The organism is Rhodococcus sp. BP-261, from assembly GCF_019835205.1.
In the GTDB taxonomy this organism is placed as follows: domain Bacteria; phylum Actinomycetota; class Actinomycetes; order Mycobacteriales; family Mycobacteriaceae; genus Rhodococcoides; species Rhodococcoides kyotonensis_B.
The window spans coordinates 1-54,750 of record NZ_JABUCO010000008.1 but is presented as its reverse complement, the minus strand read 5'-3'; the positions used below and the strand labels follow the sequence as shown (position 1 = coordinate 54,750).

The window sequence follows — 54,750 nt, the reverse complement described above, 5'->3', positions numbered from 1 at the left end:
TCGGTGGTGAGACGACAGACCATCGAATTCGGGCCGGTCATGCACGAACGTGCGGCATGGTTGGAAGCCACACGTCAGCTCGACGTCGGTCGCCGGCACGAGGAACTGGCCGTCATCTTCAGCCGCAGGCCGTGATGCGAACCATCGCTGACTGACCCGAAACCTTCCGATCGAACTGGCTGGTATATAAAATTCAGTTGTTTGTTCGACAGCGTGTCGATCCTGCATCCAGCAGCCGACGCGCTTGCCCGGAAGGACATCTGGATGTCGTACGACCGCGGAGAAGACCGTTCTTCACGGCATGCGGAACTACCCGCGCTTCTTGCTCAGTTCGCGCGCGACATGCGCGACGAACGCAGGTCCACGTCGAATACGCTCAACGGTATTCTGCACACGGCGGTCGAGCTCGTCGACGGCGCCGACAGCGGCTGCATCACGACGCTGACCAAGGGCGAGCGCACGGTCGTAGCCGCGACCGACGAGATGGCCGAGGAACTGTGCCGTCGACAGTACGAGTACGGCGAAGGTCCGATCGCATCGGAGGTGCGCCACTTCGATGTCGTGGTAGCCGACGATCTCGGTGTCGAACATCGCTGGCCCCAGTTCGCCGCAGGCGCCGTCGACCAGGGCGTGCGGTCGTTGGTCGCGTTCCAACTGTTCAGCAACGGCGACGACGTCGGAGCGCTCGTGCTCTACAGCAACCGAGCCAAGGCGTTCGGCCCCGACGCCGTTTTCACCGGGGAGGCGCTGGCCGCCCACGCCGCGATCGCGCTGCTCGGCGCGCGGGACAACGAACAGTTTCGCGCGGGCTTGGCCAGCAGGGACATCATCGGCCAGGCGAAGGGCATGATCATGGAGCGGTACAAGATCGACGCGGATCAAGCTTTCGAATTGCTGACCAAACTGTCGCAGCAGCGGAACATTCCGCTCAAAAAGGTCGCGGAGGAGCTGGTCGCGGCAGAGCGTCCGTAGGTCGGCCCTCCCTGCTGTTCCGGTACGCCGACTGTCGAACCGCTCGAAGCCATTCGGGCGCAGGCCGGACCTGCGGGTGACTGTTCCGAACCGGGTCGAAACCGACCTGTGCGTCCGAGATGCCACTCGGACCGGTCGGACGAAGGTACGCCAAGGGCACGAAATCGTCTGCCCCGCATGCCTGGTCGATGCGAAATTCCATTCGATTGCTGAACAGCGCGTCGCGCGCGTTCTCCAAATTCATGGCGCCGGTGGGCGATTCGGTCGCCACGGCGCGAAGCCACCACGAACGCCCGTCGTACTGCAGAGGCATCAGCGTCGAGAACTCGGCGGTTCCCCACGACCGTGCCGGCCACGGAATCATGCGGCCGACGATCCCTTTGCCCGATCCCGCGAGCAGAACGTCCCAGTCCTGCTCGTCCGGTGACCGTCCGAATCTGCGAAACGCCAGTCCCCCGATGTCGGGTATGCCGAAGGGCAGTCCGATCCCCTTCGACAGACGTGCGAGCACGTCGCCCGACTGCAGCGGCAGCCCGTGCCCGTCCGGCGCCACGCGGCGCACCTCACCACGGAACATGACGCCGTCGGGATGGAACACCCGGGCCTGACGCAGCGCCGACGCCGCACGAAAAGGCATACCTACCAAGGCTGAAAAATCCATGCGCTCCCTCGACTTCCGGACGCACGGATTCCCCACGGCGGCAGGTATCAATCCTCACGAGCGAGTTCGGTTGCTGCGCAACCCCCGAGCGCGGCTGGTTTGTTACGACGACCCGGGGGTATCACGTCGTTCGGATACATCGACCGACCCGACAACGAGGGGTGTGCGTGATTTACGCTGCGCGAAACAAGGCTGCGCGAAACAAGGAAACGGACGGCGGACGCCCGTGAGTGCGGACAAGTTGCACATCGCGATCGTCGCCTCGAACCGCTTCCCCATCAAGCAACCGTTTGCGGGCGGACTCGAAGCGCACACGTGGCACCTGGCCCATTCGTTGGCCGACGCTGGGCACGAGGTGACTCTCTTCGCCGGGCCCGGGTCGGACCCTGCATTGGGCAGCACGTGCCTCGACGTGCAGGTCCTCGAATTGTCTCCGCAGGCCCGCGCCGACGTCTCGATGCCGTCGGACACGTTCATGTCGGATCATCACGCGTACCTGCGGCTCATGCTGGACCTGGCAGCCAGCAGCCAGTACGACGTAGTGCACAACCACAGCCTGCACTATCTGCCCATCGCGATGGCGCGAACACTCGCGACGCCGGTGCTGACGACGCTTCACACTCCGCCGACGCCGTGGATCCAGTCGGCGGTGGCCGCGTGCGACGGCGTCGGAACCAGGTTCGCCGCGGTCAGTCGGCACACCGCCTCGATGTGGCACGGGATCGTCGACGAGATCGACATCGTGCCGAACGGTGTCGACGTGCTCGGTTGGCCCGAGGGATCCGGCGGCCCGTATCTCGCCTGGTCCGGCCGCTTCACACCCGAGAAGGGGCCCCACCTCGCGATCGAGGCCGCAGTACGAGCCGGGTACCCGATCAAGCTCGCGGGCCCGATCTCCGACCCGGAGTACTTCGCTCGCGAGATCGGACCTCGCTTGAACGACCGGGTGACGTACGTCGGGCATCTCGATCAGCGCGAACTCGCCGCGTTGGTCGGCGGGGCAGCTGCCGCGCTGGTCACCCCGTCGTGGGACGAGCCCTACGGGCTGGTGGTGGCCGAGGCGTTGGCGTGCGGCACGCCCGTCGCCGCGTTCGCGCGTGGAGGCATCCCCGAGATCGTCACCGCCGACTGTGCGACGCTGGTACCTGCCGACGACGTCGACGCCCTGGCCGCAGCGATTCCGCGTACCGTCGCGCTCGACCGAAAGACGGTCCGCCGTCACGCGATCCTTCGATGCTCCGCCGAGACGATGCTCGACGCCTACCTGCACCTGTATCGAGGAATGATGTCGGCGCCGGTGACAAGGTTGCACGATCCCGTGAAGCATCTTCGCCCCGCGGGACGTCGTCGCCGGCCGGCCTGAACCATGGCCGAACGAGCTCGTGTGCGTGAGCGCACTCGTGTGGTGCGGTGGTGGCGCCTGTGGCGGACGCGTCGCCCCGTCACCTTCACTGACAAGGTCAAGTACAAGATGCTTCGTGACCACCGCAGGCTACTGGTCACGTTCGCCGACAAGGCAGCGGTTCGTGATCATGTGGAATCCCTTGTCGGACCGGGCTTTCTACCGACTGTGTACGCGGTTCTGGACTCCCCGTCCGATCTCGTCGATCTCGAGCTCCCCGCCGAGTTCGTCATGAAGCCGACTCACGGCAGCGGGGCGGTCGTCGTCGTGTCGGACAACGCCGAACCGGACACCGAACTACCGCCGATCGACGCGTGCTGGAGCTACACACACGTCCGACCCAAGCGGGCCGATCGACGGCACCTGGCGGCGATCGCCGATTTCTGGACGCGTCAGCTGTACGGTCAAGGACCCAACCGGGAGTGGGCGTACGGCGCCGTTCCCCGTCGAATTCTGGTGGAAGAGCTGCTGACCGGGCCGCACGACGGTATCGCGGACGATTACAAGTTCTTCGTGTTCCACGGCCGGTGCGAGTTCGTACAAGTGGATACCGGACGCTTCGGTGGGCGGACCCAAGACTTCTACCGTCGTCCGTGGACCCACCTACCGCTGAGTGGGGGCCCGCCGCACGCAGATCCACCGCAGAACACACCGCCGAAGTTGGACACGATGATCGAGATCGCCGAAACGCTCTCGCGTGGCACGGATTTCGTACGCGTCGATCTGTACGTCGTGGGGTCCAGGATCGTCGTGGGCGAGCTGACGAGCTATCCGGCCGGCGGTAACAGCCCGTTCGAACCCGCGTCGTACGACCGTGAGTTCGGCCGGTACTGGACGGTACCGCGCAGATACACGGACTGATCAGCCGACGAACCAGTTCATGAGCACCGATGTCCCTGCATCGGAGTGATCGATGGACACCCCGTCGCACAGGGCCGTCATCAACGGAATACCGTTGCCGCGCACCGGATTCGACGCCGGTCTCTGCCACACACCGTGATCGACGACGACCACCTGCAGCGCCCGCTCGACGGTCGAGTAACCCGCTCTCAGGTCGAGAGTCCCAGTTGTGTCCAAGTCGCGGTACGCATGCTCGACGACATTGGCCATCGCCTCGTAGACGGCGAGAGCGATGTCGGCGCTGCGGTCGTCGTCGAAGTCGGTGATGCCGAGCCATCCGACGAGCGCATGTCGTATACCGCTGATTGCCTCACCGTGGGCGGGAACGTCCAGGAACACGAATTCGCTGGGACCGACGCCGGGTACGGGATCGAAGTCGGCCGACAATCCAGTCATAGGCGAGCCATACCCGATATCGCCGAAATATCGCGGGCCCTTGCGAAAAAGAGCCTACGAGTCCACGGCGTCGATCGCGGAGTCCAGATCGGTGAACACCGTGATCGTTCGGTCCAGCCCCGTGATGGTCAACGGTCGACGCGTCGCGGGGCCGTCCGCGACGACCGCGAACGTGCCGAAAGGCGTCACCCGTCCACTGATTTCGACCAGAACGGTCAGTCCCACCGAGGCGAGAAAGGTGACTCCGGACAGGTCGACGACCAAGGCGTCGATACGGGATCCGGTCAGCACGGAATCGAGGGACCGAGACAGATGCGGCGCCGTCGCCAGGTCGATTTCGCCGCGCACAGCTACCACGGTGACGGAACCTGCGTGCTTCACCGTGACATCCAACGGAGGTTGTGCCACTTCGAGTCCCTGGGTGTGAGCCATCCTGCTGCCGTCGAGTCTAGTCCTGCACGTCGTCGATGCCGTTGCTGTTCCGGCGCCTCGACCGCAAACGCCGGTACTTCACCACCCAGGAAATCACGACGGCACACCACCCGACCGCGATCACGATGCCACCCCAGAGTGCAGCCTTGGCAAGGCTGTGATCCGAGTAGACGTATCCGATGCCGCCCCACAACGCGCCCACTACGACGAACAGCGCCATGACCGAGAGCGCCGACTGTGTCGTCTTGTTCACCACCACGAAGTTTTCCTACCCACAATGGGCAGCGATCATTCCTCCCGGTCCGTGCTTCCGATCACGACGTCGCCGCCTGCTGCTATGCGACGGGCGACGTCGACGATCGGGCTGCCGGTCCGCCGCGCGAGACCGCGCAGGACGTCGTGAGCAGCGCCGATATCCAGTCCGTGCCGCTCGGCGATGATCCCGACGGCGAACTCGGTGTCGGCGGTGTCTGCGGCATCGGCGCGAACGGCGTCGGATCGGTGACGGCGCTCGCCGTCGTCGGACAGCCGTAGCGCGGCACCCGCCAGGTCGGCGAGCACCTGAACGCTCATCGCGTCGCGCGGGGTTCGCATCCACGGCTCCTCGGTTCCGACGACGACGGCCCCCACCGGTCCGCCGTCGATGCGGATCGGATAGGCCCGCACTGCGGCGAGGCCGACACCGACGGCGTCCGACGCGAACGCGGCCCAGCGCGTCGACGGTTCCGCGGTGTCGTCGACGACGACGACGGCATTGGTCGCGACGCTCGTCGATGCCACGCCCATGAAGACCGAGTCCGGAGGCGCGGCCGATTCGTCGGTGGACGCGGCGACCACGAACGACGTCGGGTACGAGGCGACCACGGCCGCGCACGACCCGGATACGACGGCCATCGCCTGCTGCGCGATGGTATCGAGAATCTCGTGCGAGTCGCGGTGGACGGGTGCGGTGAGCATGCCGCTGACCGATGCCAGACGGGTGGTCACGGGAACGGTGTTGTCGGTCATCTCTACCTCTCGGGCGTTACTGGGGACGATGTCGGCGGCGTCCACCTCATGTCTCGCCCTGCGTGAATGTCGTTCGGTGTGCAACTACGTCGTCGGCGATCTCGGTGAGCGAGCACTGCTCCAGATAGGCCCTGGCCCGCATCGCGGACAGCGCATCGGCGAACGTGACGTTCAACTGAACCGACACCATGCCCGCCGCATAGTTGATCTGAGGCCGAGAGAACTCGGAATCCCAAATGCCGCGTCGGTGTCCGTCCTGGCTCAGTTCTTCGGCGCCGTTGCCGTCGCTTTTCTCGCCCGCGCCGAAGTACGTCAGCACCACCTGCCCGACGATGTCCGCACCGCGTTCCATCGCCGCGTACTCGTCAGGTGTCGGATCGCCTGCGCGTGTCCGATACAGCTCGAGCACACCGAACACCGTCGACGCGACCCGCAACGGGAAGGTGAAGACAGCCGCAGCGCCTGCCGCGGTCGCATCGTTCGCGAACGCGAGCCAGCGATGCTCGTACTCTTTCCGACGCAGATCCGGGCACAGGACCGGCTGCCCCGAGCTGAACGCGTCGAGACATGGACCCAGGCCCGCGGTGAACTGGATGTCGTCGAGGTAGTGGGCGACGGCATTGCTGGCGTACACCAACTCCCGGGCTCCCGACGGCGCCATGAGCGTGACCGCACCACCGTCGGCGTTCGTGCTGCTCGTGACGGCATCGCACGCCTGGGAGAGCAACAAACGCGACGGGCTGCTGTCCCCGGCGGGAACGCTCCTGCCGGTCAGCTCTGGGCCGTCGTCCTCGTGGCCCGACGCCGATGATGTCATGGCGGACTCCTGCACTCGGTGTGATCGACTTTCGTCTACCACTGGTCCGTTGTTCCGGATCCGAGATACGTGTGAGTTGCCTGCCGATGCTGCATCACCGCGTTCATGATGTCGGGTCAACTTCCCTCTCAGTGCGCCAACCGCACTGAAACGGACGAAGGTAACGCCCACCTCGACGGCGAACGCACCTCGGCGGGCGTAAGTTCTTCACCCTGTGATTTCGAGCGGTTGCTTGATAATTGCGTCTAGCGTACGACCTTAGATGACTCTCCGCGCCACGCACGGCATACCGTTCGGAAGGTTTACGATGTCGCCGAGACAAGCGTCGCCGTACCAGGTGACGAGTGAGGCGACACGATAGCGATGGCCGACGACAGCAGTCCTCAGCGCGGCGGACCCCTGTGGGAGTCGGATCCCGAGTTGGCCTCCGCCGTCGAGATCCGCCTGTCGCTTCCCATCCGCGGTAGCGACGATCTGATCGAACTGATGGCACGCGTAGCGGCCATCGCCGTGCAGCATATCGCCGGTGCCGATCACGCGGGCATCACCGCCGCATTCGACGACATCGCGCCGTTCACGGTTGCTCCGACCGACGAACGAGTGTCGACGTTCGACCGCGCACAGTACGAGTTCGACGGCGGCCCATGCCTGCTGGCCGCGCGAACGGATCGCATCGTGCATTTCGATCTCGCCGAGATGGGGCAACTGTGGCCCGACCTGTCCATCACGGCCCATCAGAGCAGCATTCGCCGAGTGACCGCAGCGCCGTTGCACCATCGGGCCATCTCGGTCGGCTCGCTGAATCTCTACACCGACCACAGCACCGCGGCGACGATACTCACCACGTCCGAATTGCTGCCGGTTCTGCTCGGACACCTCGACCGCGGACTCGACGAATTCGGACTGCACCTCACGTCGACGGCGTTGGCCCACGAACTGATGCAGGGCGTCGAGACCCGGGCACTGATCGACAACGCCATCGGGGTGATCATGGGGCTGAGGCACTGTTCGGACACGCAGGCGGCCGATCTCCTCGACACGAAGGCGCGCACCGAGAACATCGGCCGTCGCGACGCCGCGCGACGGGTTCTCGACGATCGAGCACTGTGATGTGGCGCAGGCCCGGACCTGGCGTCGGACGTGACGTTGATCGCTGAAGGTTTGAGCGTCAACGTGCTCGACGTCGGTTTTCAGGTCGAAAGTAAAAGAATGGATATATAGAAAGTCGCCGAGCCCGCTTGAAATTTCATAAACAGACCGCGCATTCTGGAGTCATGGCTACCACCACCGACATCGCGCCCGAGGAACAGCGAGCACTGGACGAGATCGTGTCTCGTCTGTCGGAGAAGTTCCCCGAAACGGACTCGTCCAAAGTCGAATCCGCTGTTGCGGACGCGCACCGCCGTTTCGACGACACGAAGATTCGCGACTTCGTTCCGCTGTTCGTCGAGCGGCACGCGACCTCAGCTCTGGCGAACTAGGCGCTGCGCGCCCGTGCGCGCGAATGTGCACCCCGCTATACATTCGCGCTCACGACTCCGGCTGGTCGAGCCGACCCAGCAGCTCCACCGCAGCCCGGGCGTACTCCCCGATCCAGCGATCCGAAATTCGCTTGATCGGCAGCGGAGCCAGCGACAGATGCCGCTCACGCCCGACCTTCCGTCCCGTCACCAGTTCGGCCTTCTCGAGCACACGCAGGTGTTGCAGAGTGGTCGTGCGATCGACCTCGGGCAGCAGTGCGCACAGCTCACCGGTCGTACGTGGGGACTCCTTGAGGATGTCGAGCATGCGCCGACGGATCGGCGCGGCGAGGGCCTTGAAGACCGCATCGTCGTCGTCGGTCTTGTGCTCGATTCGGGACATGTTGTAAAAATACAACATGACTGAAAATCTGACGGAACTGTCCTTCACCGTGTCGGGTCGGATTTCGCGTCCGATCGCCGAGGTCTACGAAGCGGTGGCCGATCCCGCGCAGCTGTCCCAATACTTCACCACCGGCGGGGCACGTGGCCGCCTCGAACCAGGGGCCGAAGTGTCGTGGGATTTCCACGATTTCCCGGGCGCGTTCCCTGTCCACGTCGTCGAGGCAGACCCGCCGAACCGCATCGTCATCCGATGGGGCGGCGAAGCCACGACCGCCGAAGATGGCCACACCACAACGACTTTCGAGTTCGAGTCGCTCGACGACGACACCCGCACACTCGTCACGATCACCGAGTCGTCATGGACGCCCACCGCCGACGGCGCCAAGAACGCGTTCGGCAACTGCCAGGGTTGGACCGGCATGCTCGCTGCGATGAAGGTCTGGATCGAACACGGCATCACCCTGCGGGAGGGCTTTTACAAATAGCGGCGCGTTATCTCGCCGACGCCAGCTCGTTACCTCTCCGTGTCCATTCGGGTTCCACTGTAGAGACATGGGCCTGTCAGGCTCATCGGTAGAACTTCCCGCCTGCGAAAGAGAGGAATCCGATGACAAGCCCAGAGCACGCCGACGAGGTCGAGACTCGACCCGCGTCGTTCCTGCAGATGTTCGTCGACGCAGATACGCGCGACAACATCGAACCCGTCGGCTAGATCCCCGCTCGTCCGCGGATGGACGCCATGGCGTCCTGCGCCTCCGCGAGAAGGCCGTCGACGTCGACGCGTACGAGTCGATGGTCCCGCTTGTGCACGACACCGTCGATCATCACGAACGACACATTCGACGGATTCGCAGCCCTCACCGCGAGCGTGGTGGCGTCGTAGACCGGCGCCGTGTTGACCGAATCGGATTGCACCAGAACGAGATCCGCCGGCCTCCCCTCGGCCAGCACTCCCGCGACGTCGCCCAGACCCAGCGACCGCGCCCCTCCCGCAGTTGCCCAGTCCAGTACCGTCGCATCGGCGACGACGCCCTGCTTCGCGTCCACTCCCCCAGGCAGGTCGGCGGTCAGCTTCATGACGCCGAACATGTCCGCACTGCCGGACAACACCGTGTTGTCGACGGACAGACCGATCGGCACCCCGGCTGCCTGCATCGCAGCGATGGGCGGAAGCCCGTATCCCACTTGCAGTTCCGTCCACGGGCTGATCGACACCGGCGACTGGGCCCGTGCAATCGCGTCCAGATCAACAGGACTGGCTGCGGTCAGATGAACCAGTTGCACATCCGGGCCGAGTCCTCCACGCGCATCCAGCTTTTCGACGCCACCGAGTGCCGCGGCCTCTGCGTTCGACGCCATATGGATTGTGATCGGCAACCCGACCGAACGTGCGGTGTCCCATTCCTGTTGCCAGACAGCATCTTCGGACCGATCGGGTCCGCGTGCGCACATTCCCAGCGACACCAGGCCGTCGGGCAGCGACCCGGCGAACTCTCTCAGGTGCGTCAAATTCATCGGCTCGGCAGCACCCAGCGCCTGGGGATAGCCGTACGCGAATCGCCCACGAACGCCCGACGAATGCATCGCCTCGAACTCCGCTTCGGCGTGCGCGGGGCTGATCACGTTGTGCGCCCAGTTGTGCACGGTCGTGATACCGCCGTTCACCGCCTCCGCCAACGCCAGTCGCACGCCGAGTCCGCTGTCCTCGGGCGAGAACAGCCCGGAGATCGACGCCATGCTGGGCGCGAATCCGCCTTTCGACGTCTGCCCGAACCCACGGGCCAGCGAGTTCCACATGTGCCAATGAGTGTCGACGAGCCCCGGCAGAGCAATGCATCCGGATGCATCGACGACGTCGGCCCCCTCTGCCGACAGCCCGGTGCCGATCTCGGTGATGCGTCCGTCGTCGACGCGGATGTCGGCGTCGGTCAACTCGCCCCTCGCGGGGTCCATCGTGAGTACCGAACTCGCCCGCCGAACAAGAAAAGAACCGGTGTTCGACGCCTTGGCGTCGGCACATCCGGCGAGAGTGGCTGCGGCCCCGAGGGAGGCCGCGACTCCACCGAGGATGGCTGCTCGTCGTGAAATGTCTGGCACGATCGCTCCTGCCGCAAAAGTCCGATTGTCTTATCAAACCCCACAGTACGGACTGACGGTCAACGACGCCGGGCGACCATTGCCCCGTGCGACCTGGTGTCCGGTTCGTGCCTGGTCAGGCTCTCGATCACGTCGAAGTCGGCAGCTTCCACTACGGCGCACAACCGTTCGACCGGCCATCGGTACGCGGTGACGACGGCGTGGTCGAACGGCTCGAGCTCGGACCATTCGAAGAACCCGAGCAGCAGTGTGCCACCGGGGCGGAGTGCGCGTGCGAACTCGGCCAGCGGTTCCGCGATCCGGTCGGGCGTGTGATGAATCGTGGAGTACCAGCTCAGAACTCCGCCGAGCGAACGGTCGTCGACACCGAGAGATGCGATATCACCGACGCGGAAACCTATCTCCGGGGATTGCCGACGCGCATGGTCGACGAACGTCTCGGACAGGTCGACGCCCTCGACGTCGACACCCAGCGAGGCGAGGAGACGTGTCCAATGCCCCGGACCGCACCCGGCGTCGACGACGGGTCCGGTCAGCGTTCTGGCCCAGGCGGAGATGAGCGCACGGTCGTCGGGATGGACGGATTCCAGAGTTCCGCAGACGTCGACGTACTCCGCTACACGTTCGGAGTATGCAGCCGCCACCGTCTCACCCGAGTAGGCATCTCGCACCCGCCCAGACTGCCATGTCGACCGCAGACCGAGCCGAAAATAGTTCTACGCCGCCTGTTTTCGTCGGCGATGGAAGCTGGGCCAGGGTGTCCGGTCGGGGTCGACGACGGCCGGCGGGATGCAGTAGGGGTGTCCGTCGTCGCCGATCAGTAGTTGCCAGTCGGAGTTGTGGATCTCGTTGTGGCACGCCCCGCACACCAATGCCGAGTTGTTCAGATCCGTCGTACCGCCGTCGACCCAGTACTTCACGTGGTGCACGATGCACCACTGCGCGGGTTTGCCGCATTTGATGCAGCACCGGTCCCGAACCACCACCGCTGCCCGCAGCCAGGGCGGTGCGAGGCGTTCGCTGCGGCCCATCGCCAACGGCACACCGGCATCGTCGACGACCACCGGCGTCAGATTTGCATCACAGGACAGCATCTCGGTGAGCCGTCGACTGATCGGGCCGGTCCACGACAGCATGAACGGCCACCCCGGATCGTCCGGTCCAGGACCAGGACCAGGACCAGGACCAGGACCAGGACCAGGACCAGGACCAGCATCGGCGCCGGTACCCGATCCCGTGCCGGCGTCGCCGGTGGGCGTGTTCCGATCCGGCCGCAGCAGATCTTTCAACCCGACGACCAGGTTGACGTTGGCCCGCACGCCTCCTTGTTTCGGAGATTTCCCGCCCTGGATGTGCAGGTCCAGCATCCGGTCCAGCCCGTCCGCGCGGCGCTGCGACGCGGTCCGCGGATCCGGGGTGCCATCGGGTGACGGTTCGGGTTTCGACAGCGGTGAGAGCACCGACTGCAGTTTTTCGGCCAGCAGGATGTCGAGGTTGCCTTTGAGCTGCATCCGCCCGTTCGGCAACGGATACAGATCGAGGGTGTTCATCGCCCGGTTCTCCGACGACGGCACCGGAACCGGCCCCAACGGCGCGACATCGTCATCGGGGTTGTCGGCGTCTCGCCGGGCACGTTCCGTCTCGTAGCGCACACGGGCGGCTTCGGCGGCTGCGTGGGCGAGCTCGGCGGCGCGCCGGGACACCCCGAACACGGTGTGATCGCGGGCGTGATCCAACAAGGTTGCGACCACACGGGCCAACTCGTCGTCGGACAGGGTGGGGTCGGCGGTGCGGACCGAATCGTGCCCGGCGACTATGGCACGAATATGGTCGCCTTGGATGTCTCCGTTCACGGCCGCGTCGAACACGTTGGTGTGGATGTCGAGCCAGTACCCCCACGTGATGTGACGTTCGGCTTCGGTTTCGGTGATCCGCGCCGTGCGCGCATACCAGCGTTTGGTCTCCGACGAGCCCAACGACAGTGCAAGACCGCGCCGGTCGATCTCGGCGACCGTCCTGTATTTCCGTGCCACCACACCGGATTCGGCCACACACGCGGCCTCGAGGCCGGACACACAGTCCCGATCCGACAACCCCGCCAAGCCCCCCGACTCGTCCATGCCGCGCAAAGTACACCGCACCACCGACAGAAACGGGAGCCCTGCAACCCTTCCGATCACGCTGAGTGGATACCTATCGCTGCGCGTTCTCGCGCAGAAGACTCGTCAGCGATTTCACACAAGCTGAAGGAGTGCAGCATGACTACCAGCACCGTGCTCAACAACGTCGACATCGAGACCGTCGGTGGCCTGATTCAGGCCATCGAGACCGACCCGGCGAAAGCACAGACCACCTGGGCCGCCCACGTGACGTGGAAGGGCGCGTTCGCGTCGGAAGCCAGAGTTCGCACGTTCGAGCCGTCGAAGTCCGACGAGCCACCGGCCCTCGGGGGCGGGGACACCGCTCCGAACCCCGTCGAGCAGCTGTTGGGCGCACTCGGCAACTGCTTGGCAGTCGGATACGCCGCCAACGCGACCGTCGCCGGCATCGAGTTGAAGGCCCTTCGGGTCGACGTGAAGGGCGACCTGGACCTGCACGTGTTCCTCGGCTTGAAAGACGGGCACGCCGGGTTCGACTCCATCACGGCGACGGTGACCATCGACTCCGACGCGCCCGCCGAGCAGATCGAGGAACTGCACGCCAAGGTGCAGGCCAGCTCACCCGTCGGCCACACCCTGCAGAACGCGGTGCCCGTCGACGTTCGGCTCGGCTGAGCGGACCTTCAGCCTGCCGTCACATCGAATTCTCGGACGTCGGCGTCGAGGATCGCGGCCTGCTGGCCCGAGTCGGGTTCCCGATCCTCGAAACGCCGCCAGTTCTTCCCGCGTGGACCAACATTCGTACACATTGATGCGCGACGGGTCGATCAGATCCGCCCCGAGCGCGAAGTCGAGGCTGCCGTCGGCGCTTCGTGCCAGTCGCACCACCTCCACACATCCGTCGAGGTAGGCGACTCGGTCACTAACGGTCAGGTATCCGGCAACGATGATCATGCGGGTGTAGACCGTCGTCGCGCGTTCAATTCACCGCCGACGCAACCGCCAGCGCAATTCCCTGCAGCATCGCTCGATCCAACGACATCGTATTCGACGCGAACTCCACGTCTATTCTCGTTCCCGACGGCTTCACGAGCAGAACGTTCTCGATGGGCTTCCCGTCGAGGCTCGCACTCGCCGTTCCGGGTTGGTCGTCGCGAAACTGAGCTCCGTCGGAAAGGGTGAGCGTAGGGCCCTCGGGTTCCTGGTAGTCGCCATCGGAGACCGAGATCGTCATCACGTCGCCTCCGGCGAGCACGGACCCACACGCACTACTCGTCCCCTCCGGTGACACCCGCAGCGCTCCGAGCGGACGATCCAGTGCCACGGGCGCATTGATCGAGCGCCAGAAGCCGTCGAGCGCCGCATTGATGCTCTGGACCGTCCCCTCGGTGAACTGGCCACTCTCGAGCCCAGTCGTGGCACACGGAAGGGGAACGGGAAGAACGTCGCCGGGCACCGGCGTCGACCACCGCAGCTCGGGAATTGCCGCGAGGGATCGCAGCTCGGCGATCGACATGGGAACGGTTCCAGTGCTGCGGAATTCGTCGTCGCGATCGGACGCCGACGCTGTGATTCGTGTGCCGTCGGTCGCGTAGATCCGAGCCACGTTGGTGTAGATGCGCTCGCCGCTGTATTCGCTCCAGGTGTCCAGAACGTCCACCACGGTTCCGTCGGACATGGTTTCACGTGAATCGAGCCAGCCCGCCTGGCATGGACGCGGTCCGTCATCGGATCGAGTTACGTTGACTGTCAACGACCCTGCGGTTCCGTCACGAATCACCGACGCTTCGGCTGTTGTGCCAGCGTCGAATTCGGGACTTACGAATGGAACCGGCTGAAAGACGAACGGATCCGAGTAGAACAGCGCGCGGCTGCCGGCTACCACCTCGATGTCGTCGGGCAGGGCTTCTTGGATCGCGAGCGACATCGCGTTCGCCTTCGTCGACGTCAGCCACGGGTAGTCCGGGTGGTCGTACCCTTCGAGACCTGATCTCGCAAAGCCATAGGAGACCGAGTCCTCCGGCGGTTCGACGGTGTCACATCCCGGAATGGCGACGGGATATTCGACGGGTTCGCTGGCGTAACTCGACGACGCCTCCACCGGATCATTCGTCACGCCTGCAACGACTACACCCGCTCCCACGATTGCCACAACCACCAACGAATCCGTCCACGCCCACTTTTTGCTCATCGTCAGCTGTCGTCGCCCGAGATGTCCGTTCCGTTACGAGGGGTGCCGACATCGGATGTATCGCGACGTGCGGGAAGCACCGAGCATCCACCGATCGGAATGCGATTGTCGTGCGCAGCCAGGAGATAACAGGCGTCGAACAATCCGTCCACATTCCGAGATGCGGTACAGGCGACGAGGGAAAATCGCGGGACGGCCAAAGGTATCAGACGACTTTCGCCGGATACAGGACTAGGTGCCGAACCCCGCCGACAGCGCTGAGTGACGCCTTCGCACAAGAACGAGCCGCGTCGTTCGAATCGCTCTATCCTGGAGATACAGCGCCGAGAGGAATAGCCCACGGTGTAGCGACGCTGGTCTTGCCGTCGGGGCCAGCGGTGGGACGGGCAAGCCGACGGAGTGAGTAGTCCGTTCGATGCGTTCCGAAGACCCACTCGACACGCAGCGGTACCCGCCGTCGCCTGCCGCCGAGTTGGCCGACTTGGGGTTCACCGAGGCAACGGAGATCGGCCATGGCGGCTTCGGCGTCGTGTACCGCTGCAATGAAAGCGAATTGGAACGACTTGTCGCGGTCAAGGTTCTGACGGTCGAGCTCGACCAGGAGAACAAGTCCCGCTTCTTTCGGGAACAGCAGGCGATGGGGCAACTGACCGGCCATCCGAACATCGTCAACGTCTTGCAGGTCGGTTCGACCGACAGCGGGCGCTTGTTCATCGTGATGCCCTATCACCAGCTCGATTCGCTGGAGAGTCGAATTCGACGTGACGGTCCTCTTCCGCTCGACGAAGCATTACGGCTGGGGGTGAAGATTGCCGGCGCAGTGGAGACGGCGCACGGGCTCGGCATCCTGCATCGCGACATCAAACCCGCGAACATCCTGCTCAGCGACTACGGCGAGCCGGAGCTTGCTGATTTCGGCATCGCTCACATCAGCGGAGGTTTCGAAACTACGTCCGGCGCGGTCACCGGATCGCCTGCATACACCGCACCGGAAGTGCTGGCGGGCAACCCGCCCACGGTGGCAGCCGACGTGTACAGCCTGGGCGCCACGTTGTTCAGCGCGTTGACCGGCCACGCTGCGTTCGAGAGACGCAGCGGCGAGCAGGTTGTAGCCCAGTTCTTGCGTATCACCCAACAGTCGATCCCCGACCTCCGCGAACATGGGATACCCGACGACGTGTCCTCAGTCGTCGCGCGAGCGATGTCGCGCGCTCCGGACGATCGTCCTCGCACGGCATCGGAGTTCGGGGAGGAACTGAGACAGGTGCAGCACGATCTCGGCTTTCCGATGGACGACATGGCCCTTCGAGAGGAGCACCGCAGCGAGACCGATGCGAAGGCCGACGCGTCGTCCGCGAGATCGAAAGGCTCGGCGCGGCCACGTCCTCCGTCAGGATTGGGTGGAGCGACCGGAAATCTTCCGCTCGAGCTGACCAGTTTCATCGGTCGACGCAGCGAACTCACCGCGGCCAAGAACTTGTTGTCCAGTTCCCGCTTGGTCACGTTGACGGGTATCGGGGGCGTCGGCAAGACCCGTCTTGCAGTACGCGTGGCGTCGAGCGTGCAGCGTGACTTCGCCGATGGTGTCCGCCTCGTCGAGATGGCCGAACTACGTGGAATGTCCGCGCTGGTCGATGCGGTCGCTGCCGCTGTCGGCGTCCGTGGTCAGTCCGCACGGTCGATGCGTGAAGTGTTGACCGATGTTCTTTCACGCAAAGAGCTGTTGCTCCTGCTCGACAACTGTGAGCACATGGTGTCCGAAGCTGCGGAGTTGTGCCAGGAATTGTTGACAGTGTGTCCCGGGCTGAAAATTCTGGCCACGAGCCGCGAGGCACTCGGCATCGCTGGTGAATCCATACTCCGAGTTCCGCCTCTGAAGGTTCCGGACCCCAGCAGTCACCCATCGCTTCGCGCGGTGCCCAGGTACGACGCTGCAAGTCTGTTCGTCGAACGCGCAGCCAGTGCGGCACCAGGTTTCGCACTCACCGAGGACAACATCGAGGCTGTTCTGGGGATCTGCCGCCGCCTCGACGGTCTGCCTCTGGCGATCGAATTGGCTGCCGCCAGGTTACGGATGATGTCGCCGGAACAGATCCTGCAACGGCTGACCGACCGATACACACTCTTGACACGCGGCAGCAGGGGCGCGCCGGACCGGCAGCAGACACTGCGCCTCAGCATCAACTGGAGTTACGACCTGTGTACCGCGTCGGAGAAGCTCGTGTGGGGACGGCTGGCGGTCTTCGCCGGAAGCTTCGATCTCGACGCCGCAGAGCAGGTGTGCAGTACAGGCATGTCCCCGGACGAGCTGCTCGACACGTTGACCGCACTCGCGGACAAGTCGATCCTCATCAGGGACAAGAACGGGTCCGCCATGCGGTTTCGCATGCTCGAGACGCTCCGGGAATACGGTTTCGAGAAACTCGAACGTACCGGCGAGACCTTGATCATGCGTCGCCGTCATCGAGACTGGTTCGAGAGCCTGGCAACCGACGCGGAAGACGACTGGATCAGTCCTCGGCAGCTCGATTGGATCGCCCGCCTGAAGCAAGAACAGCCGAATTTTCGAGAAGCCCTCGAGTTCGACATCGACGACGATCCGGGTTCCGGGCTGCGCACCGCAACGGCGCTCTACTGGTTCTGGCTGTCCCAAGGCTCGTACAGCGAAGCCCGCGAGTGGTTGACACGGCTGCTCGAACGTATGACCGGAAAACCTACTGTCGAATGGGTGAAAGCCCTCTACTGCGCGGGCGCGATGGCGAACGTGCAGGACGACGTCGGAGCGGGCGTCGAACTCGCAGACAAGGCGCGAGCGTTGGCCGCCGACAAGGACGATCCCATGATGCAGGCGTTGGTTGCCAACGCAGATGGCACGGTTGCGCTCCACAGTGGAGACATCGCGAGGGCCTCGTCGTTCTTCGAAAAGTCGGCGCCTCTCTTCCGCCGAATCGGACACCGAACGTTGGAGACGGCCACGATGCACCTCCTGGGGCTGGCGTACGGATTGAACGGACAGACCCGCAAGGCGATCGAGTGGCACGAACAAGTCCTTGCTCTCACTGCGGAGCAGGACGAGAAGATGTACCGCTCGCGTTCGTTGTGGGCAATGGCCGTCGACGTCTGGAGGCAAGGCGAATCCGACCGTGCAGTCCGGCTGCTCGAGGAGGCCTTGGGCGCCACTCGACTCCTCCGCAACCCCCGCATGACCGCATCGTCTCTCGCTGCACTGGCGTGGATCACCCTCGGGCAGAACGATCCGACTCGGACGGCGGTCCTGCTGGGGGCGGCCGACGGAGTGGCACGATCTTTCGGCAGCTCACCTGTCATCCATCCCAATCTGATGGTTTTTCAGGACATGTGCACGAGAGGAGCCCGCGAGCAGCTCGGTAAGGCCTTCGACGCAGAGTACCGACGTGGAACACAGTTGGGCATGGACGAGGCAATCGCATACGCACTGCGCGAGCGTCCGTCCGGTGCCACGAAACCCGACGCGACTGCATCGGAGCGCTTGACCAAGAGGGAACGAGAAGTCGCAGCCCTCGTCACGGAGGGCTTGACCAATCAGGCCATTGCCGACCGGCTCGTGATCTCGCCCAGAACCGCGCAGGGGCATGTGGAGCACATTCTCGCCAAGCTCGGCTTCACCTCACGTGCTCAGGTTGCAGCCTGGGTCGCCGACCAGACGCATGAGTAGCCGACTCGACGCGATCCCCTTCATGTCATCGGCCGTGCAGTCGGTCGCGGCACAGGCTGCCAGGCCCGAAGAATCTCCTGACAAAGGGCGGCTTTGACCGCAGTGAACCGACGCGGTTCCGTCGACCTCGGCATCAGAGCAGCCTGCACCATATGAAGGAACTTGAGGCGCGAAACCCCGAACTTGACGAACACGGTCTCCGCGTCGGCTCCGCCGTACGGCGCCCACTCGATCGCAAAAATGAGCAGCACCTGTTCGGTACCGGTGAGTGAGCACTCGCGCGCGAAGAGTTCGCACCAGCCGAGTGATCGCCTGACCCAACCTAGATCGGCTGCAGGCGGGACGGTGAATGTAGCCGAAGGCTGTGAATCTTCGAGCGGCGGGACGAGTCTCAGGTGCATCGGTACCTACTGTGATCGAACGAATGAGGGGGTGGCCCAATGCTGGCCGACGTATACCCGTCTGTGACCGTCCGATCGGCGGGGTGGGGTACCTGTTCCGTGGTGTGGCCGGGGCAACAAGTCGACAAGTCGGTTTCGTCGGCGAAAGCTGCTGCGTGCGTAGCCGGTTCGTCCCATCTGCGAAAAACGGGTAGTTCAGCCGATGCGGCAGAGGTCGCGTCTCGGCGATCGTGTTTCACAAGGCGGCCCCCTCGCCGCAACGACGAAGGAGAAATGCCGTGATCGAGTCGATCTCGAACAGCCTACGAAACCTTGCCGTGTCCGGGGTGATCATGACGCTCGCAGTGCTGACTATCTGGAAGTTCCCGATCCCCGGCATTCAGACGTAGGACTCCGGTGCCTCCGAAGCGCCGCAAGCCGCCCGTGGCTGAAGGCCAGCAAGAGTGCAAGAACCGTGCCGGGCACGCTTCCGAGCAACGACATCGAGGACGGCGCCGATGCGGTGACCAAAGTCCCGAAGCCGAAGACAACCAGCAGCGCCATCACGCCGACCACCCACCACGACACTCGCGGCCGGCACGCGATCGCAGCAACGAAGCACAACACGACTGGCGCAGCCAGGACCGGTACGAGCGACATCCCGAAGTGGTCCCACAGGGTCTGATTGCATATGTGTGCCGACATCGTCAATCCAAGCTCGCAGTCGGTGATCTGCATCGGAGTCCATTGCGCGACGGATGCTCCCAGTCCAATATGCACAATCGCGAGCGCAATCCATGCGCCCCTGATCCACATCACTGCCGCCACAGCGCGACCATCACATTCACCAGCAGGATCAGCATGACCGCATACGGGACTGCGACAATCAATTGTTCGACGGTCGTCAGCACTGGACTCCAACTGTTCGGATCGCGGAACTCAGGCGGATCGACCACATTCCACAACATAATGCCGACCAATAGGGCGCAGCACAGCGCAACCGACCCCAACCCCGCTGTGAGATAACGGCGCGCGCGTGGCCATACGTCAGGCAAGTACCACAGATAACTGCCCTTCAGCACCAAGAACGATCCGGGAAGCCAGATGATCGCGGAAAGCAGACCAAGCTGATTCCATTCCACAACCACGCCGCCAACGGTGTCCCACCAGAAGCCGAGCGCGCCTGCGGCGAGCGTGGCACAGAACCACAGCAGAGGCAGAAGTCCGGTGACAGATAAGCCTCGAACCTGAGGCGGCATTGAGACAGACGCATCGGTCATGCGTCCATCATGATGCAGTCGGCTTCACTATTGCGTCTACGGCCATGTACAGCGTCGACGTTTCGCGGTCCAGAATCGACGAGTCGGCAGGCAGTGCTCGCTCGATCGAGATCCCGTTGACGACGGCGTTCAGAAAGTTCACCTGCTGCCCTATATCGCCGTCCACCAGTGCGCCTTCGTCGGCCAGGACGGTCAGCCAGTGCTCCATTCTCCTCAGCCCCTCGGCCGTCATGGCCTGATACGCCGCACGAGTCTTGTCGGTAGGTTCCGACACGATGAACGCGTCGAACACCTTGATCCAAGCCTTCCGCGCTTCGTCCCCCACCTGCGGCGCAACCACCTGTCGTAGGCACGTGACCAGGCGATCGCGAGCCGGGACCGACCTATCGTGGATGATTTCGTCGTCGGGCGTCGCCACGTCGTAGATCGTCTGCAGGACTGCGTCACGCAGCGCGCGCTGCGTCGGAAAATGGTGTCGCAGCGACCCCATGCTGACACCGGCCCGCGACGCGACTGCCCGCACACTGAGCGTCGACGCCGGGTCTTCGCCGATCATCTCGCATGCCGCGATGATCACCTTGGCCCTGGAATCGAGTTCCTTATTCTCTGTCATCGCTCCCATTCCCTCGCGCGAGTGTCTACGCATGCACGGGCTCACCTGAACCAACTCCGAATTAGCACGCCGTGCTAGCACGGTGTGCTAGTGTCGCGCTGTCACTGAAATAGTACAGCGTGCTAGATCGCCGAACAGGAGGGATACAGTGCTCGAACAGCTACGACAACACCGCGCCGCCAGGCGGCTTCGCGCCGGCGACGGTCGACCATTACAGCGCTTTCGGTGGTGGCAACTGCCCGGTCGCGCGCTGTTCTACCTTCGACTCGACGACGCCTATGCGGTGGACGTTCGGCACTGGCAGAACCAGAGCTCGGGCAACGTCACAGCCAACCTCTACCGGAACGGGAGGCAGGTCGCCGCGTCGAAGCTGCCTGCCGCCTTTCCCGTCCGGGGCGGCACGATCCACGTTGCCATGAGCGGCTCCGGAATGAAGCGATGTCACTTCGTCGCCGACGACGGCAGTGAACGTCAACTGAGCCCGGACCTCGCCTCCGCGGAGGGGCGACGCGCACGCCTGGCCCAGAATCACCCGATGACGAGTCGGATGATCGGCGTCGTGTCGGTAGCGATGCTTGTCGTCGGCGTAGCTCTGCTCGTTCTTCAAGTCGCCGAAGCCATTTCGCAGATTCCACCTGTTGCCGACTCTGTCGGCACCTTCACCTCGCCGATCGGTCTGCCGATCTGGCTCAACATCGCACTGGGCCTCGGCGCGGCCGTCGGCAGCATCGAGCGCTCCCTTCGGCTGCGTTACCACTGGCTCCTCGACGCGGTCGGCACCTGACACCACGGACAGAAAGGCAACATCATGAAATCCCGATTGCTTCCGATGGTCGCGGCGGCCGGCCTCCTCGTCGCCGGTTGTTCGGCGACACCGGCTTCGACTCAGGCAGACTCCGAACCTCCTGACCTGCAATGGTCTTCCTGCCCCGACGGCGTCGAGAATCCGGAAACCGGCCCCGCCCGGTTGCAGTGCGCCACGGTGCCCGTCCCGCTGGACTACGACGACCCGGATGGCGAGACGATCGACCTGACGATCTCGCGACTACCGTCGAAGAACCCCGATGCGCGACGCGGCTCGCTCATGCTGAATCCCGGCGGCCCCGGCGGTACCGGGCTCGATCAACCGATCTTTCTGTCGGAGCGAGAAATTCCTCAGGAACTGCTCGATACCTACGACCTCATCGGAATGGACACCCGCGGCATCGGGCACTCCTCACCGATCAGTTGTGGTTTCACGCCCGACGTCGAGTACTACGGCGCCGTCCCGCCGTACGCCTTCGACGAGGCAGCGTTCGACCAGCAGGCGAACACCGCCGAAGAAGTGGCCACGCGGTGTGCAGCCAACGACGACGGACGTACTCAGCATGTGACGACGGCGAACATGGCACGCGACCTCGACCGTATCCGCGCGGCGCTCGGCGACGACAAAGGAAACTTCCTCGGGTACTCGTACGGCACTGCTCTCGGCGCCGCGTACGCGTCGATGTTTCCGGACACGTCCGATCGAATTGTATTGGACAGCAACATAGGTGACACGCATCTCGATCAGGACGGCATGCGTCGTTACGGCCTCGGTATGGAAGACACGTTCCCCGACTTCGCGAAATGGGCCGCCGCACGCAACGATCAGTACGGCCTGGGTAGCACGCCGGAGGAGGTACGCGACACCTATTTCGCCATCGCCGACAAACTCGACCGCACTTCGGTCGAGGGAACCGACGGACGGCTCTTCCGGCTGTCCACGTTCGTCACCCTGTACAACCCGGCGTCGTACGAATCGGCAGCACAGAGCTGGATCGCTTTCCGCGACGGGACACCTGACGACGCACCCCTCGCAGTGGGCGCCGCAGCCTCACAGATGGACAACAACTGGTCTGTCTTTCTCGCGGTGACGTGCAACGACGTCGAGTGGCCGTCGGATCCGGCCGCATACGAGCAGGCCGTCGAGGAAGATCGTCGGAAGAATCCCCTGTTCGGTGCGGCAGCGGCGAACATCATGCCGTGCGCGTACTGGCAGATCGAACAGACCGAGCCTCCCGTCCAGGTCGAGAACGACGGACCGACGAATGTGCTTGTCGCACAACATCAGCGCGACCCGGTCACACCGTTGCGCGGCGGTGAACTGATCCACGAGAAGTTCGGCGACCGCTCCAGGTTCCTCAGCGTCGACGGTAGCGGCCACGGCGTCTACGCCCTCGGCAAGAACACGTGCGCCCAGGACGTCATCACCGACTACCTGGTCGACGGCATCATGCCGGAACAGGACATGACTTGCCCGGCTCCGTAGTCAGCCGCCCAGCGCGACGTCGACGACCAATCCGTGGTGGTCCGAACCTTGAATGACGATGCGTTCCAACGACGTCGGCTGTGCGTCGTGCGTCAGGACGTGGTCGATGCCGATGATCGCCGGAAACGACTTGTCCGTCGGATAGGTCGGCAGGATACCCACGCCCAATTGGTCTGCGGCGTCGGAATATCCGGCGTCGAGCAGTTCTCGGAACTGCTTGTGGGTGTAGGTGGTGTTGAAGTCACCGCTGACGACGACAGGCCGGTCACCAGCCGCAGCGGAGGCCATGGCGTCGCGCAGATCTCGCAGTTCCGACGTCCAGACATCCGGCGGCGTGACGTACGCGGGCCCCGGATGCACCGCAAGAATCTCGAAGGGCATCGAAAACTGAACCTGCGCAGTGAGATTGGTTGGCCCGTAGTAGCCGTCGAGCTCGCGCATATCCGTCAACGGGAAGCGGCTGTAGATGCCTGCGCCACCGCCACCGTTCTCGTCGGGCATCAAGTAGTGGTACGGCAGCAGGTCCTCGAGGCCCTGGTCGCGCAGACGCCCGGCCAGGGTCTCGGTCAATTCCTGCACCGTGAGGACGTCGACAGCCTCGGCGCGAACGGTTTTGATGAGGCTGACGGGATCAGCCGCTCCGAACAGCAGATTCGCCTGCATCACGCGCACCGACGGGCCGTCGACCTCCTGTCCGTTCGCGAGGTACAGCGGACTGATCACAGTTGCACCCAATCCGATCAGTACCGCCGAGATCGCCAACAGGATCCAGCGGCGGAACACCAGGCAGATCAGCGCGGCCACGAGCGTGACCGTCAACAGAAGCGGCACGAACGACGCGAGGGCGATCAGCGGATTGATCGGCCTGTCGGAGAACATCGCGACGACGGCGACCGTGCCCGCTGCAACGCCTGCCAGTCCTGCCAGCTGAGCGACACGGCGCGCAACGACGTTCTCGGTGAACAAGCCCATACGAAACGGTAGCAACTGCGGCTTCGCCGCCGAATCGGTCCCACGTCGGTGCACACCTTCGACGGTGCGGAAGACTCCACCCGCCCCTACCCCCCGGGGGTATCAGCTGCTACGGTCTGACGCATGCGTTCGTTCGGTCAACCCATTCGGCGGGCCGCTCCGGCCGCGCGTGGGCTGATTGTGGCGTTCGTGCTGTTCGGGGTGGTTCTGATGCATTCAGCGCCTCTTGCTGTGGGCGAACACCCCAGCATGCCGATGTTCGCCGACAGTGTGCATCCGGTCGCCTTCGGGGAACACGACTGTTCGACGCCTCATCACATGATGCATCGGTGCGCCGGGACGATCACGACGTGGACGGCGTTGACCTTCTCCACAACGGCGGTTGGTGACGTACCGAGAACCGTTGCTGCCCACAGCCGAACAGGCACCGCACGATCCGAATGGGGTCGCGCCCCGCCGTGGACGCTGTGGACGTTGGACCAGTCCGTTCTCCTGCGAGTGTGACAGGTATTCAGACCGCACTGAAAACCATTCACTCACAGGGAGATCTACAGATGAATACCAAGATTGCACTCGGTGCAGCCGTTGCGGCGGCAGCACTCTTCGTCACTGGATGCAGCAACAGCACGACGGCGGACCACTCGGCGCATCCGTCCACGTCGGTTCAGGCTGCGCCGAGCCACGACGCGACTGCCGTCTACAACGACGCCGACGTCCACTTCGCCACGATGATGTATCCGCATCACGCACAGGCGATCGACATGGCCGAACTTGTACCGGACAGGTCCACGAATGCGGAAGTGATCACGCTGGCGTCGGAGATCGAAGACGCTCAGAAGCCGGAAATGGACCAGCTCGCAGCACTTCTCGCTCAGTGGGGCCAGCCTGCCCCGTCGATGGACATGAGCGGAATGGACGGCATGGAGCACGGGCAGGGCGGCATGATGGTCCCCGACGACATGGGCTCGTTGACGTCGCTGAGCGGACAGGAGTTCGATCGACGATGGCTGACGATGATGATCGAGCACCACATCGGTGCCGTCTCGATGGCTGAAGCGGAGATCGTCGACGGGTCGAACCCGGACGCGATCGCGATGGCTCAGTCGATCGTCGACACACAGAAGGCCGAAATCGAACGGATGCAGCAGCTGCTTGGTTAGCCGAATCCCATCAGCGGGGGTACGGCCCATCGACACACGGTTCGTACCCCACTGCTGGGGGTTCATCTCAGGCGCAGCCGCCCTACTCCGGCGCCTGCTCGTCTTCCTCGGGTTCGAAGGACGATTCCGACGTGTGCCCGACGGCCACTCCTTCGTCGGTGTCCGGGATGGAGCCGTCCTTCCCGAGACCTTCGTCGTCTGTGCGACCTGTGTCAGTAGCCATCGTCGACCTCCTCGTTCTGGGGTTGCGGATGGGTACCTCGCCCACGTCGGGCCGAAACTCGGCAGTCAGGGCCGCGAGTCGTGACGCGGGTGGCCGTGGGTGCGCCGCTTTTCCTTCATCTCCGACTCGAACACGTGACGTTTTCCGTCCTGCAGGGCGTTTCGGATCGCGCGCTCTTCCTCGCGGAACGCCGTCCAGTAGTTGTCGTCGAAATCTTCGACGATCTGGAACGTCCATCGACCGGCGAGAACGTTGCGCCCGATCAGTTCCGTGGTCAGGCGGTCTGCATGTTCGGCGTGCCCGCTGTCCCGCAATTCTTGTACTGCCTCGTCGAGAAGCAGGTCTGCGTGCCCGATCAGCTGGTGCAACTCGTAGAGATGCCCTCGCGCCCGCTCGACGTACTCGAGTGCCTCGGACACCTTCCCGACGGCGGCGATCGTGTCGTCGTCCGCGCCCTCGGGGCGAAGGTGGTCTTTGTCCGGTCCATCTGTCGATTCGCTCACCGCTTCGGAGTTTCCCGCAGTCCATGCGAGCAAACCGCGAGCGAGACCTCTCGACGCATGTGGCTATGGTTGATTCTGATCTACGGCGCCGTCGGGGCGACAGGAAAGGCTTTACTCATGACGATCGACAATGCTCAGCCCGGTTCACTCGTGGTCCTCGTGACCCGGAAGGGTTCGACGACCGTAGTGTCCGTTCGTGGTGTCGTGGACCTGCAGACGGCACCTCAGCTGACCGAGTCCATCGACGCCGCGCTCGCCGAGAACGTGCCGACGACGCTCATCGTCGATCTCACCGACGTGTCCTTCCTGGCCTCTGTCGGAATGACGGTGTTGATCGAGGTCAGTCGACGGGTCGCCGGCACAGCGCACTTCGCGGTGGTGGCCGACGGTCCGACGACCAAGCGGCCGATGACGCTGATGGGGATCGACCAGATGATCACCGTGCACACCGACCTCGACGCGGCCCTGGCTGCAGTTTCGAGCAACGGCGAATAACGGGACGACGACGGGTGGGTGAAGTAGACGTGGCCGGGTATGACGCTTCCATGGTTGTCCACTCACCCATCAGTCCGACCGTCGCGACGTCGACCGCTGCCCCGCTCGAACTGGTGATCGCGGACGTACCTGCCACCCCCAGCCGCGCCGGCGCCGTCAGACATGCCGTCGCTTCGTGGCTCGATGCGGCCGCGATCGATTCCAGTCGACGCCCAGACGTCGAGCTCGCCGTGTACGAAGCGCTGGCCAACACTGTCGAACACGCCTACCGAGACTTCGATGTCCCGGGAACGTTCACCGTTCGGGCCGCGTTCTCGGCGCTCGAACAGACCCTGGAGGTGGCAGTGGTCGACCATGGTCGGTGGCGACCACCCACACCGAATCCCATGCGCGGCAACGGTTTACCGCTTATTTCGGCGGTGACGAGCGTGTCGTCCGTAGCTCCGTCGAGCGAGGGCACGTCCGTCGTGATGCGGTGGGACGCGGCCGCACTCGCCGGAGCCGTGTAGCGGCGAACCCCGGACAGCATCGAAACCGCCCGGTACGTATTCGGTGAGTGCTTTCGCTGAGCGCCGATGCGTGACAACGTGGGGTGTGCGCGTCGACCACGACCCTGGGGGTTTCGATGAACGACAATGCACAGCATCTCCACAGCCAGATCGCCGAACTGGCGCGGTCGATTCACACGTCGGGCGACCCCGACCCTTCCACCGAAGAAGGAATCTTGGACGACGTGACCACGTGGGCGGCGAAATTCATGACGGCCGTCGATCATGCCGGGGTCAGCCTCATCCATCGTCACAACAAGAAGTACGACTTCGAGGCCGTGGCCCCGACCGGTGACATCCCGCGATTCATCGACCAACTGCAGGACAGGTACGACGCCGGCCCGTGCCTCGATGCCATCCGAAGTCACGGCACCGTTCTGGTTCAGGACTTCGGCCAGGAGACCCGCTGGCCGTTGGTGGCCGACGCCATCGTCGACCAAACGCCTGTGCGGTCCAGCCTGTCGATGCTCCTGTACACCGACACGCAGTCGATCGGCGCGCTCAACCTGTACTCCGAGACGCCCGACGCGTTCGATCAGGACACGATCGAGCAGGCCGAGGCTCTGGCAACGCATGTAGCGGTCGGTATCTCTCGCGTCAGACGCGACGAACAGTTCAAGTCGGCCCTCGCGTCGCGCGACATGATCGGGCAAGCCAAGGGAATGATCATGGGACGCTTCAGCATCGATGCACTACAGGCCTTCCGACTCCTCAGCAGGCTCTCCCAGGATCGCAACATCCCGGTCACCGAGATCGCGAAGCAACTCGTCGAGGCGGGCCGCGAGACATGAGGCATCGTTGGTCCGCCACAACCGTCTATCGGCTGCCGCGTGACATCGATGCGCCTCAACCGAGCGCGAACGCCACCAAAAAGCCCGCAGCCGTTGCCATTCCGACCCACCACCCGCCGTCGCGGTAGGCCTCGGGCATCAGCGAGTCCGCGAGGACCGCCAGCGTCGCCCCACCCGCGAATGCCTGCACCGTCGAGATTCCGGTTTCCGGGATGACATCCGACAGCAGATAGCCGACGACGGTCACAACGACCAGGACAGCAGCCGTGATGCTCCACAGTCCGAGCGCGCGAGAGTGGCTGAAGCCATGCTGATCCCTCATCAACGCTGCTCCGCCGACCGCTTCGGGCACGTTGCCCACCGCGACCGCGACCAGCAGCACGATTCCCCCGCCGCTGGTGAGCGACACCCCGAGCGCGGTGTTCTCGGGTACACCGTCGAGCACCGTGCCCAGCATCAGCGCCCACCCGATCGCCGCAGGGCCGAGTTTGTTCTCGATCAGATGATTGGCGACGACGTACACGCCCGCGCCGAGGAACAACGCTCCCCCGGCGATCAGGATGCCGGCCTGCTCGAAGGCAGGCGCGAACAGTTCCGACGACACCGCGGCGATCATCGTGCCTGCACCGAACGCCATCATCGCCGCCAGCACGGGTTTGGGTAGCGACCACCGCAAACCCACTGCCGCGCCGACGACCAGGGGCAGGGCGGTACCCACTCCGTACAGGGCAGCTCCGAACGCGTTCATCGTCGACGTATCGCCGCAATAATGCCTGCTCAAACGAAACGTGCTGCCGCCCAAGCGAAAACGGACATTCCGGCCATTCCTCGAGACGCTGCTGCCGCGGCGACGTCAGTCCTCGTCGTCCTCACGCAGGTCCCGCAGACCTCTGGCTACCCGCAAGCCGACGACCAGCGACAGCAGACACCACACCACGAGAATCCCGACGACCCACCAGACCATTCAGTCAGTGTGACAGAAAAACTCTCCATTATCGGTATCGGAGATGGTTTTCCGGCGTGAAAACATGTGGGTTCGCGCCGTGGGCGTCGTGGTAGTCGGTTTGGTGTTGGATGGACCTACGCAGCCGACCGATGTGAACGGATGACCCATGCGCGACCCAACGGACGACCCGGCAATACTGCGGGCTCTCCTCGAGTTCTCACCGGACATGCTCGCGTTGTCCGAGTTCTCCGGCCGCGTCGTGTACGTCAACCCGGCTGGCCTCGCGCTGGTCGGCCTGACCGAGCTACCGGAGTACCCGCACCTCACCACGTCGGAGTTCTTCACCCCCCGCGGCCTCGAGGTGTCGTCGCAGGTCGAGAACGGTCTGAGCACGATCGGCTTCTGGCAGGGCAGGAGCGAGCTGCGTCATCACGTGACCGGGACGGGCATTCCCGTCGTCGTCACGACATTCGTCGTTCGCCGCGACGGCGGCAAGCCCGACCTCATCGCATCGATGATCCGCGACCGGACCGAGGGCGCTCGACGCGATCGCGAACTCGAGGCATCCGTCATCGCGGCGCGTCGTAGCGCGGCAGAAAAGCACGCACTCGCCGATCTCGGTCGGCTGGCGGTGTCGGCCGAGCTCCCCGAGTTGCTCGACGCGGCCGCGGCAGCCGCGTCGACGCTCATGGGTGTCGAGTCCGCGGCCATCGCACGGCATGAACACCCCTCGGACGACTTTCTGCGCATCGACGCCGTGACGCGCGCGATGGGCGACAACCCCGTCGTCCCGTCGGGAGACAGATCGTTAGCCGGGTACGCGATCGAGCACAACGCGGCGACCGTCTGCACCGACACCGGTTCCGAGTCACGCTTCGACACCGCCGCCATGGCAACACTGGGCCTCCACAGCGGCGTCGCGATCCCCGTTCCGATCGCGAGTTCCAACCCGTGGGGCGCCCTGTCGATCTACAGCACCGGGACCCGCGACTACAGCGACCAGGAGGTCGAATTCCTCACCGCCATCACCAGCGTGCTGTCCACCGCGCTCAAACGGATCGATCTCGACAACGAACTCCGCATACGCTCCATGCACGACTCTCTCACCGGACTTCCGAACCGAGCTTTGGCCTACGAGATCATCGACGACGCATTGGCACGGGCGAGTGAGGAATCGACTTCCGCCGCATTGCTGCTGCTCGACATCGACGATTTCAAGGTCATCAACGACAGCCTCGGTCACGACGCGGGTGATCGTGCGCTGGTTCGGTTCGCGCACCGCCTGTCCGCCACGGTTCGAGCCGAGGACACCGTTGCCCGACTCGGCGGCGACGAATTCTTGATCATCTGTGAACGCGTCGACGACATCACGCACGCGGAAAAGCTTGCGCACCATATCTCGACGTCGATCGCCACACCGAAAGCAATGGACGAAGCGCCCGTCCCGTTGAGCGGGAGCATCGGCATCGCCGTCTCGAAGCCGTCGTCGACGCGGAGACAGCTCGTGCATCAGGCGGATCTGGCGATGTATCGCGCGAAGGACAGTGGTGGCGGGTACGCCGTGTTCGACACCGGCGATCTGTACGACGCCGATCGCGTCCGGTCGTTGTCGGTCGATCTCCGAAATGCACTCGCACACAACCAGTTGCATCTCGTGTACCAACCGTTGGTCGACATCGCGACCGGCACGTTGGTCGCCGTCGAGGCGTTGGCCCGATGGGAGCACCCGGTACACGGACTCGTGGAGCCGAGCGAGTTCGTTCCGGTCGCCGAAAGGACCGGTCTGGCAACGGCACTCGGATCCTGGGCGCTGCGGGCCGCCTGCGCTCAGGCGGCGAAGTGGCGACGTTTCTCCGACGTCGAGATGCGCGTGAATGTCAGTGCGCTGCAACTCCGTAACACCGCTTTTCCGGGCGAGGTGGCGGCGGTACTCGACGAAACAGGCCTGCCACCGGACGCACTCGGTCTCGAAATCACCGAGACCGTCTGGGTGGCTGATACCGCACGGGTTGCCGACACGATCGCCGCGCTACATTCGATGGGGGTGGCGCTGCTGCTCGACGACCTCGGGAAGGGCCACAGCTCCATCTCCTACCTGGACCGCTATCCGATGTTCGAGTGCTTCAAGATCGACAAGTCCTTCATCGCGAAGCTCCCCACACCGCGCGCCACCGCGGTCGTGACGGCCATCGTCGCGCTCGCCAAGGCGTTCGGCGTGACCGTCGTCGGCGAAGGCGTCGAGACCCGGGAGCAGCTCGACGCACTGGCCGCGACCGGCTGCGACCTCGCGCAGGGGTACCTCTTCGGCCGGCCCATGAGTGCGGACGATCTGACGGCGACCCTTCCGCGCAGATAAAGGTGGGTTAGCCACGCCCCAGCCGGGTAAGGACAGAAACGGGCGGGGGTAGCAGAAGGAGACAAGGTGCCCGACGCAAGTGTGGCCGAGTCGCGGATCGTGGAGATCAGCGAACGTTGCCTGACAGAAGTAGGTGTCGACGGTGTGGCCGTCGCAGTTCTGACCGACGACGCCGCCAACCGTGACCTTCTCCACGCCACGAGCGACGACGCCGCTCGGATCGACGAGCTGCAGTTCACCACCGGTGAAGGCCCGTGTTTGCGCGCGTTCGTTCGCGGCGAACCCGAGCTGCACGCGAACATCCAGGACGATGCGGCGTCATGGCCTACGTTCGCGTCGGAACTCGTCGGCGAACTGGGTGTGAACGCCGTCTTCGCCTTTCCCCTTCTCGACGGTGGCGCGAAGCTCGGTGTGCTCGAGATGTACCGTCGGGAATCACGCCCGTTGACGGCGGAACAGTATGCGGCCGCCGAGCGTGCGGCAGCAGCGTTGGGAATGGCTGCGGTCGTCGAACTGGTCTCGTACGCAAGCACTCTCGAGAAGGGGACCATCGAGCAACATCAGGGCCCGTTCGCCCCGGAACGAGCCGACGTCAACATCGCCGTAGGAATTCTGTCGGCGACGCTCCGCGTGGCACCGGAGGAAGCGTCGGCGCGGCTGCGGGCACGGGCGTTCGCCGAATCGAAGTCGATCTCGTCTCTCGCTCACGACATCGTGCACAACCGCAGTTCACTCGACGACGACTCGCGGAGCGCGTGATGTTCTTCCTTTTCGGCTACGGCGCCAAGCAGAAGCATCTCGGGCCCGGCCAGGTGCGCACGTGCCCGCGGTGTCACAACACGACCCAGTGGTCCCGAATCAAGCAGTTCAAACAGTTCACGGTCTTCTTCATCCCGCTCGCGCGGTGGAGTCGGTCGCAGTTCGAGCAGTGCGGGATCTGCGGAACGGCCGTGGAGGTCTGACGGGTCGGCGGCTGAACGACATGTCCCAGTTGTGGTCCTCCGATCAGGGATCCCGGACGGCAGCGGGACAAGTGGGACATTACGTCCGCCGCTTCCGAGAGTTTCTTCTCCGACGGACGACCTCCACGAATTCACGGGCAACTTTCTCCGGGTCGGACAACACGTCGAACGCCGAGTACCGCAGCACCAACCAACCCTCGAGCACCAGATAGTTCTGTCGCCGCCGATCCTTGCTGAACACCTCTGGCGCGCTGTGGAACTCGCGTCCGTCCACCTCGACGATCACCATCGCCCATTCGTCCACCAAATCGCATACATAATCGCCCACCCGGTAGTTGACACGCATCCGCAGACCCAGAACGATCAGCGTCCTGCCGAGAACACGCTCGGGTTCGGAAGCGAAACCGATTGACGCAGTGGCGATCAGCCCTGACGCGCGCTTGTTTCCTCGCAGGTTCGGGGTGCGTCCGATGAGTGACGTCACTTGGTCTCTGTCGACGTCGGTCGTCAAGCGCTGGTCGACCAGCCGGGCAGCATCCTGCAGCGTCATGACCGCGACACAGTCGATCAACGTTCTCGGTTCGATGGGCACAGGTAGTCCCCCGTGTACGACGCGTTCACCGGCCGGAAGGGTGCGCCGGTACATCGTGATCCAGCTGGGGAGCCGGGGTTTCAATCCAGGACCCAGACTTATCTCGAAGACTGCCGGTTCTTCGATCCAGCCGTAGAGCCACGCTGCAGTCCGATGGCTGAGCAGTGCGGTTGGCTGCCACAGTGTGATCGCGTAGCAGCGGGCCATCGCCGACGGTTCCTCACTGCAGTAGATCTCCGGCAGAACACGTACGTAGCGACGCGCAATCGAGCTGCTCGACATTCCCAGATCGAGAAGTTGGCGCCTGGTGACTATTCCGTATGGATGCACAGTGAACGAGCATCGGGTAGCCGCGCACACGAACACGGTTGTCGACCTGGGATTTCAAATTGCGCTGTGGAGAAACGAATCCTGTGGATAGCGGGCGTGATGTCCCACTTGCGGCCGCCGCGTCAGGGATCCCGGACGATACCGGCACAAGTGGGACACCGGCCCCTCAATCCCTGTTCTGATAGACGTCCGGAATTCCGTCGTGGTCGTCGTCCCGGGTCTCCAGGGTCTCGATGTCGCGGTACGCCTTGTTTCGGGTGCGCAGGATGACGGACGCAAGTGTTGCCGCGATCAGGGAACCTGCGAGAACCCCGACCTTGACGTGGTCGTCGCGTTCGCTACCAGCCCCGAAGGCGAGGTCTCCGATCAGTAGTGAGACGGTGAACCCGATGCCCGCCAGCATTGCGACTCCCAGCACGTCGAGCCATTTGAGCCCCGCGTCGAGGGTCGCTTTGGTGAAGCGCGACACCAGGTAGGTGGTGCCGAAGATGCCGATCGTCTTGCCCACGACCAGCCCGGCGATGATGCCGATCGCGATCGGATCGGTCAGTGCGCTCGCCAGCCCGGTCAGACCGCCGACGGTGACTCCGGCTGCGCAGAACGCGAACAGCGGTACGGCGACGCCCGCCGAGATCGGGCGGATCTTGTGCTCGAAGTGCTCCGCCAGGCCGGGTCCCGCCTCGGGCCCACCGGCTGCTCTACTGCGAACCACCGGCACCGTGAACCCCAACAACACCCCGGCGACGGTGGCATGGACGCCGGATTCGTGCATCAACACCCACGTCACCACGGCGAGCGGGATGAGAATCCACCACGACCGAATCCGCTTCTGCACGGCAAGTGCGAAGAGCGCCAACGGAATCAGCGTCAGCCCGAGAGCGACGAAGTTCAGGTCGTCGGTATAGAAGACCGCGATCACCGTGACCGCCAGCAGGTCATCGACCACCGCCAGCGTCAACAGAAACGTGCGCAGAGCCGCAGGTAGGTGCGTGCTGATGACAGCCAACACGGCGACCGCGAATGCGATGTCTGTCGCCGTCGGTATCGCCCAACCCAAGAGCGCGCCGTCACCGGTCCGCAGATTGACGAGCACGAAGATCAGCGCCGGCACGGCCATACCGCCGACGGCTGCAGCGATCGGCAGCGCGGCCCGGGAGCGGTCGCGCAAGTCCCCGGCGACGAATTCTCGCTTCAACTCGAGGCCGACCACGAAGAAGAAGATGGCCAGCAGCCCGTCGGCCGCCCACGTCGACAGCGTCAGGTCCAAATGCAGCGCCGACGGCCCGACGCGAGTGTTCATCAACGAGTGATAGGAATCGGACCAGCCCGAGTTGGCCCAGACCAGTGCGACGACCGTCGCGACCAACAACAGTGCGCCGCCGACGGTTTCCTTGCGCAGAATCCGTGCGATGCGGTCGGTTTCGGGCCAGGAGCCGCGGGAGAACAATGGCATCCGGGGTTCGGTCATCAGTCTCGTCGTGCCTTTCGTGCATCGATGGTTGACGCCACACACGAACGTGAAGACCGAAAGTGCGCAGCGCGAAATTGTTGCCGACCAGACTTCCCGGCGCACCGATATGTCAGTCTACGCATCGCTGACGGCACCTACCGAGGCGGGAGGGGATACGGCAACTTCCGAGCTAGTGGCCGACGCGGTCGCCGAGGGCGCGAATTCTTTCTGCGATGTCGTCGCGAATCAGACGCCACAGTCGCCTACACAGGGGCTGCGAACCCCACTGATGTCCCAGTTGCCGCGTTCACATCAGGGATCCCGGCCGGCAGAAGCAGAAGTGGGACATCACTCCCGCCGCCGTCGCGAGTTTCGTCTCCGCCGGACTACCTCCACAATCTGGCGCGCGGTTTTCTCGGGGTCGGACAGGACATCGAATGCCGAGTACCGCAGCACCAGCCAACCGCAGAGCACCAGTTCGTTCTGCCGACGGCGATGCCGGCTGAAAACGTCGGGCGCGCTGCGGAATTGGCGCCCGTCCACCTCGACGATCACCATGGCCCACTCGTCGACAAGATCGCACAGGTACGAGCCCACCCAGTAGTTGATGCGCAGCGGAAGGCCGAGGGCAATCAGCGTTCGGCCGAGGGGTTGCCACAGCGTGATCGCGTAGCAACGCGCGATCGTCGAAGGTTCTTCGGTGCAGTAGACCTCGGGTAGAACTCGCACGTAGCGACGGGCTATCGAACTGCTGGGTATCGGCCAACGCCAGGAGTTCTGGTCGGGTGACGATTCCGTATGCGTGCACTGGAGGAGCATCGGGGCACCGACCGCCGTGGACGTCACGCCGACCTGGGGTTTCGGTGTGGTCTGTGGATAGAGCCGATCATGGGGAGTGGGAGTGATGTCCCAGTTGCCCGCCGTCGATCAGGGATCCCGGATGGCGGGCGCGCAACTGGGACACCACTACCGACAAACCGCTAAGTCCGCTCTTGCAACACCCGGACTCGACGGAACTGCCTGCACAGCGGGGCATCTCGACCCTATGCCCGCCGAGACCTTGGCCACCGTGCCCATTGCCTTCGACCCTCGACAGCACTGGGCCTTCGTCCCCAATCCCTCTGTGTGCGTACATATATGGACCTGTGCACACGTATACCTTGCACGCGCCTGACGGCAGTCGCAGAATGAACACTGTTTCGCCGGGGCGAAAGGGGAACATCGGTGAGCACCGTATCGATCGACACGTACGACTTGGAAGAGGCCGAGGAAGTCTTCAGCGCGGCATATTCCAAGATGCATTTCTCGGCTCCGCCCGGGACGCCCACGCACACCAAAGTCGAACGATCCCAGCTCGATAACCTGACACACGACGAGATCGACTTCAACTACGAGTTGAAAGCGCATGTCGACCCGCTGCCGGACATCGCGCTGTGCCGCGTGCACTCGGGCATCCTCACCCAGCAGTACCCGGGCGGACACCTGGAGGGTGCACGGGCCGACGAGATCACCGTTGTCGGATCACAGATCGGTAAGCCGTTTCAGATCAACGCTCACAGCGCGCACTACGACGTCGTCACCATCGACCGTGCCCGGTTCGACCGCGCGGCAGGCGGCTCGTCGGCGATCGGTGAACCATCTCCGGCAACGCTGACCGGAACAAGTCCGATCTCTCCCGAGGCCACTGCACACTTGATCTCGGTGGTCGACCACATCACGCGCGATGTGATGCGCAGCCCGTATGCGTCATCCAGCCCGTTGGTCATCGACAGCGTCTCGAACTATCTGGCGTCGGCCCTGCTCCAAGCTTTTCCCACCACTGCACTGCTCGAGCCGACCATCGAGGATCGCCACGACAGCACCCCCGCGCTACTGCGTAAAGCCATCGCCTTCATCGACGACAATGCCGAGCGCAGCATCGCCATGAGTGACATCGCCGAGTCGATCTACGTCAGCCCTCGGTCACTGCAGTACATGTTCCGCAAGCATCTCGACACCACACCGACGGAATACCTGCGACGCGTCCGCCTTCACCAGGCCCACCTCGAACTCGTCGCCAGTGATCGCATGCGCACCACCGTCGGCCAGATCGCCGCCGGGTGGGGCTTCGGGCACCTGGGCCGTTTCGCCAGCTATTACCGACAGCACTACGGAGTCAGCCCACATCAGACGCTGCGACGCTGACAACCGGATCCTTGTACAGATTGCGAACGAAACACGACACGTTCGTCCACTCTGCGCATGGCTGCCCCTCGTAACCACCGTGGAGACCTGCTCGCGGTTACGCTCATATCGGGTCGAACACACCGGCTCCGGCGGTGTTTCGTTCGACCTTCTTCACTTCCCTCTCAGCGCACCGCCGAACGGTCGTCTACCCCTCGGCAGCCCCGTAGCCCATCGAATTCCCTGCGATCGGTGAACGGGACTGCAGACGACCAGAGCCGCAGACCCTCCGGGGTCTGCGGCTCGCGGTGTTTCTGACACAAAGCATGCTTGTGGAAACCCAGATATCTTCGGCGTAGACGTCGCGATCACTACAACAGCGACAGCACGAAGGCCGATGCCGACGCGTTCGGTGGTGTCGACATCGCGGTCAACACCGCGCAGGCTTCGAGCCCCGTGTCGCGGTGAACAGAATCCAAGGGACGTCGCCGACGACGGCAGTCATCGACACCGGCTGTTTCGCGTTCGTCACCGCAGAATCGGGGCGTAATCACCATGGGCAGGTGGTTGTCCTGGACATCGACGAGGACGCTCCGCTGGCACCGGTTCAAGCATTGTAATTGCGTCACACCAAGTCTCGACTACGACAGGCGCTACTCGACAACCTGAAACCACCGCGCGCGGCACCGATAACCCTTGGCAAGGAAGCCTAGGCTAACCTGAGAGTCCGATCCACGACTCGACAGGAACACCCTTGACTCTCCGAACGACCCTCCGCGCGGCCGCGGCACTGACCGCTGCTGCGGCGGTAGCCGTCACCCTGGCAAGCTGCAGCTCGTCCGAACCCGAGGACACCGCCGCGCCGACGTCCGCCGCATCCGACGCCTCCTTCCCGGTGACCGTGCAGCACATGTACGGCGAGACGACGATCGAGACCGTCCCCGAACGGGTCGCCACGTGGGGCTTCGGCACCACCGACGCAGCTCTCGCGCTGGGCGTGGTTCCGATCGCGATGCCGACGGCCGATTACGGCGGCGGCGACGACCTCACCTACCCGTGGGTCAAGGACAAGATCGACGAACTCGGCGGCGAGGCGCCCGTCCTCTTGGACAACGCGACCTACGAACTGCCCGTCGAGCAGCTTCTCGCGACCGATCCCGATGTTCTTCTCGCGCCGCACTCCGGTCTCACCCAAGCCGAGTACGACGCGGTCACCGCAGCCGGCATCCCGGTCATCGCACCACCCGAAGAACTCTGGTCGACGCCGTGGCGCGACGTCATCACGACCACCGGTACCGTTCTCGGACGCGTCGGCCAGGCGCGTGACGTCGTCGCCGATCTCGACAAGCAGGTGTCCGACGCCGGGGCCGAACACCCCGAATTCCGCGGCCGCACAATTGTTTACGTGTCGGAAGCCGAGGACGTGTACTACCTGCTCCTGCCCTCCGATCCGCGCGTGGAGTTGCTGACCAACCTCGGCTTCACGTCGGCGCCGTCGGTGACCGAGTTGGCGACGGGCGAATCCCCCTTCTCCACAACCGTTTCCGCGGAGAACCTGTCGAAGATCGACGCCGACGTCGCCTTCACTCAGGTCGACACCGACGCCGATCTGCAGGAGTTCCTGTCGTCGACGACGTCGCGTCAGATCCCGGCCGTCGCCAAGGGTGCCGTGGCCGGCTTCGTCGGCGAGGAAGTCGGCTCGGCCATCCCGCCGACGGCCCTGTCCATTCCGTATTTCTTGCCGACGCTCGTCGACGGCCTCGCGAAGGCCGTTACGGTCGCGTAGGCGCCTTCGGCGCACGTGCACGGAAATACGTAGCCCGCTACGTATTTTCGTGCACGTAGCGTGCGGAGCCACACCATGCCGTACCTTCATCCCATGACGGCTCCTCGCACTGCCGACGCACGCCCGACCAGACACCTCACGGTTGCCGCCCTCATTGCACTCGTCGTCGTGTATCTGGCCGTCATTCAAGGCATCGGTTGGTTGATGTCGCGGGGCCTCGATGCGCAATACGCCGCGCCCACCACGATCGACGAATTGTGGCGTGGGATGACATTTTCCATCGCCCTGTCGGTGGTTCTGGTCTATGCCGTCGTCGCATATCTTCGGTGGTGGCGGCCGGTGTGGGTCGACGACCGACCGGTCCAACGCTGGCTTATCGTCGTGCCGATACTGATGCTTGTCTCGATTCTGGTCGTCACCGACTACTCCGGCCTCGCCGCGCACGGTGTCGCGTTCACGGCACTACTGCTGCTCACGTGTCTTCTGGTCGGCCTCGGCGAGGAGACCATGTTTCGTGGCATCGCCGTCACGTGCTTCCGCACCAACAACTTCAGCGAAGGCAGAGTGGCGCTGTGGAGCACGGTCATCTTCGGTGTCGCTCACGCCAGCAACATCATCTCGGAAGGTTCGAAGGCGTTCATCCAGGTCGTCGCCACGATCATTGCGGGCTACTTCTTCTACATCGTTCGCCGACGCACCCACGGCCTGCTCGTGCCGGTCATTCTGCATGGGCTGTGGGACTTTTCGCTCATCTCGGGTCAGACGACGCCGGGTGAGAGTCATCCGATCGCTGTGTTGGCGATACTCACCATGGTCGTGCTCGCGATCATCTTGGTCATCCGACGCCATCACATAGAACCTGCGGCGCCGGGCGTGGTGTCCCACTAGCGCACCATCCATCAGGGATTCCTGATCCGAAATGCAGGACTGGGACACCCGCGCCGGTTTGCTGACTGATTCGATGTGCGTCAATATAGATACGTGTCGAATCAAGAACCCTGCTGCCCCACCGAGCCTGTCCGTGATCCCCTCGGACGGGACGAGGCGTCGACGTTGGCGAGTGCGTTCAAGGTCCTCGGTGATCCGGTCCGGCTTCGACTGCTGAGTGTCATCGCAGCCCAGGCGGGTGGCGAGGCGTGCGTCTGTGACATCTCCCCCTCCTTCGACGTGTCGCAACCGACGATCTCGCATCATCTGAAGGTGTTGCGCGACAACGGTTTCGTCACCTCCGAGCGTCGCGGCACGTGGGTCTACTATCGAATCGTGCCGTCGGCGCTCACGCAACTGACGTCGCTGCTGACGGAGCTCGCGGGTACGGAGATCGCAGCATGAGCGCCGAAGCCCCGCCTACCGTCGTCGGAAAGCTGTCGACGCTCGATCGCTTCCTACCCGTGTGGATCGGTGTCGCGATGGTCGCAGGCCTGATCCTCGGACGCGCGATACCCGGGATGAATTCCGCGCTATCCGCGATATCCGTCGACGGCATTTCGCTCCCGATCGCCCTCGGCCTGCTGGTCATGATGTATCCGGTGCTCGCGAAGGTGCGCTACGACCGCGTCGCTGCGGTGACCGGTGATCGCGCACTCCTGATCTCGTCGCTCGTTCTCAACTGGCTGCTCGGCCCGGCGTTGATGTTCGCACTCGCGTGGCTGCTGCTGCCGGATCTTCCCGAGTACCGGACGGGTCTGATCATCGTCGGACTCGCGCGCTGCATCGCGATGGTCGTCATCTGGAACGACCTCGCCTGCGGTGATCGTGAGGCGGCTGCCGTTCTCGTCGCCCTGAATTCGATCTTCCAGGTGCTCATGTTCGCCGTGCTGGGATGGTTCTACCTCTCGGTACTCCCGGGATGGCTCGGCCTCGAACAACAGACGATCGACACCTCTGCGTGGCAGATCGCGAAGTCGGTGCTGATTTTTCTCGGCATTCCGCTCGTAGCAGGATTCCTCACCCGACGTCTTGGCGAAAAGGCAAGGGGCCGAGCGTGGTACGAGGACCGGTTCGTACCGGTCATCGCGCCGTGGGCTCTGTACGGACTGTTGTTCACCATCGTCGTTCTGTTCGCGCTGCAGGGCGACCAGATCACGTCGAAGCCGTGGGACGTGGTGCGCATCGCCGTACCGCTGCTGATCTATTTCGCGGTCATGTGGGGTGGCGGTTTCGCCCTCGGTGCCGCGCTCGGCCTGGGTTATCACCGCACTGCCACACTGGCTTTCACGGCGGCAGGCAACAATTTCGAACTCGCCATCGCGGTGGCGATCGCAACCTACGGGGCGACGTCCGGGCAGGCCCTTGCCGGGGTGATCGGCCCTCTCATCGAAGTTCCGGTGCTCGTAGGTCTGGTGTACGTATCCCTATCTCTCCGTGCACGTTTCGGAGACGGCGCACGCAATGTCTGATCCGGTGAGAGTCTTGTTCGTCTGCGTCAGCAACCGCGGCAAGTCCGTGATGGCCGAGCGCCTCGTCCCGACGATGACCACGTCGATCGCCGCGTCGTCGGCCGGCACCGCAGCGAAGATCGGCGGAACGGTCAACGAACTGTCCGCGACAGCGCTCGACGAAGTGGGAGCCGACGTCGCCGATCACCGACCACGTCAACTCACCGACGAGTTGATGCAGGCCGTCGACATGGTCGTCGTGGTCGGTCCAGCCGAGGTCACGCCACCACCGGGGGTGACGGTCGAACGGTGGGCCACCGATGAACCGTCGGAGCGGGGCATCGACGGGCTCGATCGGATGCGGCTGATTCGCGACGACATCGCCACGCGCATCCGCGCTCTCGTCGACCGCATCGAGCGGTAGGCGAGAGCGCGACGAAGCGCGACTCAGCAGCAGGCAGCCGACGCGCCCCCGCCGCCACCGCAACACACGGCAGCACTGTCGTTGTCCTGCAACAGCTTCGGGCTCGTCCCGAAAGTGTCGGAGTCGGCTAGCACGGTGTAGACCTCCCACTTCTCGCCGGCCGGCCCGGTGACCCACACCTTGTCCTGGGTGGCGAAGCAACACGTCGTACCGATCTCCTCGTCGGTGAACAGACCCTCACCGGTGAGGCGCGTGATCTCGGAGTGCACCTGCGCGGACGAGTCGACCTCCACGCCGAGGTGATTGACCGTGCCGCCCTGGCCTGGATTCTCGATCAGCACGAGTTTCAGCGGCGGTTCGGCGATGGCGAAGTTCGCGTAGCCGGGCTTGACCTTCGCGGGCTCGACTCCGAACAGCTTGGAGTAGAACGTGATCGATTCGTCGAGCTTGTCGACGTTCAGTGCGAGTTGTGCGCGAGACATGACCAGACCTCCACCTGTGAGACATATATCGAATTACTAGCGAACCCAGACTGCGCCACCTTTGCGACATATGTCAAGAAGGTTGTACGGTGAATGTCATGCCGAAGACGTTGCCGCTGATCGACACGACAGCTCCGATCTGCTGCGCACCTCTGGCGGCAGCCCCCATGGACAACGACGCGGCCCTGGAGGTCGCGTTGCGACTGAAGGCGCTCGCCGATCCCGCCCGGGTGCGGTTGATGTCGGTCCTCCTCAGCGCCGACGCCGGCGAGGTGTGCACGTGCGATCTCGCCCCTGCGGTCGAGCTGACGGAGTCGACGGTGAGCCATCACCTGGGGCAGCTCAAGAAGGCCGGCCTGGTCACGTCGACCCGTCGTGGCATGAACGTCTACTACTCGGCGAAGCCGGACGCACTCGATGCCCTGAGAGTCGTGCTCGATCCGAACTGCTGCCGCTGACCCGAGGCACCGCATGAAATGCTCGGCACCGAAAATCGGACTTGGTAGCGGCGACCGTTCGCGTGTTCGGCAAGATCTACGAGACCGATCGGTCGGGTAGTTTCTAGACCATGACTCCAACGTGGGTACAGGTACGAGGCGCGAACTACGGAACCATGGGCCGATCCATCAGCGGGACGGTCCACCGCCCCGACGGATCGTGGCAGCTGGTGCGTCATGTACCCGACGACACGTGGCGCTACGAAACCCAGCAGAACGAGCCCGTATTTATCGAAACCCCCACCGACCGATGGTCCCGCGACGCCGACGGGACGATGGTGCACGCAGTCAAGTCACCGAACACCATGTACGCGATCATGGGCATCGGATCGCCGTCCTTGTTGCTGCGCGCTTACGACACATTCCCGCCGAGAACGACCCACGGGTTCGACGACCAGCGTTTCGTCGACCCGAGCGCTCCCCGAGAAAGCAGCGTTCGCGGTCGGCCCGGATGGGAAGTGACCGCGCGCGACCACCACATGAACGAGGCCGTCACCTACGTGTTCGACGCCGAACTCGGAGTCGCCCTTCGGTGGCAGCGTGGCGAGGAGTGGATGGAGCTCTCCGATCCCACATTGGACGAGACTTTCGACGACAACCTGTTCCGGTGGACGGGACCATCGCGCCCAGCCGAAGACGAGATCGCAAAACACCAACGTGAGCACGAAAAACGTCAGCGCGAGCTTGCGAGCATTCCCCAAGCAATCCCGTCGTGGCTCCCTCTGACCACGCACGTCCAGTCCCTGTCCGGTAATCACCGCACCGGCGAGCTGACCCTGTCCATCGGTGGCAACGCGCCGCAATTCACTCTCCGGCGGTGGGTGACCGCCATCGGCGAACCGGCACTGGAGTGGCCGAGTGATTCGACGCCAGAACGGTACCGCCAGTCCATCGGCGACTGGACCTACGAGATACGTAGTTACAACGAGATCGACCACGACGACTGCCTCCGCATCGTCGACTCGATCGTTCACGTCGATCCACCCGACCGCGACCCAGCCGAGATCGTGGCCGAGCTCGAAGCAGAGGAGCACGACCGGCACGAAGCAGAGGTGCTTGCGACGCTCGGAACCGGCAGGATCCTTACCAACCACCTCAAAGGCGAATCACTGTTCATCCGAACGGATTTCAGCGACGACGACGCCTGGCGCGCCATCGCGACCGCAGCGATGGCCCCTGTTCCACAAGGCAACGACGTCGAGTTCTCCGCGTACCTCACTTGCATCGACAATCCGGAGTACGACGGAATGACCGTCGATGACCTTCTCGGCGCGATCGGTGAACCACCGCCCTACTACGCGTTCCTCGTCGATTCCGAGACGGTCGGCAACCCCGAGATGCCGATCGTTGTCGTCGACACCGGCCCGGGCGATCCGGATCGCCCGCGCGGCAGAACCTTTCGCGTCATCCCGTCGCAGATGTCGGGCGTGGAGAACAATCTGTCCATCGCGAACATGGACTTCGAAAGTTTCGCGGACAGCGTCGACGACGACGGTGTCTTCCGCGGATTTCCCGAACCGCCGCGTCCCGTCGAAGAGGTGACGACGCGCGAGATCGCCGACTGGATTGCAGGCGACCTTCACTCGGAAGCGTTGAAGGAACTCCACGCCGTGCTCGACGGACGGAAGTATCGCTACCCGGTGCAGCTGTTCGACGTCGAATTGTCGGAGGTGCACGCGCAGGTTCGCGATGCACACCCGGGAAATCAGCGCGGCCTTCTCGGTTTCGACGAGTATCTGCGGGCAACGGAATCGGGTGGGCCAGCGTTGCGGGGGTACGCTCCTGCCCACAGTGCGTCCTGGCATTTCGTGCTCGACCGCGACTCGCACCGACCCATTGCCGCCTACAGAATCGAATACCAGCCGTACACCCCGCCACCCGAGGAAGACGGTGTGCCGCGGACACCGAGGTTCGAGGTCCCGTTCGTGAACACGGAGCCCGTATCGGAGTCGCATCTAACCGATGACGACGATCTCGTCGACCCCGAGGTGGTCAAGCGCGCAGTTCTGGCCGAGGCCGCTCGGCTGCACGATGGTGCCGAGCTCAGTGGGGGTAATCCTCTGCCGCAACGCATCCCGCGGCTGCCGGGCTACCGTATCGGCTGCCACGTTCGAATCGACGGTGAACACGCGTTCTACGTCGCCATCGTCACCGACATACACGACGAGTTCCTCGTCATCGAAGTTCCGAATACAGGACTGCGCATCGTCGGACCAGGGGAACCCTGAGCGTCAGCTCGCGCCCGCCGCCCGGGCCGTGGTGAACGAGCGGTACAACCGGATTGAGTTGGCGCACGCCCATCCTGCAAGGATGGGCAGAACGAAACTTGCCGCCGCCCAGCCCGTCACCATGGTCACTACCACGACGGCGGCCGCGATCAGGGTGATGCCGAAGGCGTCGATCTTTGTGCCGATCGACGAATCGGGTGCGGCACCTCTGCCGGGGAAACGGGGTGAATCGGCTAGTGTCCTCACTGCATCGACAAACGCAGCGGTTCCCGCAATGCCCATGAACGAGAAGAAGACCACTTCTTTAAGCGTGAAATCCCAGCCGACAAGCGGGTCGAACAGCCCACGCACCATCGACACGATGGTTCCGATGCCCGCAATGAAACCCAGATACAACAGGACGATAGGGCCCACCAACCCACTGAAACCCCTGCGACGCGCCATAATTGCAGGCTATCAACTCGATGAGCCGCGCCCGGTGTGTCTTCCAGTTGGCATCATTTCCTACGCGATGAGTGATGACTCGCGTAGCGTTTCAGCCTCGCGAACGATCACCAGAGCCACGGGAGTTCCGGCTCCCGCGGCAGAAGCACTTTTCGATGCCGAATCAGCATGTCTGCAAATCACCAGCTCTGAAGCTTCGAAATTCGGTCGGCAACTGCAGTATCGGGGAGGGTGATTTGATAGCCCATTCGACGAAGAGCCCCGACCGCCTCGGACGGGGCATCACGAACGACTGCGCGAGTTTGAATACGACGCCACCTCTCACGACCCTCGTGGACTGCGTCGAGCCATGTTGCCTTGCTATCGAATTGGCAGTCCTCGATGAGGAATTGGACGAAGTCTTCCAAGCAAGGACGAAACCGGTCACCCCCGAGCGGGAGATGCAAGGACTCGAGACTGTGTGGCGTCTTATGCTTCAAACGCGACAGAATATGGGAGAACGCACCCCGGTGTGCATGTACATGTAGGTGAGCAGTGGGTTTTCGGCGCGCGTTGCGCTCGTACTCCAGTCTGACCATCGGCGTCTTGTCGATCGCAGCCACCAACCTGTAGGTCGAATTCTCTACCGCCAAATATCGGTCCTGCGAGTCGAGACAGCACTTGATGGTTACCCCTAGGAACGCGAGCGGGTTAGGGGAAGAACCACCTCGAGGCGGCGCCTGCGTAAGGGGAACCGTCGCCTGGATGACGCTTCGAGGCTTGTCCGATCTAGCGCTCACCGTCACTTCCCAATCGGTCGACGGGAACGAGGCGTGAATCAGCTCAGCGGTTTCACTGGCGAAACTATTCGCCCTGTCGTGAAATTCTTCGACCGCTGTCTCCGAGTGAACAGGGGCGCTAGCAGTCGGTAAGGAGGAACTCGATTGATTCAAGGTCTTCCCATGCTTGCCATTCGTCACCTACAAGAGCGTACTGACTGGCTTTGTCCGCGAACTCGGAAAGAGACATACCGTGCTTGGCGAGAATCAACTCTCGGCGCGCTACCAACTCAGCCGGGGTGTAACTCGTTACTGTAGTCATCGGTTAGTCCTTTCTACTCGTTCAGCTGACAGCGACTGTGTCGATTGGACCAGTCTGACACGTGCAGCATCGGGGTGTAGACAAAGTATGCGCTTCGGCACCGACAGGCCGCGTCGGCACAGGTCTCGATTGTGGGCCCAGCTCAGCGCCCACGTCAGTAGCGCACCACCCCTCCGGCCTTACCCCTCCGTGACGTCTTCGAAGTGCACGGTGACGGCCGTGTCGTCGATGTGGTGGCCGAGCAGGTCGGTCAGCGTCGTGCGCGCGAGGTTGCCGAGGTCGAGCCCGACCGCATGCAAGTCGGTGCCGTACGCACCCGTCACGGTGATGGCGGCCCCGATACATGTGTGCCCGTCGAGCTCGAGGTCGACGGCGATGGGGTCGGCGCCGTGCACGCCGAGCAGAGCGCGTCGCACGGTCAAGCGCACGATGTGGTCACTGATGCGAAGGGTGTCGTGCCCCTGCTCGACGGACTCAGCCGGGTAGGTGGCGTCGACCGGCCAGGTGCGACGCGTGGTTGCCCGCACCTTTGCGAGCACCGAGCTGCTGATGTCGACCCAACGCGGTTCGCGATCGTGAGCCGAAAGCTCCTGCGCTGCTCGGGCGAGGAGAGCGTCGTCGGGTTCGTCGGGGGTCATCTCCATGTCGACATCCTTGCGCTCAGTGTGGTTCGGGCTCGTTGCAGTTGTCCGCGCACCGCGCCGGGCGACATGGACATGATCTGCCCGATTTCCACGTGGGTCATGCCTTCGACTTCCCGAAGGAGCCATGCTGATCTCTGACGGTAGGGCAATTCGGACAGCGCCGCGTCCAAGGCCGCCATGAACCCGGAACTCGCCGCCTGCCGTTCGGGGTCGCCGGAGGGGTCGTGGTCGGCCCGTTCGAACACCCAGTCCTCGGCCGGGGAGATGGCGCGTCGACGACGGTGGTCGACGACCTTGTGCGAGACCAGGCTGAACAGCCATGTCCGCAGGCTCGACGCGCCCCGAAAGTTCTCGAGCCCTTTCCAGGCTGCGACGAACGCGTCTTGGACGACCTCTTCGGCGGCCCCGGAGTCGCTGAGGAGGTTGCGGGTGAAGCGATACATGTCGGGGCCGTAACGCATCACGATGGCCTCGAACGCTTGCCGATCCCCCAGGACAGCCGCTGCGATCAGCGACTGATCCGACGCATCGCCGCCGCGTCGTCGCCACGCAGTGTCACCTGCATCGATGTCGTGTCCATCGTCGAGCATCCCCACGTTCCTTTCGAGGACCGCCCGACGCGTCCCACGGAATCGGCGGATGCCGACCCCGTTTCACAGTGCTCTGTTGTACCTCTGGGTTGTTCCGTCCAAACATCCCGGGTTTTCGGCCTTCACCAGTGTGATCCAGAACACGTATATCGGACGTGCGCTTTCCACGAGTCGCCACGACCAATCACCGAAGAACACACAATCGAACGAAGGGATATGGACGATGACCACCACGCAAGCAGCACCCACCGGCACGGCCCCCGCAACCACCACGAAGACGAGCCCCAAGCCGGTCTCCGATTCGGCATTGGTCAGCTCGGACGGCCGCACCACCATCGCGGACACGGTCGTCTCCAAGATCGCCGGCATCGCCACCCGCGAGGTCCAGGGTGTGCACGATGTGGGCGGCGGAGCTGTCCGGGCCATCGGTGCGCTGCGCGAGCGCATCCCGGGTGCACGCGTCAACCAGTCCCAGGGCGTGTCGGTCGAGGTCGGTGAGCGGCAGGCAGCCGTCGACATCGACATCGTCGCCGAGTACGGCGTCTCCATCGCCGACCTGGCCGCCGGAATCCGTCGCAACGTCATCACCGCGGTCGAGCGGATGACGGGCCTCGAGGTCACGGAGGTCAACATCACCGTTCACGACGTCTTCCTCGACGACGGCAGCGACGACACCGACGAAGCGGCAACTGTTCGCGTCCAATGACATCGGGTGACAGCGACAACGGCCGTTCCCGCCCCGACGTGGGCGGGGACGACGTCGACCTGTCCGAGGCAGTCGCCCGTACCGTGACGGCCACCGACGGCGTCGCGGGTCTGCACGGCGGCATGTTCGGAGAAGTGGCGACCTATCTGCCCGGTCGCCGCGTCGCCGGAATCCGGTTGGACCACAACGGGATCGACATACACATCTCGCTGCTGGCCGGTGCGCCTTTACGTGAGACGGCCGACGCCGTGCGCCGCGCAGTACACGCGGTCGCCGACGGTCCCGTGCACATCACCGTCGAGGACGTCGTCGAGGTGGCGAGTTCGTGACAGGTCAGGAGAGGTCGGCCGAACAGCGGCGTGCTGCTGCACTGAAAGCAGCGCGCCGCGAGATCGCCCGCACTCACCACCCTGATCGCGGCGGCGACCCCGACACGTACATCCGTATGCTCGCCGAGCTCGATCGCCGGCAGACCGTGCGCCCGACCTCGGGTGCAGCAGGGGTGCAGGGCATGTCTCGCCGCTCATTACGGCGTCGGGCGTGGCGCCGCACTATCGACGCCGTACGCCGCAAGGTCCGGCGTCGACTCACCGGCTCGTCCAAGCCGACACCGCGCTGAACACCCTGTCGGACATAACCATTCATTCCTTACACGTGGAGACCACATGAGAACGTCGACGATCGGACTTCTGGCAGGCTTGTTGATCGCCATTGCGGCTGCCGCGGGCGGCTTCACCGGATTCCTTCTCGCGCTGCTTCTCGGGGCGGGTGGCTACCTCTACGGCAGCTACCGCGACGGCGAGGTCGACCTTCAGTCGATCCTGCGGGGCCGTGGCCGTGGCTGACACGACCACCACCCTGGACGGTGGCGTCGCGCCTTCTGGTGCGACCGTCACCGATGCGCCGACGACGGCGTTGCGGGAACCGGATGATCGTGGTGCGCTGACCATCCGGGATTCGGTTGCCGAGACCATCGCACGCAAGGCGGCGCTCGCGGTGCCGCACGTCGTAGCGAAGTCGACAGGCTTGTCGAAACTGACCGGCCGCGGTCTGCCGCGTGTCGAGGTCACGATTCGCGGAGACCACATCCGAGCATCGCTGGACGTGGCCATCGTGTGGCCGGCACCCACGACGCGAACCGCTGCGCAGATCCAGGACAGCGTCGCCGCGGACCTCGCCCGATACACCGCATTGACGGTCGACACGGTCGACGTCACCGTCCTCGTCGTCACCGCAGAAGCAGTCGCGGCTGCGTCCGATTCTTCGATGTGGCAGACCAGGAGAGTGCAATGACCGCTCCGACCACGATTTCGAAAGACACTGCAAAACCGCCGGTTTCGGATGCGGCTGTCGCAGAGAAGAAGCCACTCGGCAGTGGTGCCGCGGCTGTGTTCGCGGTCCTGTTGGCTGCGGCCGTCGTCGCGGCCGGGGTGATCGCAGGCCGCGATGCCCTCATCGCCGCGGGCGCTCTGACCGGCGACAGGTGGATCGACGCCGGTCTGCTCTGGCTCGACGGCCTCACCGCGCAGAATTGGATGGCGCCTGCCGGCATCGGTGTCGCCGTGCTCGGTGTCGTACTCCTCGTCGCAGCCGTCGCGCCGCGTCGACGCCCGTATGTCGCGACTTCGATCCCGGGTGTGTGGCTTCGTCGTCGCGACCTCCCGGCGCTCGCGCACGCGGCCGTCGTCGATATGGCCGCGGTGACGTCGACCCGGGTTCGGGCTACGCGACGCAAGGTCTCGGTGGCACTGACGGCACATCCCGGAACCGACTGTGCCGCACTGCAGAAGCAAGCAAAGACGGCCGTCGACGACGCGTTGTCCTCGCTGACGAAGCCACCGAAGGTCACCGTTTCGGCCTCCACAGGAAGGACCCGCTCATGAACCGCGCAACCATAGCGTTCGACCGCATCGCAGTGGCGCTCGTGGGCCTGGCCTTGATCGCCGTCGGCGTAGGAGCAGCGGCATGGCAGTGGGGTTACCTGCCGGAGACGCGCCAGCGCGTCGAAGTTCCGTTCGCCGAGAACACGATTCAGGCGACGTGGTGGCCATGGGCTCTCGGAGCCGGCGCCGTCGTCCTCGTACTCGTCGGGCTTCGGTGGTTGTTCGCGCATCGGCCCGGCCGACGTGTCGGTCGCCTTTCGGTGTCGTCGACGGGTGATCAGGCCGGACAGTTGTCGGTCGACGTCGACACCATCGCGCGATGCGCAGCCGACGCCTTGGCCGCGTCCGATCACGTCCGAAGTGCGCGCGGCACAACGCGTTCCGATCGAGGAGAACGCGTCGTCGAACTGACTGCCACCCTCGAACCCTCCCCGTCGGCCCTCGCCCAGACCGCCCCGGTCCTGACCGACACGACTCGGGACATCGCACTCTCGCTCGACGACACCCGCGCGTCGACCCGCATCCTGTTGCGCCTCCCACCACCGGCACGGGATCGCCGTGTCCACTGAGTCTCGCGCTGTGCCCGTTGCGGGCTTCGACGCCCGCCTGAATCAGCTTCTCGCCGAGCAGGCCGAGAAAGCCGGCGAAACGGTGGACACCTTCATTCGGCGTGCTGTAGTGACTCGACTGGTCGAGGCGCTGAAAGCCGACGAGGAATCGGACGTCGGGCAGCTGCTACGCCACCTGCAATCCAATTTCGACAGCGGTAAGGACGGTTCCTCCGACCCGTCTCTGGCCGGTACCGCCATCCACGATCCCGAGCGCTTGCGCGCTGTCGAGGCCACGGGGTTGCTCGACACGGACGTCGAGGAGCGATACGACCGGCTCGCCGCGATGGCGTCGGATGCGTTGTCGGCGCCCGGCGCAGCGATCTCACTGTTGACCGACGAGCGCCAGTTCTTCAAGAGCGCGATCGGGCTACCGTCCGAGCTCGACGGTGCGCGCGACATCCCGCTGGAGCTGTCGATGTGCAAGTACGTCGTCAACGCCGGGGAAACGGTGGTCGTCGAGGACGCGCGACTCGACCCCAATTACAACGACCACGCAGCCGTCACAGGCGAGCTGATGGTGTCCTACCTCGGAATCCCGTTGTCCGACAACGACGGACATGCCGTCGGGACACTCTGCGTCTGGGATCAACAGCCCCGCCAGTGGACTACCGGTCACGTGCAGCTTCTGCAGGACTTGGCGTGGATAGTGCGCGAACGCATCTTCGAATAAGCACATCGGTGACTTGTGCTTGTCGAGATGCGGCGCGCACCGCTAGCTATCGACCTCACCTTCTTGGACCGAACTCACCCACCCCGACGAACGAGGCCGTGACTTCCCATAGTCCGCCGGTTCAGCTCCACGGCGAACAGCGCATTGGCCGTCTTCGACTGCCCGTACGCGGTCCAGCGATCGTAGTCGTCGCGAAAGTGCATGTCATTCACTCGGATTGGTGATTGAAGATGCCCGGACGACGACACCACAACTACTCGACAGTTGTCCGCAGTGGTGCCGCGGCTGCGGTTGCGGTCCTGTTGGCTGCGGCCGTCGTCGATATGCCCGCGGTGACGTCGACCCGGGTTCGGGCTACGCGACGCACGGTCTCGGTTGCACTGACGGCGCACCCCGGAACCGACTGTGCCGCAATGCAAAAGCAAGCAAAAACGGCCGTCGACGACGCGTTGTCTTCGTTGACGAAGCCGTCGAAGGTCACCGTCTCGGCCTCCACAGGAAGGACCCGCTCATGAACCGCGCAACCATAGCGTTCACCGCATCGCAGTGGCGCTCATGGGCCTGGCCTTGATCGCCGTCGGCGCAGGGGCAGCGGCTTGGCAGTGGGGTTACCTGCCGGAGACGCGCCAGCGCATCGATGTTCCGTCCGCCGAGAACACAATTCAGGCGACGTTTCCTGTCGACCACCAGGGGTACACGGACGTATCGCCTGGAAGCCGTAGTCGAGACCGCGCTGCCGCGTTGACGCGGGCGTCTGTCTACCGCACCGAGTGTTCTGCGCACTCGTGTAGCACCGAGAGACTACATATTCGGAGGTCGAACAATGGGTTCGAGGCTACGTCCGTTGGCCGAACAGGTCATCGTCATCACCGGCGCATCCAGCGGAATCGGGCTGGTCACCGCTCGCACGGCCGCACGTCGCGGCGCCACCACCGTGCTCGCTGCCCGCAACGAGGACGCACTGCGCGATCTCGTTCGTGAGATACAGGACGGAGGCGGGCAGGCGACCTACGTCGTGGCCGACGTCGGCAAAGAACAAGATGTGCAGAAGATCGCCGACGTCGCCATCACCGAGTACGGGCGGTTCGACACCTGGGTGAACAACGCCGGGGTGTCCGTCTTCGGCAATATCGTCGACGTGTCGATAGCCGACTACAGGCGCGTGTTCGACACCGTGTTCTGGGGTGTGGTCTACGGCTCGCGCGCGGCCATGGCACATTTCGCCACCCGCAAGCCCGATGATCCTGGCGCGTTGATCAATGTCGGTAGCTTCTTCGGCGATCGAGCAACCCCCGTCCAATCGACGTACGGGAGCGCCAAATTCGCTGTTCATGGCCTGACCGAGGCACTACGCGTCGAGGCCGCCCACGAGAAGACGCCGGTGTCCGTCACACTCGTTCACCCCGGACGCATCGACACCCCGTACAACGAGCACGCTCACAGCTACCAGGACACGCAGCCCGCACATCGAGGGATGATCTACCCACCGGAAGCCGTCGCGAAAGGCATTCTGTTCGCGGCGGAACATCCCAAACGAGACGTCTACGTCGGTGCGCAGGCCAAATTGCTCGTCATGGTCTCGAACGTCGCGCCGCGCGCGGTGGACAGAATCATGCGTGATTATCAGTACTGGTCTCAGCACGCCGATCGGCCGTCGAAGCCCCGTGACGAAAGCGCCTTGTACAACGCCGGTTTCGGTTTGCAGGAGCGCGGAACCCACGAAGGGTACGTCCGCGCACGCAGTTGGTACGTCACGGCGTCGACGTTGCCCGCCGCTGCGCTGGTCGCCACGGCCACCGTGGCCGGAAGCGTGGCCGCGGCCGCCGTCTCCATTCTTCGCCATCCAAGAACAAGCTTTACGACGACGGGACGCTGAACGCGGCCTGCGTCGTCGCCGAGGCGCTGGGAATCAGCACGCCGTCACAGCAGGAAGACGACGAGCGCTCCGGCGGTGAGGCCCACAACGGCAGCAAGGAGGAGGAAGCGTAGATCGGTGCCACGCGTTCGGTTCGGCAGTCGGTTACTCATGGGAGGATTTAACAGCATAAACGGGGTTTGTGCTTGCTCACATCCGAAAACCGGTCGCTCGTCCGATTCGGCTGCGGCCTGCCTCGCTGCTACGCGCCGATCACGACCCCGCAGGCTGGCGTACCTGTTCGGCGCGTCAAACGCGATTACGGCTATGCCCAGCAGCGCCGCGAACCCCTAACCGATCTAGGGAAACTCACGGGCCGGAGAAAGCACCTAGTTCGACACCGACATACCCGAGTAGGGATCTTGCGGTCCTGCTCGATACGGTCTGCCTTAAGCCTTGTGACCCTAGTGCCCCAACAGTAGCGACACCCACCGCGGACCCTCCGACCGACCTTCCGCTTTTTCACCATAAGCGCGAGCGACTCGTCCTGACACGCATTACGGGATCGTCAGAATAGGACCACAACAAGCCCCCCCCCGCAACAGGCCCAAGCCAGTTAAAAACCAGGAGGATCTGCAAGTCGGCTGCTCGCATCGTTCGCGAGCCGCTCCGCAAGCGGGATACGCTTGCGCTAGAACCTGGACTACTCGCCGACGACCGGAAGTCATCCAATCGGATGACCGCAACCAAACCTACGTACTACTGCCAGGGCCATCCCGGGTGTCAGATTGTTGGACATTAGCCGCCTCGGGCGACCAATCGCTTCTGCGCGCGACGCTATCTTTGAGAAAGTCGCGATGCGGCTTCGGCGCCACGTGCGTGGCGAAACTGACCCACCACGCTGGCGGCTCAAACAAATAGCGAGCAAGCCAAGCTCGGTACAAAAGGAGCGACGCCACGACGGTAGTGGCGACCAAAGCCAACGCCATGCCGATCGCGAAACCGACTGCGACAGCGCCCAAAACAATATCGAGAGCTACAACAAGAACGATCAGCAGTGGGTAATGGACTAGATATATTGGAAGTGTCTTTCGACCGACAGAAGCCAACGCCGACACACGAGACAGCATAACGCTAGCACCAATACCGGCAAAAGCCCCGAGCACCGCCAACGCGAATGACACGTGTCCTACCTCCGACCATCCTTTAATCTGCGCCGTGGCCGCAACTGCAACCCAAGTTGCAGCGGCGGACCCTCCCGTCACCGTAGTTACCCTGCCCGCGACGACAGACTTAATCTCATCGCTCCAATAGGCTCCAGCGACGAAGAAAGCGTAGTACGAAGCAACGCCCCGCCAGCCCAAGCCGGCAACCTGCACCACAAATTCGTCTGCAGAGGCCGGGAGGCACCTAGCAGCGAGCGCGACGATGGCGGCAAGCGCGAGCTGCGCTCTTCGGTCAACGTTTCGCGTCATCTTCGCAAAGAGAAACATCACGGCGAGGGCCCAAAGAAACCAAATTACTCCGGGTACGCGAACGGGAGACAGAGCCAGTGCGAACACCTGTCTAGGAAACGAGAAATCGTTCTGAAGATATGACGCAGCAAGCGCTTTCGTTGGCTGCTCCAAGATGGTCCACACAAGGTACACCCAAGCCAAAAAGGCCAACTTTCCTTGAACAAGTTGTCGCCATGATCCGCGCAACCACTTAGCGGCGAACAAGCCGGACAGCAGGAAGAACATCGGCATCCGTAGACCTGACGGCGCTCATCGAAATTCATCACTGACGCTCACTGAAATTCATCACCCGTGTGGCACCGCCAACGAGGGCGGGTCTCCAACGAAGCTGATGGTCTCTGACCACGCACCAGCTACTCGAAGGAGA

At 63.9% G+C, this 54,750-nt stretch carries 65 protein-coding genes (1 of these 65 only partly in view); 39 read left to right on the top strand and 26 right to left on the bottom strand.

Features of this window, described 5'->3' with window-relative positions:
* Positions 1–135 carry the 3' portion of a HemK2/MTQ2 family protein methyltransferase gene (locus HQ354_RS11825; RefSeq protein ID WP_068425640.1) on the top strand. Its footprint begins 543 nt before the window's first position, so 135 of the gene's 678 nt are visible here — the last part of the coding sequence; its start codon lies beyond the left edge, outside the window; it ends in the stop codon at positions 133–135.
* A gap of 66 nt (positions 136–201) precedes the next feature.
* Positions 202–972, top strand: a complete 771-nt coding sequence (locus HQ354_RS11820; protein WP_240930869.1) for a GAF and ANTAR domain-containing protein — start codon at positions 202–204, stop codon at positions 970–972.
* Here HQ354_RS11820 and HQ354_RS11815 read toward each other — a convergent pair.
* On the bottom strand, positions 929–1,609 hold the full coding sequence (locus HQ354_RS11815) for a hypothetical protein (protein ID WP_084423715.1): 681 nt from the start codon (positions 1,607–1,609) through the stop codon (positions 929–931). The genes HQ354_RS11820 and HQ354_RS11815 overlap by 44 nt on opposite strands.
* A gap of 250 nt (positions 1,610–1,859) precedes the next feature.
* On the opposite strand from HQ354_RS11815, the gene HQ354_RS11810 reads away from it, so the two are divergent.
* Together HQ354_RS11810 and HQ354_RS11805 are read left to right on the top strand one after the other, a co-directional pair.
* Complete coding sequence (locus HQ354_RS11810) at positions 1,860–2,996, top strand: glycosyltransferase (RefSeq protein ID WP_068425646.1); 1,137 nt, start codon at positions 1,860–1,862, stop codon at positions 2,994–2,996.
* A 21-nt stretch (positions 2,997–3,017) separates the two neighbouring features.
* Entirely contained in the window at positions 3,018–3,896 is an 879-nt protein-coding gene (locus HQ354_RS11805; protein WP_254303500.1) for an ATP-grasp fold amidoligase family protein, read from the top strand.
* Here HQ354_RS11805 and HQ354_RS11800 read toward each other — a convergent pair whose 3' ends face one another.
* The 5 genes from HQ354_RS11800 to HQ354_RS11780 are packed head-to-tail and all read right to left on the bottom strand — an operon-like array spanning position 3,897 to position 6,588.
* Positions 3,897–4,331, bottom strand: coding sequence for an ATP-binding protein (locus HQ354_RS11800; RefSeq protein WP_068425649.1), 435 nt, complete (start codon positions 4,329–4,331; stop codon positions 3,897–3,899).
* Positions 4,332–4,385: 54 nt separating this feature from the next.
* Positions 4,386–4,739, bottom strand: coding sequence for an anti-sigma factor antagonist (locus tag HQ354_RS11795; RefSeq protein ID WP_254303501.1), 354 nt, complete (start codon positions 4,737–4,739; stop codon positions 4,386–4,388).
* 40 nt (positions 4,740–4,779) lie between these two features.
* Positions 4,780–5,016 carry a hypothetical protein gene (locus HQ354_RS11790; protein WP_125833370.1) on the bottom strand — a complete coding sequence of 79 codons (237 nt, stop codon included), beginning with the start codon at positions 5,014–5,016 and terminating at the stop codon, positions 4,780–4,782.
* Between the two features lie 35 nt (positions 5,017–5,051).
* A complete protein-coding gene (locus HQ354_RS11785) occupies positions 5,052–5,771 on the bottom strand; it encodes an ANTAR domain-containing protein (RefSeq protein WP_157105292.1) in 720 nt (239 codons plus the stop codon).
* 46 nt (positions 5,772–5,817) lie between these two features.
* On the bottom strand, positions 5,818–6,588 hold the full coding sequence (locus HQ354_RS11780) for a GAF domain-containing protein (protein WP_222634704.1): 771 nt from the start codon (positions 6,586–6,588) through the stop codon (positions 5,818–5,820).
* A 363-nt stretch (positions 6,589–6,951) separates the two neighbouring features.
* Here HQ354_RS11780 and HQ354_RS11775 point away from each other — a divergent pair, with 363 nt between their 5' ends.
* Both HQ354_RS11775 and HQ354_RS11770 read left to right on the top strand, forming a co-directional pair.
* Entirely contained in the window at positions 6,952–7,698 is a 747-nt protein-coding gene (locus HQ354_RS11775) for an ANTAR domain-containing protein (protein WP_068425661.1), read from the top strand.
* Between the two features lie 164 nt (positions 7,699–7,862).
* A complete protein-coding gene (locus tag HQ354_RS11770) occupies positions 7,863–8,069 on the top strand; it encodes a three-helix bundle dimerization domain-containing protein (RefSeq protein ID WP_222634703.1) in 207 nt (68 codons plus the stop codon).
* Between the two features lie 49 nt (positions 8,070–8,118).
* Here HQ354_RS11770 and HQ354_RS11765 read toward each other — a convergent pair whose 3' ends face one another.
* Positions 8,119–8,451 carry a helix-turn-helix transcriptional regulator gene (locus HQ354_RS11765; protein ID WP_254303502.1) on the bottom strand — a complete coding sequence of 111 codons (333 nt, stop codon included), beginning with the start codon at positions 8,449–8,451 and terminating at the stop codon, positions 8,119–8,121.
* Positions 8,452–8,467: 16 nt separating this feature from the next.
* Here HQ354_RS11765 and HQ354_RS11760 point away from each other — a divergent pair, with 16 nt between their 5' ends.
* Positions 8,468–8,938, top strand: coding sequence for an SRPBCC domain-containing protein (locus HQ354_RS11760; RefSeq protein WP_068425670.1), 471 nt, complete (start codon positions 8,468–8,470; stop codon positions 8,936–8,938).
* 223 nt (positions 8,939–9,161) lie between these two features.
* On the opposite strand, the gene HQ354_RS11755 is transcribed toward HQ354_RS11760, so the two are convergent.
* The 3 genes from HQ354_RS11755 to HQ354_RS11745 are packed head-to-tail and all read right to left on the bottom strand — an operon-like array spanning position 9,162 to position 12,670.
* On the bottom strand, positions 9,162–10,550 hold the full coding sequence (locus tag HQ354_RS11755; protein WP_068425673.1) for an amidohydrolase family protein: 1,389 nt from the start codon (positions 10,548–10,550) through the stop codon (positions 9,162–9,164).
* 59 nt (positions 10,551–10,609) lie between these two features.
* A complete protein-coding gene (locus HQ354_RS11750; RefSeq protein WP_068425676.1) occupies positions 10,610–11,221 on the bottom strand; it encodes a class I SAM-dependent methyltransferase in 612 nt (203 codons plus the stop codon).
* 45 nt (positions 11,222–11,266) lie between these two features.
* On the bottom strand, positions 11,267–12,670 hold the full coding sequence (locus HQ354_RS11745) for a DUF222 domain-containing protein (protein WP_222634702.1): 1,404 nt from the start codon (positions 12,668–12,670) through the stop codon (positions 11,267–11,269).
* A gap of 138 nt (positions 12,671–12,808) precedes the next feature.
* On the opposite strand from HQ354_RS11745, the gene HQ354_RS11740 reads away from it, so the two are divergent.
* Positions 12,809–13,324, top strand: coding sequence for an OsmC family protein (locus HQ354_RS11740; protein ID WP_114329070.1), 516 nt, complete (start codon positions 12,809–12,811; stop codon positions 13,322–13,324).
* Here the strand turns inward: HQ354_RS11740 and HQ354_RS11735 are convergent.
* Positions 13,268–13,603 (bottom strand): antibiotic biosynthesis monooxygenase, encoded by a 336-nt coding sequence (locus tag HQ354_RS11735; RefSeq protein WP_308115312.1) that lies wholly within the window; start codon positions 13,601–13,603, stop codon positions 13,268–13,270. The genes HQ354_RS11740 and HQ354_RS11735 overlap by 57 nt on opposite strands.
* Before the next feature lie 25 nt (positions 13,604–13,628).
* Positions 13,629–14,840, bottom strand: coding sequence for a hypothetical protein (locus tag HQ354_RS11730; protein WP_222634701.1), 1,212 nt, complete (start codon positions 14,838–14,840; stop codon positions 13,629–13,631).
* A gap of 415 nt (positions 14,841–15,255) precedes the next feature.
* On the opposite strand from HQ354_RS11730, the gene HQ354_RS11725 reads away from it, so the two are divergent.
* Together HQ354_RS11725 and HQ354_RS11720 are read left to right on the top strand one after the other, a co-directional pair.
* Positions 15,256–18,534, top strand: coding sequence for a protein kinase (locus tag HQ354_RS11725; RefSeq protein ID WP_068425691.1), 3,279 nt, complete (start codon positions 15,256–15,258; stop codon positions 18,532–18,534).
* An 855-nt stretch (positions 18,535–19,389) separates the two neighbouring features.
* Positions 19,390–19,599, top strand: a complete 210-nt coding sequence (locus tag HQ354_RS11720) for a hypothetical protein (protein WP_068425697.1) — start codon at positions 19,390–19,392, stop codon at positions 19,597–19,599.
* Positions 19,600–19,729: 130 nt separating this feature from the next.
* On the opposite strand, the gene HQ354_RS11715 is transcribed toward HQ354_RS11720, so the two are convergent.
* On the bottom strand, positions 19,730–20,194 hold the full coding sequence (locus HQ354_RS11715) for a hypothetical protein (protein WP_157105294.1): 465 nt from the start codon (positions 20,192–20,194) through the stop codon (positions 19,730–19,732).
* 7 nt (positions 20,195–20,201) lie between these two features.
* A complete protein-coding gene (locus HQ354_RS11710; RefSeq protein WP_068426256.1) occupies positions 20,202–20,807 on the bottom strand; it encodes a TetR/AcrR family transcriptional regulator in 606 nt (201 codons plus the stop codon).
* Between the two features lie 148 nt (positions 20,808–20,955).
* Between HQ354_RS11710 and HQ354_RS11705 the strand changes: the two genes are divergently transcribed.
* Both HQ354_RS11705 and HQ354_RS11700 read left to right on the top strand, forming a co-directional pair.
* Positions 20,956–21,591, top strand: a complete 636-nt coding sequence (locus HQ354_RS11705) for a hypothetical protein (protein ID WP_068425703.1) — start codon at positions 20,956–20,958, stop codon at positions 21,589–21,591.
* A gap of 24 nt (positions 21,592–21,615) precedes the next feature.
* Positions 21,616–23,097 carry an alpha/beta hydrolase gene (locus HQ354_RS11700; RefSeq protein ID WP_068425708.1) on the top strand — a complete coding sequence of 494 codons (1,482 nt, stop codon included), beginning with the start codon at positions 21,616–21,618 and terminating at the stop codon, positions 23,095–23,097.
* Here the strand turns inward: HQ354_RS11700 and HQ354_RS11695 are convergent, their stop codons facing one another.
* Complete coding sequence (locus tag HQ354_RS11695) at positions 23,098–24,069, bottom strand: endonuclease/exonuclease/phosphatase family protein (protein ID WP_068426262.1); 972 nt, start codon at positions 24,067–24,069, stop codon at positions 23,098–23,100. It lies immediately after the preceding gene.
* 123 nt (positions 24,070–24,192) lie between these two features.
* Here HQ354_RS11695 and HQ354_RS11690 point away from each other — a divergent pair, with 123 nt between their 5' ends.
* Positions 24,193–24,573: a DUF6153 family protein gene (locus HQ354_RS11690; RefSeq protein WP_068425711.1), complete on the top strand. Its 381-nt coding sequence runs from the start codon at positions 24,193–24,195 to the stop codon at positions 24,571–24,573.
* A 50-nt stretch (positions 24,574–24,623) separates the two neighbouring features.
* On the top strand, positions 24,624–25,229 hold the full coding sequence (locus HQ354_RS11685; RefSeq protein ID WP_167675268.1) for a DUF305 domain-containing protein: 606 nt from the start codon (positions 24,624–24,626) through the stop codon (positions 25,227–25,229).
* A gap of 82 nt (positions 25,230–25,311) precedes the next feature.
* On the opposite strand, the gene HQ354_RS11680 is transcribed toward HQ354_RS11685, so the two are convergent.
* Together HQ354_RS11680 and HQ354_RS11675 are read right to left on the bottom strand one after the other, a co-directional pair.
* Positions 25,312–25,452 carry a hypothetical protein gene (locus HQ354_RS11680; protein WP_165839503.1) on the bottom strand — a complete coding sequence of 47 codons (141 nt, stop codon included), beginning with the start codon at positions 25,450–25,452 and terminating at the stop codon, positions 25,312–25,314.
* A gap of 65 nt (positions 25,453–25,517) precedes the next feature.
* A complete protein-coding gene (locus tag HQ354_RS11675; protein ID WP_068426267.1) occupies positions 25,518–25,955 on the bottom strand; it encodes a hypothetical protein in 438 nt (145 codons plus the stop codon).
* Between the two features lie 117 nt (positions 25,956–26,072).
* Here HQ354_RS11675 and HQ354_RS11670 point away from each other — a divergent pair, with 117 nt between their 5' ends.
* The 3 genes from HQ354_RS11670 (at position 26,073) to HQ354_RS11660 (ending at position 27,789) form a co-directional block, all read left to right on the top strand.
* A complete protein-coding gene (locus tag HQ354_RS11670) occupies positions 26,073–26,450 on the top strand; it encodes an STAS domain-containing protein (protein WP_222634700.1) in 378 nt (125 codons plus the stop codon).
* 50 nt (positions 26,451–26,500) lie between these two features.
* Positions 26,501–26,959: an ATP-binding protein gene (locus tag HQ354_RS11665; RefSeq protein WP_167675270.1), complete on the top strand. Its 459-nt coding sequence runs from the start codon at positions 26,501–26,503 to the stop codon at positions 26,957–26,959.
* A gap of 116 nt (positions 26,960–27,075) precedes the next feature.
* Entirely contained in the window at positions 27,076–27,789 is a 714-nt protein-coding gene (locus HQ354_RS11660) for a GAF and ANTAR domain-containing protein (RefSeq protein ID WP_222634699.1), read from the top strand.
* Positions 27,790–27,844: 55 nt separating this feature from the next.
* Here the strand turns inward: HQ354_RS11660 and HQ354_RS11655 are convergent, their stop codons facing one another.
* On the bottom strand, positions 27,845–28,537 hold the full coding sequence (locus tag HQ354_RS11655; RefSeq protein WP_167675274.1) for a ZIP family metal transporter: 693 nt from the start codon (positions 28,535–28,537) through the stop codon (positions 27,845–27,847).
* A gap of 364 nt (positions 28,538–28,901) precedes the next feature.
* On the opposite strand from HQ354_RS11655, the gene HQ354_RS11650 reads away from it, so the two are divergent.
* From HQ354_RS11650 to HQ354_RS11640, 3 genes are all read left to right on the top strand, one after another.
* A complete protein-coding gene (locus HQ354_RS11650) occupies positions 28,902–31,091 on the top strand; it encodes an EAL domain-containing protein (RefSeq protein ID WP_167675276.1) in 2,190 nt (729 codons plus the stop codon).
* A gap of 66 nt (positions 31,092–31,157) precedes the next feature.
* A complete protein-coding gene (locus tag HQ354_RS11645; RefSeq protein WP_167675278.1) occupies positions 31,158–31,850 on the top strand; it encodes a GAF and ANTAR domain-containing protein in 693 nt (230 codons plus the stop codon).
* Positions 31,850–32,053 (top strand): zinc-ribbon domain-containing protein, encoded by a 204-nt coding sequence (locus HQ354_RS11640; RefSeq protein WP_167675280.1) that lies wholly within the window; start codon positions 31,850–31,852, stop codon positions 32,051–32,053. The genes HQ354_RS11645 and HQ354_RS11640 overlap by 1 nt, the downstream gene beginning before the upstream one ends.
* A gap of 79 nt (positions 32,054–32,132) precedes the next feature.
* On the opposite strand, the gene HQ354_RS11635 is transcribed toward HQ354_RS11640, so the two are convergent.
* From HQ354_RS11635 to HQ354_RS11625, 3 genes are all read right to left on the bottom strand, one after another.
* Positions 32,133–32,927 carry a DUF559 domain-containing protein gene (locus HQ354_RS11635; protein ID WP_167675282.1) on the bottom strand — a complete coding sequence of 265 codons (795 nt, stop codon included), beginning with the start codon at positions 32,925–32,927 and terminating at the stop codon, positions 32,133–32,135.
* A 214-nt stretch (positions 32,928–33,141) separates the two neighbouring features.
* Positions 33,142–34,443, bottom strand: a complete 1,302-nt coding sequence (gene nhaA / locus HQ354_RS11630; RefSeq protein ID WP_222634698.1) for a Na+/H+ antiporter NhaA — start codon at positions 34,441–34,443, stop codon at positions 33,142–33,144.
* A 330-nt stretch (positions 34,444–34,773) separates the two neighbouring features.
* On the bottom strand, positions 34,774–35,154 hold the full coding sequence (locus HQ354_RS11625; RefSeq protein WP_068425730.1) for an endonuclease domain-containing protein: 381 nt from the start codon (positions 35,152–35,154) through the stop codon (positions 34,774–34,776).
* Positions 35,155–35,649: 495 nt separating this feature from the next.
* On the opposite strand from HQ354_RS11625, the gene HQ354_RS25895 reads away from it, so the two are divergent.
* From HQ354_RS25895 to HQ354_RS11590, 7 genes are all read left to right on the top strand, one after another.
* The gene (locus HQ354_RS25895; protein WP_084423724.1) at positions 35,650–36,609 is read left to right on the top strand and encodes a helix-turn-helix transcriptional regulator; all 960 of its coding nucleotides are present in this window, start codon (positions 35,650–35,652) and stop codon (positions 36,607–36,609) included.
* A gap of 443 nt (positions 36,610–37,052) precedes the next feature.
* Positions 37,053–37,208: a hypothetical protein gene (locus HQ354_RS11615; protein WP_174551411.1), complete on the top strand. Its 156-nt coding sequence runs from the start codon at positions 37,053–37,055 to the stop codon at positions 37,206–37,208.
* 134 nt (positions 37,209–37,342) lie between these two features.
* Complete coding sequence (locus HQ354_RS11610) at positions 37,343–38,374, top strand: ABC transporter substrate-binding protein (protein WP_222634697.1); 1,032 nt, start codon at positions 37,343–37,345, stop codon at positions 38,372–38,374.
* A gap of 93 nt (positions 38,375–38,467) precedes the next feature.
* The gene (locus HQ354_RS11605; protein ID WP_068426277.1) at positions 38,468–39,262 is read left to right on the top strand and encodes a type II CAAX endopeptidase family protein; all 795 of its coding nucleotides are present in this window, start codon (positions 38,468–38,470) and stop codon (positions 39,260–39,262) included.
* Positions 39,263–39,355: 93 nt separating this feature from the next.
* Positions 39,356–39,706 carry a helix-turn-helix transcriptional regulator gene (locus tag HQ354_RS11600; protein ID WP_068425740.1) on the top strand — a complete coding sequence of 117 codons (351 nt, stop codon included), beginning with the start codon at positions 39,356–39,358 and terminating at the stop codon, positions 39,704–39,706.
* Entirely contained in the window at positions 39,703–40,773 is a 1,071-nt protein-coding gene (gene arsB, locus HQ354_RS11595) for an ACR3 family arsenite efflux transporter (protein ID WP_068425743.1), read from the top strand. Before HQ354_RS11600 ends, arsB begins: the two co-directional genes overlap by 4 nt.
* Positions 40,766–41,176, top strand: coding sequence for a low molecular weight phosphatase family protein (locus tag HQ354_RS11590; RefSeq protein WP_068425746.1), 411 nt, complete (start codon positions 40,766–40,768; stop codon positions 41,174–41,176). Before arsB ends, HQ354_RS11590 begins: the two co-directional genes overlap by 8 nt.
* A gap of 23 nt (positions 41,177–41,199) precedes the next feature.
* Here the strand turns inward: HQ354_RS11590 and HQ354_RS11585 are convergent, their stop codons facing one another.
* Positions 41,200–41,658 (bottom strand): ArsI/CadI family heavy metal resistance metalloenzyme, encoded by a 459-nt coding sequence (locus tag HQ354_RS11585; RefSeq protein ID WP_068425749.1) that lies wholly within the window; start codon positions 41,656–41,658, stop codon positions 41,200–41,202.
* Positions 41,659–41,756: 98 nt separating this feature from the next.
* On the opposite strand from HQ354_RS11585, the gene HQ354_RS11580 reads away from it, so the two are divergent.
* Both HQ354_RS11580 and HQ354_RS11575 read left to right on the top strand, forming a co-directional pair.
* On the top strand, positions 41,757–42,116 hold the full coding sequence (locus tag HQ354_RS11580) for an Rv2640c family ArsR-like transcriptional regulator (RefSeq protein WP_068425752.1): 360 nt from the start codon (positions 41,757–41,759) through the stop codon (positions 42,114–42,116).
* Positions 42,117–42,226: 110 nt separating this feature from the next.
* Complete coding sequence (locus tag HQ354_RS11575; RefSeq protein ID WP_174551412.1) at positions 42,227–44,383, top strand: hypothetical protein; 2,157 nt, start codon at positions 42,227–42,229, stop codon at positions 44,381–44,383.
* Between the two features lie 3 nt (positions 44,384–44,386).
* Here HQ354_RS11575 and HQ354_RS11570 read toward each other — a convergent pair whose 3' ends face one another.
* The 3 genes from HQ354_RS11570 to HQ354_RS11560 all read right to left on the bottom strand — a co-directional run bounded on the left by HQ354_RS11570 (position 44,387) and on the right by HQ354_RS11560 (position 47,141).
* Positions 44,387–44,797, bottom strand: coding sequence for a hypothetical protein (locus tag HQ354_RS11570; protein WP_157105296.1), 411 nt, complete (start codon positions 44,795–44,797; stop codon positions 44,387–44,389).
* A 1,289-nt stretch (positions 44,798–46,086) separates the two neighbouring features.
* A complete protein-coding gene (locus tag HQ354_RS11565; protein ID WP_240930872.1) occupies positions 46,087–46,551 on the bottom strand; it encodes a hypothetical protein in 465 nt (154 codons plus the stop codon).
* Positions 46,542–47,141, bottom strand: coding sequence for an RNA polymerase sigma factor (locus HQ354_RS11560; RefSeq protein ID WP_068425771.1), 600 nt, complete (start codon positions 47,139–47,141; stop codon positions 46,542–46,544). Before HQ354_RS11560 ends, HQ354_RS11565 begins: the two co-directional genes overlap by 10 nt.
* Before the next feature lie 223 nt (positions 47,142–47,364).
* On the opposite strand from HQ354_RS11560, the gene HQ354_RS11555 reads away from it, so the two are divergent.
* From HQ354_RS11555 to HQ354_RS11510, 10 genes are all read left to right on the top strand, one after another.
* On the top strand, positions 47,365–47,847 hold the full coding sequence (locus HQ354_RS11555) for an Asp23/Gls24 family envelope stress response protein (protein WP_068426286.1): 483 nt from the start codon (positions 47,365–47,367) through the stop codon (positions 47,845–47,847).
* A complete protein-coding gene (locus HQ354_RS11550; protein WP_261768692.1) occupies positions 47,844–48,176 on the top strand; it encodes an Asp23/Gls24 family envelope stress response protein in 333 nt (110 codons plus the stop codon). The genes HQ354_RS11555 and HQ354_RS11550 overlap by 4 nt, the downstream gene beginning before the upstream one ends.
* Positions 48,173–48,466, top strand: a complete 294-nt coding sequence (locus tag HQ354_RS11545; RefSeq protein WP_222634696.1) for a hypothetical protein — start codon at positions 48,173–48,175, stop codon at positions 48,464–48,466. Before HQ354_RS11550 ends, HQ354_RS11545 begins: the two co-directional genes overlap by 4 nt.
* Before the next feature lie 46 nt (positions 48,467–48,512).
* Positions 48,513–48,692: a DUF2273 domain-containing protein gene (locus HQ354_RS11540; RefSeq protein WP_068425778.1), complete on the top strand. Its 180-nt coding sequence runs from the start codon at positions 48,513–48,515 to the stop codon at positions 48,690–48,692.
* Positions 48,685–49,140: an Asp23/Gls24 family envelope stress response protein gene (locus tag HQ354_RS11535; RefSeq protein ID WP_222634695.1), complete on the top strand. Its 456-nt coding sequence runs from the start codon at positions 48,685–48,687 to the stop codon at positions 49,138–49,140. Before HQ354_RS11540 ends, HQ354_RS11535 begins: the two co-directional genes overlap by 8 nt.
* The gene (locus tag HQ354_RS11530) at positions 49,137–49,730 is read left to right on the top strand and encodes a DUF6286 domain-containing protein (protein ID WP_222634694.1); all 594 of its coding nucleotides are present in this window, start codon (positions 49,137–49,139) and stop codon (positions 49,728–49,730) included. Before HQ354_RS11535 ends, HQ354_RS11530 begins: the two co-directional genes overlap by 4 nt.
* Positions 49,727–50,299 carry a hypothetical protein gene (locus HQ354_RS11525; RefSeq protein WP_222634693.1) on the top strand — a complete coding sequence of 191 codons (573 nt, stop codon included), beginning with the start codon at positions 49,727–49,729 and terminating at the stop codon, positions 50,297–50,299. The genes HQ354_RS11530 and HQ354_RS11525 overlap by 4 nt, the downstream gene beginning before the upstream one ends.
* Positions 50,289–51,011 (top strand): GAF domain-containing protein, encoded by a 723-nt coding sequence (locus HQ354_RS11520; protein ID WP_308115190.1) that lies wholly within the window; start codon positions 50,289–50,291, stop codon positions 51,009–51,011. The genes HQ354_RS11525 and HQ354_RS11520 overlap by 11 nt, the downstream gene beginning before the upstream one ends.
* A gap of 230 nt (positions 51,012–51,241) precedes the next feature.
* Positions 51,242–51,526 carry a hypothetical protein gene (locus HQ354_RS11515; RefSeq protein WP_222634692.1) on the top strand — a complete coding sequence of 95 codons (285 nt, stop codon included), beginning with the start codon at positions 51,242–51,244 and terminating at the stop codon, positions 51,524–51,526.
* Between the two features lie 308 nt (positions 51,527–51,834).
* Positions 51,835–52,887, top strand: a complete 1,053-nt coding sequence (locus HQ354_RS11510) for an SDR family oxidoreductase (protein ID WP_222634691.1) — start codon at positions 51,835–51,837, stop codon at positions 52,885–52,887.
* A 731-nt stretch (positions 52,888–53,618) separates the two neighbouring features.
* On the opposite strand, the gene HQ354_RS11505 is transcribed toward HQ354_RS11510, so the two are convergent.
* A complete protein-coding gene (locus HQ354_RS11505; RefSeq protein ID WP_261768691.1) occupies positions 53,619–54,614 on the bottom strand; it encodes an acyltransferase family protein in 996 nt (331 codons plus the stop codon).
* Positions 54,615–54,750: the final 136 nt, after the last annotated feature.

Excerpts from the sequence above, each read along its gene's own strand:
- HQ354_RS11815 (WP_084423715.1), bottom strand. The coding sequence starts at position 1,609 with ATGCCTTTTCGTGCGGCGTCGGCGCTGCGTCAGGCCCGGGTGTTCCAT.
- HQ354_RS11800 (WP_068425649.1), bottom strand. The coding sequence starts at position 4,331 with ATGACTGGATTGTCGGCCGACTTCGATCCCGTACCCGGCGTCGGTCCC.
- HQ354_RS11785 (WP_157105292.1), bottom strand. The coding sequence starts at position 5,771 with ATGACCGACAACACCGTTCCCGTGACCACCCGTCTGGCATCGGTCAGC.
- HQ354_RS11780 (WP_222634704.1), bottom strand. The coding sequence starts at position 6,588 with ATGACATCATCGGCGTCGGGCCACGAGGACGACGGCCCAGAGCTGACC.
- HQ354_RS11775 (WP_068425661.1), top strand. The coding sequence starts at position 6,952 with ATGGCCGACGACAGCAGTCCTCAGCGCGGCGGACCCCTGTGGGAGTCG.
- HQ354_RS11770 (WP_222634703.1), top strand. The coding sequence starts at position 7,863 with ATGGCTACCACCACCGACATCGCGCCCGAGGAACAGCGAGCACTGGAC.
- HQ354_RS11765 (WP_254303502.1), bottom strand. The coding sequence starts at position 8,451 with ATGTCCCGAATCGAGCACAAGACCGACGACGACGATGCGGTCTTCAAG.
- HQ354_RS11760 (WP_068425670.1), top strand. The coding sequence starts at position 8,468 with ATGACTGAAAATCTGACGGAACTGTCCTTCACCGTGTCGGGTCGGATT.
- HQ354_RS11745 (WP_222634702.1), bottom strand. The coding sequence starts at position 12,670 with ATGGACGAGTCGGGGGGCTTGGCGGGGTTGTCGGATCGGGACTGTGTG.
- HQ354_RS11740 (WP_114329070.1), top strand. The coding sequence starts at position 12,809 with ATGACTACCAGCACCGTGCTCAACAACGTCGACATCGAGACCGTCGGT.
- HQ354_RS11735 (WP_308115312.1), bottom strand. The coding sequence starts at position 13,603 with ATGATCATCGTTGCCGGATACCTGACCGTTAGTGACCGAGTCGCCTAC.
- HQ354_RS11730 (WP_222634701.1), bottom strand. The coding sequence starts at position 14,840 with ATGAGCAAAAAGTGGGCGTGGACGGATTCGTTGGTGGTTGTGGCAATC.
- HQ354_RS11725 (WP_068425691.1), top strand. The coding sequence starts at position 15,256 with ATGCGTTCCGAAGACCCACTCGACACGCAGCGGTACCCGCCGTCGCCT.
- HQ354_RS11715 (WP_157105294.1), bottom strand. The coding sequence starts at position 20,194 with ATGACCGATGCGTCTGTCTCAATGCCGCCTCAGGTTCGAGGCTTATCT.
- HQ354_RS11710 (WP_068426256.1), bottom strand. The coding sequence starts at position 20,807 with ATGACAGAGAATAAGGAACTCGATTCCAGGGCCAAGGTGATCATCGCG.
- HQ354_RS11700 (WP_068425708.1), top strand. The coding sequence starts at position 21,616 with ATGAAATCCCGATTGCTTCCGATGGTCGCGGCGGCCGGCCTCCTCGTC.
- HQ354_RS11695 (WP_068426262.1), bottom strand. The coding sequence starts at position 24,069 with ATGGGCTTGTTCACCGAGAACGTCGTTGCGCGCCGTGTCGCTCAGCTG.
- HQ354_RS11690 (WP_068425711.1), top strand. The coding sequence starts at position 24,193 with ATGCGTTCGTTCGGTCAACCCATTCGGCGGGCCGCTCCGGCCGCGCGT.
- HQ354_RS11685 (WP_167675268.1), top strand. The coding sequence starts at position 24,624 with ATGAATACCAAGATTGCACTCGGTGCAGCCGTTGCGGCGGCAGCACTC.
- HQ354_RS11680 (WP_165839503.1), bottom strand. The coding sequence starts at position 25,452 with ATGGCTACTGACACAGGTCGCACAGACGACGAAGGTCTCGGGAAGGAC.
- HQ354_RS11670 (WP_222634700.1), top strand. The coding sequence starts at position 26,073 with ATGACGATCGACAATGCTCAGCCCGGTTCACTCGTGGTCCTCGTGACC.
- HQ354_RS11665 (WP_167675270.1), top strand. The coding sequence starts at position 26,501 with ATGGTTGTCCACTCACCCATCAGTCCGACCGTCGCGACGTCGACCGCT.
- HQ354_RS11660 (WP_222634699.1), top strand. The coding sequence starts at position 27,076 with ATGAACGACAATGCACAGCATCTCCACAGCCAGATCGCCGAACTGGCG.
- HQ354_RS11655 (WP_167675274.1), bottom strand. The coding sequence starts at position 28,537 with ATGAACGCGTTCGGAGCTGCCCTGTACGGAGTGGGTACCGCCCTGCCC.
- HQ354_RS11650 (WP_167675276.1), top strand. The coding sequence starts at position 28,902 with ATGCGCGACCCAACGGACGACCCGGCAATACTGCGGGCTCTCCTCGAG.
- HQ354_RS11640 (WP_167675280.1), top strand. The coding sequence starts at position 31,850 with ATGTTCTTCCTTTTCGGCTACGGCGCCAAGCAGAAGCATCTCGGGCCC.
- HQ354_RS11635 (WP_167675282.1), bottom strand. The coding sequence starts at position 32,927 with ATGTCGAGCAGCTCGATTGCGCGTCGCTACGTACGTGTTCTGCCGGAG.
- nhaA (WP_222634698.1), bottom strand. The coding sequence starts at position 34,443 with ATGACCGAACCCCGGATGCCATTGTTCTCCCGCGGCTCCTGGCCCGAA.
- HQ354_RS11605 (WP_068426277.1), top strand. The coding sequence starts at position 38,468 with ATGACGGCTCCTCGCACTGCCGACGCACGCCCGACCAGACACCTCACG.
- arsB (WP_068425743.1), top strand. The coding sequence starts at position 39,703 with ATGAGCGCCGAAGCCCCGCCTACCGTCGTCGGAAAGCTGTCGACGCTC.
- HQ354_RS11590 (WP_068425746.1), top strand. The coding sequence starts at position 40,766 with ATGTCTGATCCGGTGAGAGTCTTGTTCGTCTGCGTCAGCAACCGCGGC.
- HQ354_RS11585 (WP_068425749.1), bottom strand. The coding sequence starts at position 41,658 with ATGTCTCGCGCACAACTCGCACTGAACGTCGACAAGCTCGACGAATCG.
- HQ354_RS11580 (WP_068425752.1), top strand. The coding sequence starts at position 41,757 with ATGCCGAAGACGTTGCCGCTGATCGACACGACAGCTCCGATCTGCTGC.
- HQ354_RS11575 (WP_174551412.1), top strand. The coding sequence starts at position 42,227 with ATGACTCCAACGTGGGTACAGGTACGAGGCGCGAACTACGGAACCATG.
- HQ354_RS11565 (WP_240930872.1), bottom strand. The coding sequence starts at position 46,551 with ATGGAGATGACCCCCGACGAACCCGACGACGCTCTCCTCGCCCGAGCA.
- HQ354_RS11560 (WP_068425771.1), bottom strand. The coding sequence starts at position 47,141 with ATGCTCGACGATGGACACGACATCGATGCAGGTGACACTGCGTGGCGA.
- HQ354_RS11555 (WP_068426286.1), top strand. The coding sequence starts at position 47,365 with ATGACCACCACGCAAGCAGCACCCACCGGCACGGCCCCCGCAACCACC.
- HQ354_RS11550 (WP_261768692.1), top strand. The coding sequence starts at position 47,844 with ATGACATCGGGTGACAGCGACAACGGCCGTTCCCGCCCCGACGTGGGC.
- HQ354_RS11540 (WP_068425778.1), top strand. The coding sequence starts at position 48,513 with ATGAGAACGTCGACGATCGGACTTCTGGCAGGCTTGTTGATCGCCATT.
- HQ354_RS11530 (WP_222634694.1), top strand. The coding sequence starts at position 49,137 with ATGACCGCTCCGACCACGATTTCGAAAGACACTGCAAAACCGCCGGTT.
- HQ354_RS11525 (WP_222634693.1), top strand. The coding sequence starts at position 49,727 with ATGAACCGCGCAACCATAGCGTTCGACCGCATCGCAGTGGCGCTCGTG.
- HQ354_RS11515 (WP_222634692.1), top strand. The coding sequence starts at position 51,242 with ATGCCCGGACGACGACACCACAACTACTCGACAGTTGTCCGCAGTGGT.
- HQ354_RS11510 (WP_222634691.1), top strand. The coding sequence starts at position 51,835 with ATGGGTTCGAGGCTACGTCCGTTGGCCGAACAGGTCATCGTCATCACC.
- HQ354_RS11505 (WP_261768691.1), bottom strand. The coding sequence starts at position 54,614 with ATGCCGATGTTCTTCCTGCTGTCCGGCTTGTTCGCCGCTAAGTGGTTG.